Annotated in this window: 59 protein-coding genes; 33 read left to right on the top strand and 26 right to left on the bottom strand. The window is 62.3% G+C overall.

Annotation, left to right across the window (positions count from 1 at the left end):
* Window positions 1–158 precede the first annotated feature (158 nt).
* The 3 genes from KBY75_RS11320 to KBY75_RS11330 all read right to left on the bottom strand — a co-directional run bounded on the left by KBY75_RS11320 (window position 159) and on the right by KBY75_RS11330 (window position 3,945).
* Complete coding sequence (locus KBY75_RS11320; RefSeq protein WP_255023972.1) at window positions 159–1,976, bottom strand: penicillin-binding protein 2; 1,818 nt, start codon at window positions 1,974–1,976, stop codon at window positions 159–161.
* Window positions 1,977–1,989: 13 nt separating this feature from the next.
* Complete coding sequence (locus KBY75_RS11325; RefSeq protein ID WP_255023973.1) at window positions 1,990–2,463, bottom strand: hypothetical protein; 474 nt, start codon at window positions 2,461–2,463, stop codon at window positions 1,990–1,992.
* Window positions 2,464–2,529: 66 nt separating this feature from the next.
* Window positions 2,530–3,945 carry a CPBP family intramembrane glutamic endopeptidase gene (locus tag KBY75_RS11330; protein WP_254937036.1) on the bottom strand — a complete coding sequence of 472 codons (1,416 nt, stop codon included), beginning with the start codon at window positions 3,943–3,945 and terminating at the stop codon, window positions 2,530–2,532.
* Between the two features lie 83 nt (window positions 3,946–4,028).
* Here KBY75_RS11330 and KBY75_RS11335 point away from each other — a divergent pair, with 83 nt between their 5' ends.
* Together KBY75_RS11335 and KBY75_RS11340 are read left to right on the top strand one after the other, a co-directional pair.
* Window positions 4,029–5,363, top strand: a complete 1,335-nt coding sequence (locus KBY75_RS11335) for a histidine phosphatase family protein (RefSeq protein ID WP_255023974.1) — start codon at window positions 4,029–4,031, stop codon at window positions 5,361–5,363.
* A gap of 3 nt (window positions 5,364–5,366) precedes the next feature.
* Window positions 5,367–6,647 carry a dihydroorotase gene (locus KBY75_RS11340; protein WP_254937034.1) on the top strand — a complete coding sequence of 427 codons (1,281 nt, stop codon included), beginning with the start codon at window positions 5,367–5,369 and terminating at the stop codon, window positions 6,645–6,647.
* On the opposite strand, the gene lepB is transcribed toward KBY75_RS11340, so the two are convergent.
* Window positions 6,610–7,377, bottom strand: a complete 768-nt coding sequence (gene lepB / locus KBY75_RS11345) for a signal peptidase I (RefSeq protein ID WP_396096967.1) — start codon at window positions 7,375–7,377, stop codon at window positions 6,610–6,612. The two genes, KBY75_RS11340 and lepB, sit on opposite strands and share 38 nt — an antisense overlap.
* A gap of 77 nt (window positions 7,378–7,454) precedes the next feature.
* Between lepB and KBY75_RS11350 the strand changes: the two genes are divergently transcribed.
* Window positions 7,455–8,996: a hypothetical protein gene (locus KBY75_RS11350; protein ID WP_255023975.1), complete on the top strand. Its 1,542-nt coding sequence runs from the start codon at window positions 7,455–7,457 to the stop codon at window positions 8,994–8,996.
* On the opposite strand, the gene KBY75_RS11355 is transcribed toward KBY75_RS11350, so the two are convergent.
* Both KBY75_RS11355 and KBY75_RS11360 read right to left on the bottom strand, forming a co-directional pair.
* Complete coding sequence (locus tag KBY75_RS11355; RefSeq protein WP_255023976.1) at window positions 8,962–9,306, bottom strand: Spx/MgsR family RNA polymerase-binding regulatory protein; 345 nt, start codon at window positions 9,304–9,306, stop codon at window positions 8,962–8,964. The two genes, KBY75_RS11350 and KBY75_RS11355, sit on opposite strands and share 35 nt — an antisense overlap.
* Before the next feature lie 29 nt (window positions 9,307–9,335).
* Window positions 9,336–9,698: a 2Fe-2S iron-sulfur cluster-binding protein gene (locus KBY75_RS11360; RefSeq protein WP_106502554.1), complete on the bottom strand. Its 363-nt coding sequence runs from the start codon at window positions 9,696–9,698 to the stop codon at window positions 9,336–9,338.
* Between the two features lie 82 nt (window positions 9,699–9,780).
* On the opposite strand from KBY75_RS11360, the gene KBY75_RS11365 reads away from it, so the two are divergent.
* Window positions 9,781–10,479 (top strand): class I SAM-dependent methyltransferase, encoded by a 699-nt coding sequence (locus tag KBY75_RS11365; RefSeq protein ID WP_254937031.1) that lies wholly within the window; start codon window positions 9,781–9,783, stop codon window positions 10,477–10,479.
* Between the two features lie 359 nt (window positions 10,480–10,838).
* Here KBY75_RS11365 and KBY75_RS11370 read toward each other — a convergent pair whose 3' ends face one another.
* Entirely contained in the window at window positions 10,839–11,327 is a 489-nt protein-coding gene (locus KBY75_RS11370) for a hypothetical protein (RefSeq protein ID WP_254937030.1), read from the bottom strand.
* A 140-nt stretch (window positions 11,328–11,467) separates the two neighbouring features.
* Between KBY75_RS11370 and KBY75_RS11375 the strand changes: the two genes are divergently transcribed.
* The 4 genes from KBY75_RS11375 to KBY75_RS11390 all read left to right on the top strand — a co-directional run bounded on the left by KBY75_RS11375 (window position 11,468) and on the right by KBY75_RS11390 (window position 16,182).
* Window positions 11,468–13,294 (top strand): proline--tRNA ligase, encoded by a 1,827-nt coding sequence (locus tag KBY75_RS11375; RefSeq protein WP_255023977.1) that lies wholly within the window; start codon window positions 11,468–11,470, stop codon window positions 13,292–13,294.
* A 47-nt stretch (window positions 13,295–13,341) separates the two neighbouring features.
* Entirely contained in the window at window positions 13,342–13,776 is a 435-nt protein-coding gene (psb27, locus tag KBY75_RS11380) for a photosystem II protein Psb27 (RefSeq protein ID WP_255023978.1), read from the top strand.
* An 88-nt stretch (window positions 13,777–13,864) separates the two neighbouring features.
* Window positions 13,865–15,184, top strand: a complete 1,320-nt coding sequence (locus tag KBY75_RS11385; protein ID WP_254937027.1) for an adenylosuccinate synthase — start codon at window positions 13,865–13,867, stop codon at window positions 15,182–15,184.
* On the top strand, window positions 15,184–16,182 hold the full coding sequence (locus KBY75_RS11390) for an adenosine kinase (protein ID WP_254937026.1): 999 nt from the start codon (window positions 15,184–15,186) through the stop codon (window positions 16,180–16,182). Before KBY75_RS11385 ends, KBY75_RS11390 begins: the two co-directional genes overlap by 1 nt.
* Before the next feature lie 3 nt (window positions 16,183–16,185).
* Here the strand turns inward: KBY75_RS11390 and KBY75_RS11395 are convergent, their stop codons facing one another.
* A complete protein-coding gene (locus KBY75_RS11395; RefSeq protein ID WP_255023979.1) occupies window positions 16,186–16,992 on the bottom strand; it encodes a precorrin-6A/cobalt-precorrin-6A reductase in 807 nt (268 codons plus the stop codon).
* A gap of 16 nt (window positions 16,993–17,008) precedes the next feature.
* Here KBY75_RS11395 and KBY75_RS11400 point away from each other — a divergent pair, with 16 nt between their 5' ends.
* Complete coding sequence (locus KBY75_RS11400) at window positions 17,009–17,515, top strand: single-stranded DNA-binding protein (protein WP_255024005.1); 507 nt, start codon at window positions 17,009–17,011, stop codon at window positions 17,513–17,515.
* A 23-nt stretch (window positions 17,516–17,538) separates the two neighbouring features.
* Here the strand turns inward: KBY75_RS11400 and KBY75_RS11405 are convergent, their stop codons facing one another.
* The gene (locus tag KBY75_RS11405; protein ID WP_254937023.1) at window positions 17,539–17,742 is read right to left on the bottom strand and encodes a hypothetical protein; all 204 of its coding nucleotides are present in this window, start codon (window positions 17,740–17,742) and stop codon (window positions 17,539–17,541) included.
* 22 nt (window positions 17,743–17,764) lie between these two features.
* On the opposite strand from KBY75_RS11405, the gene KBY75_RS11410 reads away from it, so the two are divergent.
* From KBY75_RS11410 to KBY75_RS11420, 3 genes are read left to right on the top strand one after another with little or no spacing between them, the layout of a single operon-like run.
* Entirely contained in the window at window positions 17,765–18,313 is a 549-nt protein-coding gene (locus tag KBY75_RS11410; protein ID WP_255023980.1) for a DUF2854 domain-containing protein, read from the top strand.
* 41 nt (window positions 18,314–18,354) lie between these two features.
* A complete protein-coding gene (gene argB / locus KBY75_RS11415; RefSeq protein ID WP_254937308.1) occupies window positions 18,355–19,233 on the top strand; it encodes an acetylglutamate kinase in 879 nt (292 codons plus the stop codon).
* Window positions 19,226–20,344, top strand: coding sequence for a DUF3153 domain-containing protein (locus KBY75_RS11420; protein WP_255023981.1), 1,119 nt, complete (start codon window positions 19,226–19,228; stop codon window positions 20,342–20,344). The genes argB and KBY75_RS11420 overlap by 8 nt, the downstream gene beginning before the upstream one ends.
* A 9-nt stretch (window positions 20,345–20,353) precedes the next feature.
* Here KBY75_RS11420 and priA read toward each other — a convergent pair whose 3' ends face one another.
* Window positions 20,354–22,564 carry a primosomal protein N' gene (gene priA / locus KBY75_RS11425; RefSeq protein WP_255024006.1) on the bottom strand — a complete coding sequence of 737 codons (2,211 nt, stop codon included), beginning with the start codon at window positions 22,562–22,564 and terminating at the stop codon, window positions 20,354–20,356.
* Window positions 22,565–22,988: 424 nt separating this feature from the next.
* On the opposite strand from priA, the gene rpoD reads away from it, so the two are divergent.
* Genes rpoD through KBY75_RS11445 form a run of 4 tightly spaced genes read left to right on the top strand, consistent with a single transcriptional unit; the run spans window position 22,989 to window position 27,723 of the window.
* Window positions 22,989–24,359 carry an RNA polymerase sigma factor RpoD gene (gene rpoD, locus KBY75_RS11430; protein WP_255023982.1) on the top strand — a complete coding sequence of 457 codons (1,371 nt, stop codon included), beginning with the start codon at window positions 22,989–22,991 and terminating at the stop codon, window positions 24,357–24,359.
* A gap of 8 nt (window positions 24,360–24,367) precedes the next feature.
* On the top strand, window positions 24,368–24,754 hold the full coding sequence (locus KBY75_RS11435; protein WP_255023983.1) for a DUF1824 family protein: 387 nt from the start codon (window positions 24,368–24,370) through the stop codon (window positions 24,752–24,754).
* 25 nt (window positions 24,755–24,779) lie between these two features.
* On the top strand, window positions 24,780–25,730 hold the full coding sequence (gene hemC, locus KBY75_RS11440) for a hydroxymethylbilane synthase (RefSeq protein ID WP_254937017.1): 951 nt from the start codon (window positions 24,780–24,782) through the stop codon (window positions 25,728–25,730).
* Window positions 25,705–27,723, top strand: a complete 2,019-nt coding sequence (locus tag KBY75_RS11445; RefSeq protein ID WP_254937016.1) for a chloride channel protein — start codon at window positions 25,705–25,707, stop codon at window positions 27,721–27,723. Before hemC ends, KBY75_RS11445 begins: the two co-directional genes overlap by 26 nt.
* Before the next feature lie 279 nt (window positions 27,724–28,002).
* Here KBY75_RS11445 and KBY75_RS11450 read toward each other — a convergent pair whose 3' ends face one another.
* The 4 genes from KBY75_RS11450 to KBY75_RS11465 are packed head-to-tail and all read right to left on the bottom strand — an operon-like array spanning window position 28,003 to window position 31,062.
* Window positions 28,003–28,491: a L,D-transpeptidase gene (locus KBY75_RS11450; protein ID WP_255023984.1), complete on the bottom strand. Its 489-nt coding sequence runs from the start codon at window positions 28,489–28,491 to the stop codon at window positions 28,003–28,005.
* Between the two features lie 14 nt (window positions 28,492–28,505).
* Window positions 28,506–29,093: an inorganic diphosphatase gene (locus tag KBY75_RS11455; RefSeq protein ID WP_255023985.1), complete on the bottom strand. Its 588-nt coding sequence runs from the start codon at window positions 29,091–29,093 to the stop codon at window positions 28,506–28,508.
* 30 nt (window positions 29,094–29,123) lie between these two features.
* Window positions 29,124–30,674 carry a carboxypeptidase M32 gene (locus KBY75_RS11460; RefSeq protein WP_255023986.1) on the bottom strand — a complete coding sequence of 517 codons (1,551 nt, stop codon included), beginning with the start codon at window positions 30,672–30,674 and terminating at the stop codon, window positions 29,124–29,126.
* Window positions 30,675–30,723: 49 nt separating this feature from the next.
* A complete protein-coding gene (locus KBY75_RS11465; protein ID WP_255023987.1) occupies window positions 30,724–31,062 on the bottom strand; it encodes a helix-turn-helix transcriptional regulator in 339 nt (112 codons plus the stop codon).
* Window positions 31,063–31,154: 92 nt separating this feature from the next.
* Between KBY75_RS11465 and KBY75_RS15390 the strand changes: the two genes are divergently transcribed.
* The 6 genes from KBY75_RS15390 (at window position 31,155) to KBY75_RS11490 (ending at window position 34,715) form a co-directional block, all read left to right on the top strand.
* Window positions 31,155–31,460, top strand: a complete 306-nt coding sequence (locus tag KBY75_RS15390) for a hypothetical protein (RefSeq protein ID WP_315859085.1) — start codon at window positions 31,155–31,157, stop codon at window positions 31,458–31,460.
* Window positions 31,461–31,476: 16 nt separating this feature from the next.
* Window positions 31,477–32,289: a rhodanese-like domain-containing protein gene (locus KBY75_RS11470; protein ID WP_315859087.1), complete on the top strand. Its 813-nt coding sequence runs from the start codon at window positions 31,477–31,479 to the stop codon at window positions 32,287–32,289.
* A gap of 18 nt (window positions 32,290–32,307) precedes the next feature.
* Window positions 32,308–32,835 (top strand): rhodanese-like domain-containing protein, encoded by a 528-nt coding sequence (locus KBY75_RS11475; protein ID WP_254937010.1) that lies wholly within the window; start codon window positions 32,308–32,310, stop codon window positions 32,833–32,835.
* Window positions 32,835–33,665, top strand: a complete 831-nt coding sequence (locus tag KBY75_RS11480) for a sulfite exporter TauE/SafE family protein (RefSeq protein WP_255023988.1) — start codon at window positions 32,835–32,837, stop codon at window positions 33,663–33,665. Before KBY75_RS11475 ends, KBY75_RS11480 begins: the two co-directional genes overlap by 1 nt.
* A 62-nt stretch (window positions 33,666–33,727) precedes the next feature.
* Window positions 33,728–34,135: a hypothetical protein gene (locus KBY75_RS11485; RefSeq protein ID WP_255023989.1), complete on the top strand. Its 408-nt coding sequence runs from the start codon at window positions 33,728–33,730 to the stop codon at window positions 34,133–34,135.
* A gap of 418 nt (window positions 34,136–34,553) precedes the next feature.
* A complete protein-coding gene (locus KBY75_RS11490; RefSeq protein ID WP_254937007.1) occupies window positions 34,554–34,715 on the top strand; it encodes a hypothetical protein in 162 nt (53 codons plus the stop codon).
* A gap of 2 nt (window positions 34,716–34,717) precedes the next feature.
* On the opposite strand, the gene KBY75_RS11495 is transcribed toward KBY75_RS11490, so the two are convergent.
* A complete protein-coding gene (locus tag KBY75_RS11495; RefSeq protein ID WP_255023990.1) occupies window positions 34,718–35,383 on the bottom strand; it encodes a phosphoribosyltransferase in 666 nt (221 codons plus the stop codon).
* Window positions 35,384–35,422: 39 nt separating this feature from the next.
* Window positions 35,423–35,587 (bottom strand): hypothetical protein, encoded by a 165-nt coding sequence (locus KBY75_RS11500; protein WP_254937005.1) that lies wholly within the window; start codon window positions 35,585–35,587, stop codon window positions 35,423–35,425.
* 149 nt (window positions 35,588–35,736) lie between these two features.
* Here KBY75_RS11500 and KBY75_RS11505 point away from each other — a divergent pair, with 149 nt between their 5' ends.
* Window positions 35,737–36,060, top strand: coding sequence for a hypothetical protein (locus tag KBY75_RS11505; RefSeq protein WP_254937004.1), 324 nt, complete (start codon window positions 35,737–35,739; stop codon window positions 36,058–36,060).
* A 123-nt stretch (window positions 36,061–36,183) separates the two neighbouring features.
* Here KBY75_RS11505 and KBY75_RS11510 read toward each other — a convergent pair whose 3' ends face one another.
* The 4 genes from KBY75_RS11510 to arsS form a co-directional block, all read right to left on the bottom strand.
* Window positions 36,184–36,672 (bottom strand): LexA family transcriptional regulator, encoded by a 489-nt coding sequence (locus KBY75_RS11510; RefSeq protein WP_254937003.1) that lies wholly within the window; start codon window positions 36,670–36,672, stop codon window positions 36,184–36,186.
* Between the two features lie 72 nt (window positions 36,673–36,744).
* On the bottom strand, window positions 36,745–37,338 hold the full coding sequence (locus tag KBY75_RS11515) for a hypothetical protein (RefSeq protein WP_254929532.1): 594 nt from the start codon (window positions 37,336–37,338) through the stop codon (window positions 36,745–36,747).
* Window positions 37,335–37,742 carry a PilZ domain-containing protein gene (locus KBY75_RS11520; protein ID WP_254929533.1) on the bottom strand — a complete coding sequence of 136 codons (408 nt, stop codon included), beginning with the start codon at window positions 37,740–37,742 and terminating at the stop codon, window positions 37,335–37,337. The genes KBY75_RS11515 and KBY75_RS11520 overlap by 4 nt, the downstream gene beginning before the upstream one ends.
* A 134-nt stretch (window positions 37,743–37,876) precedes the next feature.
* The gene (gene arsS / locus KBY75_RS11525) at window positions 37,877–38,887 is read right to left on the bottom strand and encodes an arsenosugar biosynthesis radical SAM (seleno)protein ArsS (protein WP_255023991.1); all 1,011 of its coding nucleotides are present in this window, start codon (window positions 38,885–38,887) and stop codon (window positions 37,877–37,879) included.
* A 52-nt stretch (window positions 38,888–38,939) separates the two neighbouring features.
* On the opposite strand from arsS, the gene KBY75_RS11530 reads away from it, so the two are divergent.
* The 4 genes from KBY75_RS11530 (at window position 38,940) to KBY75_RS11545 (ending at window position 42,488) form a co-directional block, all read left to right on the top strand.
* Window positions 38,940–39,335: a Hepatitis C virus core protein gene (locus KBY75_RS11530; RefSeq protein WP_254936999.1), complete on the top strand. Its 396-nt coding sequence runs from the start codon at window positions 38,940–38,942 to the stop codon at window positions 39,333–39,335.
* Window positions 39,336–39,460: 125 nt separating this feature from the next.
* Window positions 39,461–41,629, top strand: a complete 2,169-nt coding sequence (locus tag KBY75_RS11535; RefSeq protein ID WP_255023992.1) for a glutamine synthetase III — start codon at window positions 39,461–39,463, stop codon at window positions 41,627–41,629.
* 104 nt (window positions 41,630–41,733) lie between these two features.
* The gene (locus KBY75_RS11540) at window positions 41,734–41,970 is read left to right on the top strand and encodes a hypothetical protein (RefSeq protein WP_254936997.1); all 237 of its coding nucleotides are present in this window, start codon (window positions 41,734–41,736) and stop codon (window positions 41,968–41,970) included.
* Window positions 41,964–42,488 carry an SgcJ/EcaC family oxidoreductase gene (locus KBY75_RS11545; protein ID WP_255023993.1) on the top strand — a complete coding sequence of 175 codons (525 nt, stop codon included), beginning with the start codon at window positions 41,964–41,966 and terminating at the stop codon, window positions 42,486–42,488. Before KBY75_RS11540 ends, KBY75_RS11545 begins: the two co-directional genes overlap by 7 nt.
* A 1-nt stretch (window position 42,489) precedes the next feature.
* Here the strand turns inward: KBY75_RS11545 and KBY75_RS11550 are convergent, their stop codons facing one another.
* The 3 genes from KBY75_RS11550 to KBY75_RS11560 form a co-directional block, all read right to left on the bottom strand.
* Window positions 42,490–42,768, bottom strand: a complete 279-nt coding sequence (locus KBY75_RS11550; protein ID WP_255024007.1) for a DUF427 domain-containing protein — start codon at window positions 42,766–42,768, stop codon at window positions 42,490–42,492.
* Window positions 42,769–42,864: 96 nt separating this feature from the next.
* Window positions 42,865–43,422 (bottom strand): DUF2808 domain-containing protein, encoded by a 558-nt coding sequence (locus tag KBY75_RS11555; RefSeq protein ID WP_254936995.1) that lies wholly within the window; start codon window positions 43,420–43,422, stop codon window positions 42,865–42,867.
* Window positions 43,419–44,684, bottom strand: coding sequence for a glutathione S-transferase family protein (locus KBY75_RS11560; protein WP_255023994.1), 1,266 nt, complete (start codon window positions 44,682–44,684; stop codon window positions 43,419–43,421). Before KBY75_RS11560 ends, KBY75_RS11555 begins: the two co-directional genes overlap by 4 nt.
* Window positions 44,685–44,777: 93 nt before the next feature.
* Between KBY75_RS11560 and KBY75_RS11565 the strand changes: the two genes are divergently transcribed.
* Complete coding sequence (locus KBY75_RS11565; protein WP_255023995.1) at window positions 44,778–45,296, top strand: phycocyanin subunit beta; 519 nt, start codon at window positions 44,778–44,780, stop codon at window positions 45,294–45,296.
* A 134-nt stretch (window positions 45,297–45,430) separates the two neighbouring features.
* On the opposite strand, the gene KBY75_RS11570 is transcribed toward KBY75_RS11565, so the two are convergent.
* The gene (locus KBY75_RS11570; protein ID WP_255023996.1) at window positions 45,431–45,772 is read right to left on the bottom strand and encodes a P-II family nitrogen regulator; all 342 of its coding nucleotides are present in this window, start codon (window positions 45,770–45,772) and stop codon (window positions 45,431–45,433) included.
* A gap of 272 nt (window positions 45,773–46,044) precedes the next feature.
* On the opposite strand from KBY75_RS11570, the gene KBY75_RS11575 reads away from it, so the two are divergent.
* From KBY75_RS11575 to gorA, 3 genes are all read left to right on the top strand, one after another.
* Window positions 46,045–47,508: an ammonium transporter gene (locus tag KBY75_RS11575; RefSeq protein ID WP_255023997.1), complete on the top strand. Its 1,464-nt coding sequence runs from the start codon at window positions 46,045–46,047 to the stop codon at window positions 47,506–47,508.
* Window positions 47,509–47,633: 125 nt separating this feature from the next.
* Window positions 47,634–48,632 (top strand): DUF389 domain-containing protein, encoded by a 999-nt coding sequence (locus tag KBY75_RS11580; RefSeq protein WP_255023998.1) that lies wholly within the window; start codon window positions 47,634–47,636, stop codon window positions 48,630–48,632.
* Between the two features lie 18 nt (window positions 48,633–48,650).
* Complete coding sequence (gene gorA / locus KBY75_RS11585) at window positions 48,651–49,994, top strand: glutathione-disulfide reductase (RefSeq protein ID WP_255023999.1); 1,344 nt, start codon at window positions 48,651–48,653, stop codon at window positions 49,992–49,994.
* On the opposite strand, the gene KBY75_RS11590 is transcribed toward gorA, so the two are convergent.
* Both KBY75_RS11590 and cysK read right to left on the bottom strand, forming a co-directional pair.
* Entirely contained in the window at window positions 49,991–52,732 is a 2,742-nt protein-coding gene (locus tag KBY75_RS11590) for a cation-transporting P-type ATPase (protein ID WP_255024000.1), read from the bottom strand. The genes gorA and KBY75_RS11590 overlap by 4 nt on opposite strands.
* Window positions 52,733–52,739: 7 nt before the next feature.
* Window positions 52,740–53,726, bottom strand: coding sequence for a cysteine synthase A (cysK, locus tag KBY75_RS11595; protein ID WP_255024001.1), 987 nt, complete (start codon window positions 53,724–53,726; stop codon window positions 52,740–52,742).
* A 194-nt stretch (window positions 53,727–53,920) separates the two neighbouring features.
* Between cysK and KBY75_RS11600 the strand changes: the two genes are divergently transcribed.
* Both KBY75_RS11600 and KBY75_RS11605 read left to right on the top strand, forming a co-directional pair.
* Window positions 53,921–54,172 carry a hypothetical protein gene (locus KBY75_RS11600; RefSeq protein WP_255024002.1) on the top strand — a complete coding sequence of 84 codons (252 nt, stop codon included), beginning with the start codon at window positions 53,921–53,923 and terminating at the stop codon, window positions 54,170–54,172.
* Between the two features lie 19 nt (window positions 54,173–54,191).
* Window positions 54,192–54,373 (top strand): hypothetical protein (locus tag KBY75_RS11605; protein WP_255024003.1); only part of this gene is annotated, 182 nt, incomplete at its 3' end.

Raw genomic sequence — 54,373 nt, forward strand, 5'->3', positions numbered from 1 at the left:
CACCACGGTCATGGCAGCGAGTTGGTCGAGCAGGTTGGCCATTGGCTGGATGAGGGGGGCTGATGGCGGGGCATCGACCCGGGTTGCAGCCACGCTAGCCAGCGTTTTCGGGTTGTCCCAGCAGCGACGCCCTTCCTTGAGGGAACGGCCACAGGCGCTCAGGCGCGGGGCTTAGCTACTGCTTTCTGCAGCTCCTTGGGGTGGGAAGGGGGGATCCGCTCAAGCACCAGCAGGGCATCGATGATCTGGCGCGCTACTGGCGCCGCCACCGTGGAACCGAAGGTATTACCCCCCTTGGGCTCATCCACCACCACCAGCACCACGTAACGGGGATCGTCGATGGGCAGGTGGCCCACAAAGCTGGTGATCAGGGCCCCTGGGATGTAGACACCACGTTCAGCCTTCTGGGCGGTGCCGGTCTTGCCGCCGATGCGGTAACCGGGAATTTTCATACCCAGGCCGCTGCTGTTGTCCACCACCGATTCCATCCAGGCCATCACCGTGCGGGTGACGCCTGGATCAAGCAACTGAAGACCACTGCCTGCAGGTGCGCTGGCTAGGGCATCGCCGGAGCGCAGTCCGCGGGTGATATGCGGACTCACCAGACGGCCGCCGTTGGCAAGCATGGCGTGCAGTTGCAGCAACTTCAGCGGGGTTAGGGAAAACCCCTGGCCAAAGGCGGCGACAGCAGGTTCGATCGCCTGGCCGGTGAAGTCCTTGCGCGTCTTTAGCTCGCCGGCCACCGCCCCGGGCAGGTCGGTGTCGGGGGTTTCGTCGATCCCCATCGTGCGCAGCCAGTGCCAGAAGCGATCGCGCTTCACCTGGGCCATGGCCTTGACCATGCCGACGTTGCTCGACACCTGCAAAACGGTAGGGAAATCGATTAAGCCGTTAGCCCGTTTGTCGTGGTTGAAGATCGGCCAGCCGCCGATGCTGAGCTGGCCGGTGTCTGCAACGCGACCATTGGCCTTAATGGCTTTTTCCTGCAGGGCCACCGCCAGGTTGATCGGCTTGAAGGTGGAGCCAGGTTCGTAGAGGTCCTGCACAGACCATTCGCGGAACAACCCCGGATTAAATGTCCAGAACTTATTGGGGTCGTAGGTGGGTGTGGAAGCCAGGGCCAGCATTTCGCCATTGCGCACGTCCATTACCAGGGCCGCGCCGCGCTTGGCGTTCCACTTCTTCACCTGCTTTGCCAGGGCCTGAAGGGCTACCTGTTGCAAACGGGCGTCAAGCGTGAGCTGCAGGCGCAGGTCGTCGCCGTAGAGAGAGCCGGCCGTTAAGCCGGCCGGTAGGGGGGTGCCATCAGCGCCGCGGCGCATCTGCACGGCGGTCTCCTGGCGCTTGAGATCACTGTCGCGGCTTTGTTCCAGTCCAGCCTGGGGAACGCGTTCCAGGTTGAGAAAGCCCACCACGTTGGCGAAGAGGGAGCCCTGGGGATAGATGCGGTGTGGATAGGCCTCTAGATCGAGACCACTAATACCCAGTTGCCTTACCCGCTCTGCAGTTTCGGGGTCGAGGTCGGTGCGCAGCTTCACGCCGCTAGGCCGACCGGCCATGGTTTGCAGTAGGGCTGGCTTGGGCTGGGCGAGTACGGCCGCCAGCTTGCCGGCCACCTCATCTGCCGTGCGGATCTTCTGGGGGTCGTCGCCTGGGAAGTTGAAATAACGGGGATGGGCCCAGAGTGTGAAACGCTGCTCATCGAGAGCCACTAGACGGCCATTGCGATCGACGATCGTGCGCCGCTTGCCGATGGGCTTGGTGGTTTGGGTCTGGATGGCATGGGCCCGGGTCTGCAGGTTGGTCGCATCCACCACCTGGAGCCATGCGAGCCGACCCGCCAGGCCAACTAAACCGGCACAGAGCAAGCCGTAAACAGCTAGCAGGCGTCCAGCGGGAACTGGTTGGATGGCTACCACGCGTTGCTGGGAGCTGCGAGGAGCCCGAACCGGACCGCGCTGACGGCTGCTGTTCATTGAATTATTGCCATCAATAGGCCGTCCGGATCTGGCGCAGGGGCAGGCTGCTCAACAGTGGCAAGCCGGATGGGCCTGAAGCCACGCTCGGGGCCGGCAGGTAGATGAGTTTTTCGCTGCTGGTGGGTACCAGCCAGCCGGGACGCTTCACGGCGCCAAGGTGGTGCTGTTCCAGGAGGGCGGCTGATTCCTGCAGCTTGTGCTCCAGCACTTGGGACGACTCCATCTGCTGATAGCTCACACCCCATTGGTTTTGCCAGTGCAGGGTTAGGGCACTGAGGGCAAGCATGCAGATTCCGAGACCAGCCAGGGTGCCATCAGTGGCCCGGTGCAGGTTGGAGATCCAAGGTGCGCGGCGTTCCAGTTTGCGGCCGGAGAGCGAACCCTGAATCAGCTTGAGCGTGCGTTGCTGCAGCTTGCGACTTGGATTTGCCCCTGCAGTCACGCTGCGCTGTGGAGCCTGCCGGGGCAAAAGGGAGGCAACCAAGGGATCGGGCAATGCACTGCGCGATTGAACCACCCTTGGCGCCAGGCAGCAATAGCTGGCAGACGCTTAGCCAGCAAGTAACAACAAATTGGCAAAGGTGAGGCCATTCCAGAGGCTGTGCATCAGCACGCTGGGCCCGAGCCGTCCGCTCTGCAGCCGAAGCCAGCCCAGCCCTAGTCCCAACACAAATAAAGGTGGCAGTTCTCCCAAGCTGAGGTGGGCGATACCGAAAAGCAGGGCGCTCACGACCACTGCAGCCATCCCCCCCCAGCGCTGGGCCAGCACCGGCAGCAGCACCCCCCGAAACAAGGTTTCCTCAAATAGGGGTGCCAGCACCAAAGCCGTAATGGCGAAACACAACAGGGCAAGGGGATTGGCGCTGTTGAGCACGAGCTCAAGCAGGGGATTGCTGCCGCCGGGATCGCCAACCAAACGCTCCAGCAGCCATCCCACCAGGGCTACCAGCGGCAACACCAGCAACACCTGAAGCAAAGCTCGGCTCAGCGCACTAGCCAGCGGCCGCCAGTGCCACTGCAACCAGCCCCCTTGGGGCCTGGGTCCATGGGGTCGCAGCTGGCTCCACAACAAGACAAGTGGCGCTGCCATTAGGCCGCTATAGAGCCCCAACACCAGCAATCCCTGTTGCAGGGCCGGCTGGCTGGACAACGGTTTGAGCAGGCCCTGCAGCAGCGGCGCCAGCACAAGGGGCATCACCAGCTCGCCCAGCACCACGAACCCGCCAGCGATCAGCAGGGTCACCTCCGCCAGGGTGAGGGGTGGCCCAACCAGCGGGACGGGCGGAGCTGCCTTGCCGCGCCAGAGCAGCCACAGTTCACGCAGCAGCAGGGCTGAGCCCAGCAGCAGCAGCATCACCGGCACTACGGCGGTTCCGAGGAGGCGCAGCACTGCTGCCTGCTGGGCGGCGCGATCTCCACAAGCAACTTGGGGCTCGCTTAGGGCTTGGCACACCAGTTGGCTGCTCAGGGGAGACAGGTCCCAGCCCCTAAGTAGTTGCTCCAGTGCCGCTTGCTCTGGGGCGCGGGTGGCGGCTCTGGATACTGGTTCGAGCAGGGCCTTGAGCAGCAGGCGCTGCTCAGGTGGCACCTGCTGATTGAGATCTTGTAACCGCTGGCGTGCAGCACTCCCCTGGCCGGCCTGAAGCTCCAGTAGGGCCAGTTGCAGCTCTTGCTGAGGTGCTGGCGGCACGGGATTGCCATCCAACTGTTTCTGCAGATCAAGGCGCAGGGCCTCGAGGGGCTGGGCGCCAGTGAGGGCTTGGCGCAGGCCAGCCGGCAGTGCTGGTGCTGCCAGGGCGGTCAGCTCCAGTTGGCGCAGCTCCAGGGAATTGCCCACAGATGGGCGTTGCAGGCTGTCAACCAGGCCAGCGATCCAAAGCAGGCCACTGAGCACCAGGCTCAGCAGGGCAAGTCCAGTGGTCCATCCAGCGTTCTGGCGGGGTTGCGGGGGGGGGCTGGCGTTCAAACGCAGGCCCTCCAGGGCGCGCCGGTGTCGGGATTCTGGCCCGCACCCCTCCCATACGATGGGATCTGAGCAGCGACGAGCCCGTGCCCCTTCGGATTGTGTTGGTGCGCCATGGGCTGAGCAGCTTCAATTTGGAGCATCGAATCCAGGGCCGCGACGACCTGTCGAGCCTCACGGCAACTGGCCAGAGCCAAGCCTGTGCCACAGGAGCGGCCCTGCGCGATTTGACCTGCGCCGCTGCCTACTGCTCCCCTTTGCGGCGGGCCGCTGAAACCGCCCGACTGCTCCTGGCCGAGCAGGGCCAGGACCTGGTTGCCGAACAGGCGGAAGGGCTGCTGGAAATTGATCTGGCCCCCTGGAGCGGTCTGCTGCGACAGGAGTTGCAGGAGCGCTACCCCGAGCAGGAGCAGCAATGGCGCAAAGCCCCTGATTTACTTGAGCTGCAGCGCCCCGATGGCAGCGCTTACCTGCCTTTGCAGGAGCTGATGGCCCAGGCCCAGCAGTTCCGTCATTTGCTGTTTGACCGCCATGCCGCCGCGCTAGCTGACGATCAGGCCCCTCACCAGACCGTGCTCGTGGTGGCCCATAACGCCATCTTGCGTTGCCTACTACTAGCCCTGCTGGAGCTGCCCCTCAGCGGCTTCCGCCGGCTGCGGGTCGACAACTGTTCCATCTCTGTGCTCAATGTCAGCAAGGGCGGCGCCCAGGTGGAGTCGCTCAATGGGGTGGCCCACCTGGGTGAGCCCCTGCCCCCTAAAGCTTCAGGCGCCCGACTGCTGTTGGTGCGTCACGGCGAAACCGACTGGAACCGAGAGGGTCGCTTTCAGGGCCAGATCGACATTCCCCTCAATGCCAACGGACGCTCCCAGGCCGAGGCCGCTGGCAGCTTTCTCGCCCCGGTGAGCATCGATCGCGCCTACACCAGCTGCATGGCCAGGCCACGCCAAACGGCCGAGGCAATCCTCGCTAGCCATCCTGGTGTGCCCCTCACCAGCAGCACGGGCCTAGTGGAGATCGGCCACGGCCTCTGGGAGGGCCGCTTGGAGCAGGAGATCGCCGCAGGTTGGCCCCAGCTGCTGGCCGATTGGAAGCGGGCACCCCACACCGTGCAGATGCCTGAGGGGGAGAATCTCCAGGAGGTTTGGGACCGCTCTTTAATCACCTGGGCTCGCATAGCTGCCAGCCTCCGCACCGACGAAACTGCCCTTGTGGTGGCCCACGACGCGGTCAACAAGACCATCCTGTGCGGGCTGCTGGGCCTACAACCCAGCGACATATGGGCCATAAAGCAGGGCAATGGCGGTGTCACGGTGATTGATTACCCCGATGGTCCAGCTGGCCGTCCTGTGGTGGCCGCCATGAACCTCACCTCCCATCTTGGAGGCGTGTTGGATCGCACCGCAGCCGGTGCTCTCTGAGTTTTGACGCTCCCCCTCTGGCTTCACCAGGTTCAGCTGCTCACCGGTCCTGGCCAACCGATCATTAGGGCAGATGCCCTGATCGATAGGGGTGGCGAGCTGCTCCTCTGGGGCGAAGGCGCCAGCCATAGGGCCCAGGCCCTTGGCCTCAGCCCCACCGACGCCCGTTCCTGGCTACTAGCCCCAGTGCTGGTTGACCCCCACAGCGTGCTGGAGCAACCTTGCGGCGGGCGAGCGGAAGATCTGGCCAGCTTGACGGCCGCCGCTGCTGCTGGCGGCTACGGCACCGTGGCCCTGCTGCCCTGGGCAACTCCCTGGCGTGATCGACCGGAGCGGCTTGGTTTGGAGTGGGCCGAGCCGATGCAATTACTGCTTTGGGGCAGTTTCAGCCTGGATGGTGCCGATCAGGAGCTGGCCCCCCATGCCGATCAAATCGCTGCCGGTGCAATCGGTTTGGCCTGCGCTGATCAGCAACCACCGTTGGCTTTGCTGGAGCGGGGCCTGCTGCTGGGGGAGATGGGCAGCCGGCCCGTGCTGGTGGCCCCGCGCGATGCCGGCTTTAGCGGCGGTGGCTTCGTGCGCGAGGGGGTTGATGCTCTTCGGGCGGGCTGGCCCCTTGATCCGGAGCTCAGCGAAACCCTGCCGCTGCAGAGCCTGCTCAGCCTGGCTCAGGCGCGCTCGGCGGTGGCGCTGCGGCTTATGAACCTATCCACAGCCGCTGGGGTGGATCTGTTGGCCCAGGCCCCCAAGCGCCCCCTGGCCAGCGTCAGCTGGTGGCACCTGCTCGCTGATAGCGGCAATCTCCACCCCACCGAGGAGGGCTGGCGGCTGCGGCCCAGCTTGGGAACTCCCGCTGATCGCCTGGGCTTGCTCGCTGGCCTAGAGCAGCGGCTGCTTACGGCCGTGGCCGTGCACCATCTGCCCCTTGATGCGGAAGAGCAGCTGCTGCCCCTCGATCAGCGGCGGGCCGGAGTGGCCGGCCATGGCGCCCGCCATGGGCTTGTGCTGCCGCTGTTGTGGCAAGAGCTGGTGCAGCGCCGCGGCTGGGGCGTGGAGCTGCTCTGGCAGGCCCTGAGCTGGGGAGGCTCCGAGTTGCTGGGGCTGCCCCCCGAGCAATTAAGCCACGGAACTCGCCGCTGGCTGCTGTTTGACCCCCAGCACCCCTGGAGCTGGGAGCGGAGTGAATCCTTGTCGATGGCAGCAAACCAGCCTCGCTTGGGCCAGTCGCTATGCGGGGCCGTGCGGGCTACCGGCCTGCAGCCGGCAGATCACTGGAGCTTGTGACTCCAAGGGCACCGGTTTGGTTGAAGGGGTAAAAGCGCCAGAAGGCCCGACCGATGATTTCGCTTTCGGGCAGGAACGCTCCCCCGGGCCAGAAGCGGCCATCCCAGCTGTTGGCCCGGTTGTCGCCCAGGGTGAGCACGTGGCCAGCTGGAACGACGGCATTCAAGGTTCGGCATGGACCCATACCCTGGCTATCTACGGGGCAATCGCCTTGGACGTAGGGCTCGGCCAGCCGCTGGCCATCGATGAATACGTGTCCCCTTGGATCCACCACAACCCTTTCACCGGGCAGAGCTACAACCCGCTTGATGTAGGCATCGCAGGCAGGGTTGGCAACCCCGGGCAGGCTGCCCAGGAGAGGCAGATTCACCAGCAGGCAACGCAGGGGATTGGAGCTTGATCCAGCTGCCAGCACCGGGTCAAAGCGGTGGGGCGAATGGAATACGACAATCTCGCCGCGGCGCGGCGAGCGCTGGCGATAGCTCAGCTTTTCCACTAAAAGGCGGTCCTGAAGCTGCAGCCCTGGCAGCATCGAACCCGAGGGGATGTAGCGGGCTTCCACCAGAAACTGGCGAATACCTAGAGCCACAGCCAAGGTGATCAGGACGCTGCGCCAGAAGTCCCAGGGGCTCTCTTGGGGTGCCTGTTCGGGCTGGATCAGGGATGGGCTGGGACTGCCGCCCTCCTGATTGGCAACCTGACCACTCTCTGGACTGTTGGAAGGGCTCAAGACAGCAGATCTCCTTTGTTCAGGTTCACCGAACCAGACAGGGCAGATTAGGCACAACAACCACCCCGCCAAAGACCATGGCGTCCCCCCGCTGGCAAGATCGCACCAAGTCGGCATCGGCGGAGCCAGTGGGCCGCTGGATGCTGGGTTGGGACCGCTTTGTGGCGGTGTGGGCCAGCGTCAACCTGCTGTGGGTGGCGTTCGACATCACCTACGTGCCGCTGCGCACCTTCTGGCTGCAGCGCAACCTCTACCCGATCCCCTCGGTGCCCCTAGTGGTGCCCCTCACCGTCATCCCGGATGTCACCCCCCTGGTGGATCCGATCAAGGGCATTGAGCCCCACCGGGAGACCCAGGCATACCTGGAGCAATTTCGCCAACTCGATGCGGCCCTGCTGTCCCTGCCGGCCGGCCAGGCACCCGAGCCTCGCCAGGTGCTCCTGCTAAATCGTCAGGCCCAACTCACGGCCCAGCTGATCGATAGCAATCCATTTCTGGCATCTGAGGCCTCGGGAACCCTGGAGAAAATCAAAAATCGCTTGCGGCAGCGGGCGGACCGGGATTCCGCTCGCCAGGCCTCCAGCCTGTTGCTGAGTCCAGAGCGGATACGAACCAGCGGCTGGAGCCAGGAGCGGCGCTTCTGGAACGACCAGGTGCTGCCGCTGGTGGCGACCAACTACTGGCGCTCTATCGATGAAAACGGCCGACCCACAGACCACTTCTGGCGCATCGACCTGCTGCTGTTTCAGAGCGTCTTTGTCCTAGACATCTTGTTGCGGCTGATCCGGCTGCGGCGCCGGCTGCCGGGCCTCAGCTGGGGTGATGCCCTGTTGCGCCGTTGGAGCGACCTGCCCCTGCTGCTGCCCTTCTGGCGCTGGCTGCGGCTGGTACCGGTGCTTGAGCGCCTGCAGACCTCCGGCTTGGTCAATTTTGAGCCGCTGCGGGCCGTGGTGAGCCGGGGGGTGGTGGCGCTGCTAGCGGTGGAGCTGTTTGAAGTGCTGTCACTGCAGATCCTCGATGGCACCCAGGGCTTGATTCGTTCGCGGCGCTGGCCCCAGCGCCTGCGAGCCCTGCGCAGGCATCAGAGTGTGGCCAGCAGCAACGACGAGCGGGCGCTGGTGGAGCTGGTGAGGATTTGGGCGCCGCTGCTGCTGAGCCGGGTGGCACCGAAGCTTGCGCCGGAGCTGCAAGGTTTGCTGGGATACAGCCTGCGTCAGAGTCTCGAGCGCACCGTCGTGCCGGCACCGCTACGCCAGTTGCAACCGCTGCTCCAGGTCGAGACCGGCATCAGTCGCCAGCTAGCGAGCGGCATGGTCGACAGCCTCCTTGAGCTTTCCCGCAGCACTGGCAACCAGCTTTCTCGCCGCGATGACGTTCAGCTCGATTTACTGCAGCGATTCATCGACCGGTTCTGGGAGGAGCTGGCCGCGGCCCTCGAGAGCGGCTCGGCCCTAGAGCGCTCCCAGGAGCTGCTGTGCACCTTGATAGACGGCGCCAAGGGCACCTATCTCAGCCAGATCAACAGGGCCGGAATCGAAGCCCTGATCCAGGAGCTCGACCAGTTGATGACCGCTCCTGGCCCCGCTAGCCCAGAAGATCCAGCCACTCCGGCTCCTTGAAGCCGGTGAGGATGCTCCCGTCGTTTGCGACCAGAAAAGGCCGCTTGATCAATTTGCCGTCCGCGGCCAGCGCGGCCAAGGCGGACTGGTCGTCCATAACCTGCACCGCAGCGGCTCCCAAGGCCCGATAGCTCTGCCCACTGGTATTGAACAGGCGCTGCCTTCCAAGCTGGGCCAAGGCCTGCTCAAGTTCGGCGATGCTGGGGGGCTGCTCGGTGATGTCCAGCGTTTCGGCAGCTAGTTGACGGGCTGTCAGCCAGGCGATTGCCTTGCGGCAGGTACTGCAGCGGGGATAGCTATAGAGCTTCATCCGGAGCTACGGATTGGGTTGCCGGCCGCTTATTTGATGCCGATTAGGGACTTCAAAGCTCCCACCAGGCTGTTTGAACCCTGGCCAACGGCGTTGGTCGGTTTGGTGCGCACGGTGACGTCGCCGTTGACGCTGGTGCGGCAGCTGAGGCGGAAATTGGCTGGACGATCCGAGAGGTAAACCTCCTCGACATCGCTGCGGGGTGAAAGGTTTTGCATGCCCTCGATCACCTCCATGACGCAGGTGCCGCACTGGCCGATGCCACCGCAGTTGTTGACGTTGTTGAGCCCTTTGTAAGGGTTGATGCCCGCATCCAGGGCAGCCTTGCGGAGATTGGCACCTTCGATGCAACCGACCGTCTGGCCTTCCTGTTCAAAACGGATGGTGGGCACGGTCGAGCTGGGGGAATGGGCGCCGTTCAACTTAGGTCACGCCCGTCCCGATGCCTAGCATCGGAACCTTCGCGAACGAGCTGTGTCAACGCCCCTCAGTTCCGACCTGCCTCTTGGTTATGACCTGCCTCTTGGTTATGACCTGATAGTCCAGCAGCTGATTCCGGGATACGCCAGCCTGGCTCGCCTGGCGGTTGCTTTGCTGGCTGCCTCGCCCAGGGCCGGCAGCTCTGGTGCAGCTGTGTTGGTGGCGGGCTGCGGCACCGGAGCAGAACTGGTAGAGGCAAGGGCCCAGCGCCCGGACTGGCAGCTCACCGCAATCGATCCCTCCGCTGAGATGCTCGCGGCTTCTCAAGAGCGACTGGGTGTCGAGTCGATCAGCTGGCGTCAAACCACGGTCGAGGACCTCAACGCCGACGGATGTTTTGCTGGCGCCCTGTCCGTGCTGGTTTTGCAGTCTTTGCCAGACGATGGCAGCAAGCTTGCGTTCCTTACAGCCCTTGCCCGCAGCCTTGAGCCTGGTGGCCAACTCGTGCTGGTTGATTTGATGGCACCGGAGCGATCAACCCTGCAAAGCCAGGTGGAGGCAGCCTGGATGGGTTTCCAACGGGCTAGTGGCCTCAACGCTGATCCTCACGATCTCGCCCCTCTTACCCAAGGCCTCCACCCGATTGGTGAGGCGCGGCTAACGGCGCTCGTCAACGCGGCTGGCTTTGGAGATCCGGCAAGGATCTTTCAGGCTCTCGGCTACGAGGGCTTTCTGCTGCAGCGCCGACCCTGAGCCCTCGAAGCTCGGGGCCGAATAGCTGAAGGGTCGTCCAGCGACAACCATGGCTAGCGGCACCACAGCCGTGGCCAGGGCGATCAGGCTTCCCAGCAGGCCTGAAAGGGCTTGGGGGCCCGTACTGAATGGATCTTCGCCCTGCTCATCAAGGTCGCGCTCTGGCGGGCTCGCTTCGGCAAGATGGGCGATGGAAGAGGGTTGGGAATCTCGGGGAACTGAATCCATAGCAATAGGAAAGGCGCACAAGAGCACCTATTCCACTCGGAAATTCAAAGGGACTTTTTCAATTCTGGCACTATGGCTCAGAAATTGGGGATCTAACAGTTATCTACTCGTTCAACTAGCCATGTCGATGTTTAGGCGGCAGGGCGGGAGCCTTGATCGTGTTGATCGCGGCGGGCACTCAGGTCTGCAGGGCGGCCATCGAGATGGTCTAGGCGCAATCGGATCGAGCGCAGCTCTTCGAGAATCGAACCCAACAATTGTTGGGTGGCAGTGGAGGGTGAGTTGAGTACCTCAACCGTTACCTCCTTGATCCGCAGCACGTCGCGGGCAAAACGGGCCACCTCGTTGGGGTGGAACATCAGCGGATCCTTTTGATCGCTGCGGTATTCCGGATTCAACTTGCGCGCGTTGAAAGGCGGATTGAGATTGCGTGGATCAGTATTTGTATAGCGGTATACAGATGCCCGAGAGCGGTTGAGAGCCCTTTGGACCTCATCAATACCGATTAGACCTTCAGCGATCTCAGTGGATCCCGTATCTGCAGGTTCGGCCTGGGCGATAAGACCAGCAGGTAGCCCGATTGCCCCCAATCCATTTGCAGAACTGGGCTGGGGTGGCATGAGACGGCTTTTGGACTAACGGGATCAGATCGAGAACATAGCAGGGGTTTTGCAGGTAGTCAGCAGCGGTGGTCACCCCCATACCGGCTCCCCTGGCTGGGTGTCGGTGATAAGTTCCGCCCTCATCGAAAGCTCCTGCCATGCGCGTCTCCCGCCTGATGCTGGTGACGCTCCGCGACGATCCGTCGGAGGCTGAGATTCCCTCTCACAAGCTGCTGCTTCGCGCCGGCTACATCCGACGGGTTGCCTCGGGCATCTACGCCTATCTGCCCTTGATGTGGCGGGTGCTCCAGAAGGTTTCCCGGGTGGTGCGTGAGGAGATGGACGGCACCGGAGCCCTTGAAACCCTGTTGCCCCAACTTCAGCCGGCTGAGTTGTGGCAGCGCAGCGGCCGTTGGGCCGGCTACACCGCAGGGGAGGGGATCATGTTCCACCTGGAGGATCGTCAGGGGCGTGAGTTGGGGCTGGGGCCCACCCATGAGGAGGTGATCACATATCTGGCGACCGATCTGTTGCGCTCTTATAGGCAGTTGCCTGTCAATTTGTATCAGATACAGAGCAAATTCCGCGATGAGATTCGTCCCCGCTTCGGCTTAATGCGTGGTCGCGAATTCATCATGAAAGATGCCTACTCCTTCCATGCCAATGAGGAGTCATTGCGGCAAACCTACGCCGCTATGGACGGAGCCTACAGACGCATTTTTGCCCGTTGTGGTTTGCGAGCTGTCGCAGTGGAGGCAGACAGCGGTGCGATTGGTGGATCGGCCAGCCAGGAATTCATGGTTACGGCAGAGGCCGGTGAGGATTTGATTCTGGCCAGTTCCGATGGGGCCTACGCCGCCAACCAGGAGCGGGCTGTTTCGTTAGCCGCCGACCCAATTTCCCTACCGGGTGGACCGCGGGCTGGCGGTAAGGGTGAACCTTTGGCCACCCCTGGCCAAAGCAGTATTGAAGATCTCTGCGCTGGCCATGGCATTGAGCCCTGTCAAGCCGTAAAGGTGTTGATGTTATTGGCCCGTTTTGAAGATGAAAGCGCCCAGCCCCTGCTGGTGAGCCTGCGGGGCGATCAACAACTCAACGAAGTCAAGCTGGCCAATGCAGTCACGGCCCGCTGCTCGGCGGAGCACGGGGCGCTATTGGACATTTCCCCAATTACTAGGGAGGCCGCGGCCGGCGAAGGGCTGCTGCCCTTGCCCTTTGGCTTTATGGGTCCCCACCTAGCCGATGGGCTGCTGAGCGATTCCGGTCACTGGAACAAAAACTTCTTGCGACTAGCTGACAGCACCGCTGCTGAACTCAGCGCCTTTGTGTGTGGCGCCAACAGCACCGATATCCACCTAGTAGGCGCGGCCTGGGGATCCCTCTGCCCCTGCCCTGAGAGCCTTGATCTGCGGGCCGCCCAACCAGGTGATCGCTGCCAACACGACCCCTCCCAGCAGCTCCAGGCAAGTCGGGGCATCGAGGTGGGACACATTTTCCAGCTGGGCCGCAAATATTCAGAGGCCCTTGAGGCCCGTTTCACCAATGAGGCTGGCTCGGAAGAAGCCCTGTGGATGGGCTGTTACGGCATCGGTGTCTCCCGTTTGGCCCAGGCGGCTGTTGAGCAACATCACGATGGCAATGGCATCTGCTGGCCCGTATCGATTGCGCCCTTCGAAGTGATCGTGGTGGCGGCCAATTGGGCCGAAGCCGAGCAGAGCAGCTTGGCTGAGCAGCTCTATCTGCGTCTCCAGGAAGCAGGTGTAGATGTATTGCTGGACGACCGCAGTGAGCGGGCTGGAGTGAAGTTTAAGGATGCCGATCTGATTGGTATTCCCTGGCGGGTAGTGGTGGGTCGCGGAGCTGCTGATGGTCAGGTGGAGTTGGTGGAGCGCTCCAGCTGCAGCAAGCGCGATCTGCCGGCCATTGAGCTGCTTGAGACCCTGCTGCCATGCTTGGCAAGCCAGCGCATGGGCCTGCCTGTCTGAATGGCCCCTCAGGCGGCTTCTAGGATCGGGGAATTCGCATTTCACCCATGGCCGCTGCGCTTCCCTCCTTCCGCCAGCGGCTGAAGCAGCTTTTTTCACGCTTGGCCCTAGCGCTGGTGCTCTGCCTCAGCCTTGCTCTGACTGCCTGTAGCTCTGCAAATACTGGTCTTTCTGGTAACTACGTCGAGGACACTGTGGCGGTGGCCGACAGCCTGCTGAGCACCATTGCCTTAGGGGCCGACGATCCTGCCCGCGCTGAGGCCGAGATCGAAGCTCGCAGCCTGAGCAATGGCTACATGGCCCGCTACCGCCCCCGCAGCGCGGTGAACGGTTTGGGCTCTTTCACCACCATGCAGACGGCCATCAACTCCCTGGCTGGCCACTACACCAATTATCCCAATCGCCCGCTGCCTGAGGCGCTTAAGGAGCGGATCGCCAAGGAGCTCAAGAAGGCAGAAACGAACGCGACTCGCGGCGCCTAAGGCCCTGAGCCGACCAGTCCATCTTTGACGAAGGACCCCACGATCTGAGAAGCTCTCGGATTGTGCTCAGAAGCGGCTCCGGGCCGCTGTGTCCTTGGCCAACGTTGTCGTCATCGGTGCGCAGTGGGGTGACGAGGGGAAGGGCAAGATCACGGATCTTCTCAGCCGCTCAGCCGACGTTGTGGTGCGGTATCAGGGCGGGGTGAACGCCGGCCACACGATCGTCGTGGACGACAAAGTGCTGAAACTTCACCTGATCCCCTCCGGGATCCTTTACCCGGACACAATTTGCTTGATCGGCTCCGGCACGGTGGTCGATCCCAAGGTGATGCTGGGCGAGCTCGACATGCTCGCCACCTACAGCATCGACATCAGTGGCTTGAAGCTGGCTTCTACGGCCCACGTCACCATGCCCTACCACCGCCTGTTGGATCAGGCGATGGAGCAGCGCCGCGGCGATCGCCGCATCGGCACCACAGGCCGAGGCATCGGTCCCACCTACGCAGATAAATCGGAGCGCAATGGCATCCGCATCCTGGATATTCTTGATGCGGATCGGTTGCGGGATCGCCTAGCCGGCCCCCTTGCCGAAAAGAACGAAATTCTGGTGAAGCTCTACGGCCTTGAGCCGTTGGATTTTGAGACGGTTGTGGCCGAATACGTCGGCTACGGCAAGCGGCTAGCGCCCCATGTGGTCGATTGCACCCGCACTATCCACAGCGCTGCGCGGGCCCGCCAAAACATCCTGTTTGAGGGAGCCCAGGGCACCCTGCTGGATCTTGACCACGGCACCTATCCCTATGTCACCTCCTCAAACCCGGTGAGTGGCGGTGCCTGCATCGGAGCAGGGGTGGGCCCCACCTTGATCGATCGGGTGATCGGGGTAGCCAAGGCATACACAACCCGGGTAGGAGAAGGCCCCTTCCCCACCGAGCTTCAGGGCAGCCTCAACGATCACCTCTGTGATCGGGGCGGTGAGTTTGGTACCACCACGGGCCGCCGCCGCCGTTGCGGTTGGTTTGACGGGGTGATCGGTCGCTATGCGGTGGAGGTGAACGGCCTCGATTGCCTGGCCATCACCAAGCTCGATGTGCTCGATGAGCTCGACGAGATCCAGGTTTGTGTTGCCTACGAACTCGACGGCGAGCGGATCGAATATTTCCCCAGCAGTTCGGAGGATTTCGCCCGCTGCCAGCCGATCTTTGAAACCTTGCCGGGTTGGCAAACCTCTACTGCAGATTGCCGCAGCCTCGAGGAATTACCTCCAACGGCGATGAGCTATCTGCGCTTTCTTGCCGATCTGATGGAGGTGCCGATCGCCATCGTTTCCCTTGGCGCTAACCGCGATCAGACGATCGTTGTGGAAGACCCCATTCACGGTCCCAAGCGGGCCCTGCTGAGCACCTGATGGATCCCATGGACAAGAGCTACGACGTCGTCGGCATTGGCAACGCCATCGTTGACGTGCTGGTGCAAGCCGACGACGACCTGATCGACAACTTCGAACTAACCAAGGGCACCATGGCCCTGGTGGACGAAGCCCAAGCCGAGCGCCTCTACGCCAGCGTTGGACCGGGCCTTGAAACCTCTGGTGGCTCCGCTGCCAACACCCTGGCCGGGGTTGCCCAACTGGGCGGCCGGGCGGGCTTTATCGGTCGGGTGCGCAACGATCAGCTGGGGGGGATCTTTAGCCACGACATCCGCTCGGTTGGAGCTCGCTTTGACACCCCTGCGGCCACGGAGGGGCCCTCCACGGCCCGTTGCCTGATCCTGGTGACTCCAGATGCCCAGCGCACGATGTGCACATACCTAGGTGCTTCGGTGGGGCTGGATCCAGCCGACCTCGACCTTGAGATGGTTGCCCAAGCCAAGGTGCTCTACCTAGAGGGTTACCTCTGGGACAGCGACGAGGCCAAGGCGGCCTTCATCACTGCGGCCGAGGTGGCGCGCGCCCATGGGGGCGAGGTGGCTTTGAGCCTGTCGGATGCTTTTTGCGTCGAGCGTCACCGCGAAAGCTTTCAGGAGCTGGTGGACGGCCACGTCGACATCCTGTTTGCCAACGAAATGGAGATCACTGCCCTCTACAAGGCCAATAGTTTTGAAGAGGCTGCCGACCAGGTGCGGGGACGCTGCAAGCTGGCAGCCCTCACCCGCAGCGAACAGGGATCGGTAGTACTCAATGGCGCCGGCACCCACAGCGTCGCCCCCTTCCAGCTCGGTCCCTTGCTTGACACCACAGGGGCGGGTGATCTCTACGCCGCTGGCTTCCTGCACGCCTACACCCAGGGCCAGGCCATCGACGCCTGTGGACGGTTGGGCTCCCTTTGCGCAGGTCAGGTCGTGACCCAGCTAGGCCCCCGGCCCCAGGGCTCGCTCAAGCAGCTAGTAGCCCAGCACCTGGGCTGAGCCTCACTGCGGCAGCACCAGAGCCTCCAATAGGCAACTTTGGCTTAAAGCTTGTACTCCCGCTGGCTCTGCTGGCCTGCCGATCAGCAATAGCTGGGGGCCTGTGCGGGCACAGAGTTGCTGCCAGAGCTGTTCAGTAACTCCGCCCGACTGGCGTGCCAACACCGTGGTGATGCGCCAGCGGCGAATCAGCGACCGCTCCACCTCAAGCTCCGAGCCTGGGCGGAGGCAGGCGACCTGATCTGCCACCAAGCCAGCTGCCATGGCCAGCTGTAGGGCCCTTGGGCTGGGCAGCAGCCGGGCGAAGTGACGGGCGCCGGGGCTGTAGGCCAGCGCCATTTTTAGTTGGCGGGCACCGATTGCTAATAGGAGGCGGTGGCCCTGCAGCGAGCGACTACGCAGCATCTCCAGGCTCGGCAGGATCGTTGCCGCTCCAGGCAGGGTGGGTCGCAGCATCCGTATCAGCCGTTGGCGGCGCTGCTTGCACACGGCGGCCAGCTGGCGACTCACCACACAGGCGAAGGGATGGCTGGCATCCACCACCACCGCGTAGGGCCAACCCAGCGATTCGGCGGCCGCCAGTTCTGCCCACACCCCCTGCTCGCCATCAATGGCGCCAACGCGCAGGGTTAGCCCCGGATGGGGGCGATAGGCCAGGGCCGCTGTTGCACCAACAACGCTCACGGTTAGGTGCCAGCCGCGCTGCAGCAGCCGCTCTGCCACCACGGGGCCTTCGCCGGTGCCGCCTATCAGCCACAGACGGGGCGAGGTCTGGTGAATCTCAGGTCGGTGCATCAGGATGGGATCCACCAATGTTTGCCGGGGAGTGAATCACTGTCTGCTCGAGGTTGAGGTGCTGGAAGCGCCCCAGGTGCGTTACACCCAGGACAATCAGACGCCGGTGGCGGAGATGGCGGTCCAGATAGATGGCCTGCGTCCCGATGATCCCCCGGGTCAATTGAAGGTGGTCGGCTGGGGAAATTTGGCCCAAGAGCTCCAGAACCGGGTGCAGGTTGGCCAGAGGCTGATGCTCGAGGGCCGGCTGCGCATGAATACCGTCACCCGTCAGGACGGCGTCAAGGAAAAACGCGCTGAATTCACCCTGGCCCGGCTGCACGGCATGGGCCCTGGCGCCACCAGCAGTCCTGCTGTCAATCAAGCTGCCGCAACTGCGCCAGCGCCCCAGCGCCGTGCCCCAGCGATGAACCAACCCCAGGCCGCTGCTTCGGCGGCTCCCCCGGCTCCAGCCGCGCCGGCAGGTGCCCAGCCCCCCACTTGGAATACCTCCCCGCTGGTGCCTGATCTCCCTGACGACGACGACATCCCTTTTTGATTTGGGATTGGTCCGGTTCAGAGCTAGGCGTCGGCGCTGGAATCTGCGTCGCTCAACTGATCGAGCAGCTGGCCCAGCTCCCGCTCCAGGGCGGCTAGATCGAGGCGCCATTGGGGCCAACGACCCGCATCAATCTGGCGCAATAACCAGAGCCGGTCGCTCTTGAGGTTGCTGATCAGTTCGGCTGTGCCGGTTTCGCTGGGCCGGCTGGTGGTCGCATCCGCCATGGGCATAAAGGAAGATGGTTGTATGCAAGCACTTCTCTCACCAGGCAGCCTCGTGACCATCGCGGGGGCTGTGCTCACGGTGATCGGCACGATCGCCTACGCCACCGATATCCCCAATCTCAGCCTGCCGACGATCTTCTACGGCATTCCGATCCTGTTGGGTGGGTTGGCCTTGAAATCCTCTGAGCTGCCTCCACCTAAGCGACTCACGCCGGCCTCCCGTTTCAAGCAATTGCGGGACCTGCCGGAGAGCGAGCCCCTGCGCAAGCTGCTGGCCGATGTAGATCGCTGGCGCTACGGCCAGAAAGCCCATTTGGAGAGCTCCCTGGAGGTGCTCAAGCTCTGGGACGAGGACGCTCCGCCCCAGCTGCTCAGTGTTGAGGAGCTCGACTGCGATGGCCGCTATGGCTTGCGCCTGCGCTTTCGCTGCGAAGGGGTGCCCCTAGATCGCTGGGAGGCCCGCGCTGATCGGCTGGGCCGCTTCTTTGGCCCCGGTTTGATTGCCGACATCAAGCCCGAGCGCCGCAATGAATTCAGCCTCGCTCTGGTGCCCGAGCCCAGCGCTAGCTAACACCCCTTAATGCATCTGCCCCATCGAGAAGCGAAACCTTGATCAGCAGCCAGGACACCCTGAGGGTGTCGGTCCTAAGTGAGGCCCTTCCATACATCCAACGCTTTGCGGGCCGCCGGGTGGTGGTCAAGTACGGCGGCGCGGCGATGGTGCAAGCGGAGCTTCGCGATGCTGTTTACCGCGATGTGGTGCTGCTGGCCTCGGTGGGGGTGCAGCCGGTGGTGGTCCATGGCGGCGGCCCGGAGATCAATGACTGGCTGAATCGCCTCCAGATCGAGCCCGAATTCCGTGATGGTTTGCGGGTCACCACTCCAGAAACCATGGACGTGGTGGAGATGGTGCTGGTGGGCCGGGTCAACAAAAACATTGTTAACGGCCTCAATCAGGTGGGTGGCCGGGCCGTGGGACTTTGCGGTAGTGATGGCTCCTTGGTGCGGGCCCGCACCTACGCCGGCGGAGTAAATGGGCTGGTAGGAGAGGTGGCGGCAGTAGATCCGGCAGTGCTTTTCCCCCTGCTTGAAGCTGGCTACATCCCTGTGATCTCGAGCGTGGCCGCCGATGCTGATGGCCAGGCCCACAACATCAATGCCGATACCGTGGCCGGTGAACTGGCCGCAGCTTTACAGGCCGAGAAACTGATCCTGCTCACCGACACGGCAGGGATCTTGCAGGATCGCCACGATCCTGACTCCCTAATTCGTCAGCTGACCCTGGCGCAGGCACGCCAATTAATCCATGACGGTGTGGTGGCAGGCGGCATGACCCCGAAAACCGAGTGCTGCATCCGGGCCCTGGCCCAGGGAGTGGCGGCGGCCCACATCGTCGATGGCCGGGTGCCCCACGCCCTTTTGCTGGAGGTATTCACCGATTCGGGAATTGGCACCATGGTGGTGGGTAGCCAGCGCGTCTGCCATGGCTGAAGACCAGCTGGCTGCAGCCCGTGCAGCCCTCGAGCGGGGCGATTACGGCCAGGTTGTACGCCTGTTGGATCCCCTCACCAGTGAGCATCCTGCTGCTACCGCCACCGGAGCTGAGATTCAGCTGCTGCTCGCCACCGCCTGGATGGGGCGGGGCGACAACGGCCGGGCGATCCTGTGTTGCCGGCTGATCAAGCGCTGCCGTGATGCAAGCCTGCGGGCTCAGGCCATAGACCTACTCACCGTGCTGGAGGCACCGGCCCTCGAGCGCCCCCGCGAGTGGTCGATCACCCTGCCCGATCTGGGCTCGGCCGAGGCCATGGGCGGCCAAATGCAGCAGCTTGCTCGCGGCCGCCGCTCCAACAAGCCGCCACCGCCGCCACCGCCACCGGTGGGGCCCACCAGGGCTCCAGTGGGCTTCGCTGTGCTGGCAGTTTTGCTGTTGCTGCTGACGCTGCTGCTCAGCGGCTGCACCGAGGTGCGCAGCGAGTTGACCTTTAAGGGGCCGGGCCGGCTGCAGATCGCCCATGGCCTATCGAGCCCCGGTACCCAACCCGAGCCCTGGGCCCGTCAGTTTGGCCGCAGCTTGCTGAGCCAGGGATTTCACCCGGCCAAGCAGCCCAAGCCAGCTGCTGGCGCTGACGGCTTTCACCAGCGCCTGGAGAGCCCGGTGCTAGCAGCGCCCGAGGCCCTTGCCCTGCTGGCAGCGAACCTGGGCGCGGCAGCGGATCTGGCCGGTGTGGCCCTGCCGCCTCCCCACTTCCAGCTGCGAGAGCGCAATTGGCTGCTGGGAGTGCACCAAAGCCTTGAACTGGCAGTGGACCTGCGTGGGCTCACCGCTCTGCCGGGCTTCAGCGCCGCCATCGACCTGGCCCCTGTGACCCCTGCGGCTGTCCGACTGGCCAGTCCCGAGCCCGCTGCGGCAATTTCTGGACGAGCAGCCCTGCACTGGGCCCTGCGCTTTGACGCCAGCAATACCCTGCAGCTCAGCTGCTGGCGCTGGAGTGGTCTTGGTATTGGCGGCACCCTGATTGCCCTGGCCCTGGCCCTGGTGCTGGCCCTGGAGCGGCTGCGGCGTCTGCTGGGATTCGGCCTGCCGGAACTACCGGCTTGAGAGCGGTGCTCAAAGGCTGAGGGGGTCGGGGTCGATCGCCAGACCCACCCCCGCAGGTAGAGCCTCCCGCAGCAGGCTTTCAGCTGGCAAGGGCAGGGGCTGGCCGGCGGGACCATGCAGCAACAACTGCCAGCGACTCTTCCCCGCCACCCGGGCTACCGGGGCCGGAGCGGGACCAATCAACAGCCATCCCGCTGCCGCCACTTGGCTGCGGATTCTCTCCGCCAAGGCGGCGGCGGCGGTTGCCGTGCCGCTGGCACTTGGTCCGCTCAGACGCAGAAGGCAGGCCCGGCTGAAGGGGACCAGGCCACCCTGGCGGCGCAACTGGCTCTCCTCGGCCAAAAACAACTCGTAGCGCCCATCCACCAGGTGGCGAATCACCGGGTGGTCGGGGCTGTAGGTCTGCACCAGCACCTCGCCTGGCTTTTCGCCGCGGCCCGCCCGGCCCGCTAATTGCAACAGCAATTGCAGGCACTGCTCGGAGGAGCGCAGATCGGGGCGATGCAAAAGCCCGTCTGCCGCCAATACCGCCGCAAGCGTGACCCGGGGAAGGTCCATGCCCTTGGCCAGCATCTGGGTGCCTACCAATACGTCGGCTTGCCCTTGGGCGAAGCGATCGAGCAGGCGGCGGTGGCCGTCGCGGCCCCGGGTGGTGTCACGGTCAAAGCGCAGCAGGCGCAACCCTTCAAGCTCAGTTGCCAGCTGCTCCATCACCCGCTGGGTGCCCGCGCCGAAGGGTTTGAAGGCCGTGGAGCCACAGTGGCCGCAGCGATTGCCCATCTCGGCGCGGTGGTCGCACCAGTGGCAGCGCAGCCATTCCTGGCCCCCTTTGGAGCGGTGCACGGTGAGGGCTACATCGCAGTGGGGGCAGAGCACCGCTTCACCGCAGCTGCGACAGCTCAGGAATGCTCGATAGCCCCGTCGGGGCACCAGCACCACTGCCTGTTCGCCCTTCTCCTGCAGCTGCTCTAAGCGCCCCATCAGGGCCCGGCTGATCAGGCGGCGGTGGCCATCCGCGAGCTCGTGGCGCATGTCGATCACCCGTACGGCAGGCAGGGGCCGCAAACCAATGCGCTCCGGCAGTCGTAGGAGGCGGCTGGCTGGTTGGGGGGAGTGACAGCTCAACCAACTCTCGAGGGAGGGGGTGGCACTGCCGAGCACCAGCCGCGCCCCGCTGTGCCGGGCCCGTAGGCGGGCTACGTCGCGGGCGTGGTAGCAGGGCATCGGGCTGTCCTGCTTGTAGGAGCTGTCGTGTTCCTCATCGAGCACGATCAGGCCCAGCCTGGGCATGGGCAGAAAGATCGCTGAGCGGGTACCCACCACCACCACCGCCTCTGGTTCCAGGCAGCGACGCCAGGCCGCCACCCGGGCTCCATCGGAAAGGCCGCTGTGGAACTCCACCACCCGGCAGCCGAAGCGTTCCCGTGCCCGGTCGAGCAACTGGGGAATTAGGCCAATCTCCGGGGTGAGCAAAAGTGTGGCCTGCCCCGCCTCTAGAGCTTGGGCGGCAGCCCGCAGATACACCTCAGTTTTGCCAGCGCCTGTTACACCCCAGAGCAAAAATTCCGCGCCCGCTGGGGCACTGGCTAGAGCCTGGACTGCAGCAGCCTGGGCTTCAGTCAGGGGAGGCCAGTGGGCCGGTGCGAGGCCAGCTCCACTGCCCTCGGTGGGAGCCTGAAGGCGCTGCACCAGACCCCGAGCCTCCAGCCCCTTGAGCACGGCGCGGCTGAAGCCAGCCTCACCACAAAGATCCCGCAGGGGCACTGGCCCCCTATGGCGCCCTAGGTGATCAAGCAATTGCTGCTGCCGCTCGGTGAGGGGCTGGCTTGGGAGTGCTGCCTGGGATCGCTCCACCAGCCAGATTGCGCGGCTTGGCCTGCTGGGCCCCTGGTTGCGCTGGCCAAGCCAGCCCGGTGGCAGGGCACTTTTCAGAGTTTTGAACAGGCTCGTGTGGCACTCCAGCGCCACGCTTGTCATTAAGTTTTGCCAATCGGGATCCACGGCAGCCCGCTGCCAAACCTCCAGGATTGGCTGTATTCGCTTGCTGCTGAGACTTGCGGGTAATTGATCAAGCCAGCCCACCACCAAGCCTGTGTGCGGGCGGCCCTGCAGCTTCACCCGCACCAAATCCCCAATCCCTGCTGGGGTTTCGGGGGAGTTGGCATAGGTGAATACCTGGCCTTCCCGCCCGGCTTCGAGCCAGATCTGCAGCCAGGGGATCGACAAGCTTGCAAAGGTCACAACCCATTCTTAGGATGTGAATGTTGGGCAGTTCAAGAACTGCCGTCGGAACTAAGCAGAGTTCCGTCCAGCGGGAAGACCTGAAGCGAGACCCCGGGAGCCAGCCTCCCACCATTCGGCCTCCCGGTCTGCGACCACCCCTGTCAGCCCTGTCCAGGCCTCGGCCAACCCTTCCAGGCTTCGGCCACCGACCCCTTGCTTTTTGCCGGGTCGCTCGACTTTTCCCTGCCGACTACCACCGCTTCCGAGGTTTCCTTCCCGCTTTCTTGGTCTTGCACCAGCTCCTACGGCTAATCCCGGCTTAGCTGGAACGATTTTTTGCCGATTGCAGGCAGAAGATATCTAGACCCGTTTTGAGGTGATGCGTTCCTACCCATTTTTTGTTGTTTCGTTTTCGTTACCTATGAGCCCTGCTGCTGCTGCCCAGCCGAAAGCAACCCCGGAAATCTTGATGGTGGCCACGGCGTCCGGTGAAGAGGTGCAAGTAAAGCCCAAGAAGGCTGCACCAAAGCCAAAAGCAAAAGCCACCGCCAAAGCCCCAGCTGCCTCCAAGGGAACTGCCGCTCCCAAAGCAAAGGCTGCCACCAAAGCCCCTGCTGCTTCTAAGGGAACTGCTGCTACCAAGGCAAAGGCTGCTCCAAAGGCAAAGCCGGCCGCAAGCAAATCCTCAGCTCCTAAAGCCGCGGCGGCCAAGGCCATGACTGAGGCTCCCGTCGATACCGCCGAGCTGGACGATGCCGATGATCTAGGCCCATCCGGCAGCTCTGCCGAGAAGGACGAGAAGGCTGCCAAGGCCCTCGCCAGCATCAAGGTGGGGCCTAAAGGTGTCTACACCGAAGACTCGATTCGGGTTTATCTCCAGGAGATCGGCCGTATCCGGCTGCTCCGGCCCGACGAGGAGATCGAGCTAGCCCGCAAGATCGCTGATCTGCTCCAGCTCGAGGAGATCGCAGCTCAGTTTGAGGCCGATCACGGCCGCCAGCCCGACAACAAGGAGTGGGCGGCATTGGTGGAGATGCCCTCCATCAAGTTCCGCCGGCGCCTGATGCTCGGCCGCCGAGCCAAGGAAAAGATGGTGCAGTCAAACCTGCGCCTGGTGGTTTCGATCGCCAAGAAATATATGAACCGGGGTCTGAGCTTCCAGGACCTGATTCAGGAGGGTTCCCTCGGCTTGATCCGTGCTGCCGAGAAATTTGACCACGAAAAGGGATATAAATTTTCTACCTACGCCACCTGGTGGATTCGTCAGGCGATCACCCGAGCTATCGCTGATCAGTCACGCACTATCCGCCTTCCGGTGCATCTATACGAAACCATTTCCCGGATCAAGAAGACCACCAAAACCCTCTCCCAGGAATTCGGCCGCAAGCCCACCGAAGAGGAAATTGCCGAATCGATGGAAATGACCATCGAGAAGCTGCGTTTCATCGCCAAAAGCGCCCAGCTGCCCATCTCCTTGGAGACACCGATCGGCAAAGAGGAGGATTCCCGTCTCGGTGACTTCATCGAGGCCGATATCGAAAACCCTGAGCAGGATGTGGCCAAGAACCTGCTGCGAGAGGACCTCGAGGGCGTGCTGGCCACCCTCAGCCCCAGGGAGCGTGACGTGCTGCGTCTGCGCTACGGCTTGGATGACGGCCGCATGAAGACCCTTGAAGAGATCGGCCAGATCTTTGATGTCACCAGGGAGCGCATTCGTCAAATTGAAGCCAAGGCCCTGCGCAAGCTGCGCCACCCCAACCGCAACGGCGTGCTCAAGGAGTACATCAAGTGAGTCAGGGCTTGGCATCCCTGCGGGGACTGCGCACTGCTCCATCGCTCGCCCCCGCAGCGCTCTCCGCTCTGCGGGCAGAGCTTGAGCCCCTGCTAGCTCGTTGCGACTGGTTCACGGCGGGAGTGATGGCCACTTCTGCAGCGGCTGCGGTGACCTGTCTGCGTCAGGTTGAGACGGCTCTGGGCTGGTCGCAATTGGAGCTAGATCCCGCCGGTGCAGCCCTCGATTCGATCGAGGGTCCGGTCTTCCTCAAGGCCAACCAGAACAGCGGCCGCTTTCAGGTGCGCGCTGAAACCGGTTTAGGTGAGGGCCTATTGATCAGTGGTCATTGTTCAGCAGATACGGCTGCGGAAGACACCTGGGGCCCATTGCCCCTTGATTTCTTCGGCCCTTAATCTGAGTGGCTGTGATCTGCCCCTGATGGCCAACCCCCTGCGCATCGCCTCCCGCCGCAGCCAGCTGGCCATGGTGCAAACCAATTGGGTGCGCGATGAACTGATCCAGGCCCACAGCGGCCTGGAGATCACCATCGAAGCGATGGCCACCCAGGGGGACAAGATTCTCGATGTGGCCCTTGCCAAAATCGGCGATAAAGGCCTTTTCACCAAGGAGTTAGAAGCTCAGATGCTTGTTGGACAGGCTGATATCGCCGTCCATAGCCTCAAGGATCTGCCAACCAACCTGCCCGAGGGGCTGATGCTTGGCTGCATCACCGAGCGGGAAGATCCCGCCGACGCCTTGGTGGTGCATGAACAGCACCGCGATAAGAGCCTGGCAACCCTGCCCGCCGGCGCCGTGGTGGGCACCAGTTCCCTGCGCCGTTTAGCCCAGCTGCGCCACCACTTCCCGCACCTCAGCTTCAAGGATGTGCGTGGCAACGTAATCACCCGCCTGGAGAAACTTGATGCCGGTGAATACGACTGCCTGATCCTGGCGGCCGCTGGTTTGGGAAGGCTGGGTTTGGGGGATCGCATCCACGAGCTGATCGACCCCTCCATTTCCCTCCACGCCGTTGGCCAGGGTGCCTTAGGTATTGAGTGCCGCGAGGGCGATGCCGCCGTGCTGGAGCAGATCAAGGTCTTGGAGCACCAGCCCACCGCCCGTCGCTGCCTGGCTGAGCGAGCCTTTTTGCGTGAGCTGGAGGGGGGCTGTCAGGTGCCCATCGGTGTCAACAGCCGCTTCGACGGCGATACGCTTGTATTAACGGGCATGGTGGCAAGCATCGACGGCCTGCGCCTGATCCGCGACGAGGCTTCTGGTCCCCAGGCTGACCCTGAGGCCATTGGTATCGCCCTTGCCCATGCTTTGAAGGCCCAGGGCGCAGGCGAGATCCTGGAGGAGATTTTTGAAACTGTCCGGCCCGAAGCCTGAACCAGCGCCAGCCGCAGCCAGCCCCGTTGAAGCCGAGGCACGCGCCCTTCCCTATCAATGGAATCTGCTGGCCTGGGCTGCCCTGATTGGGGTGCTCACGGGACTGGCAGTGGTGGCCTTCCACGAATTGCTGGGCTTCATCAATAACGGGCTGTTTGGACCTTTTGTGGAAGGGCTCCTAACGGTTGGTCGTAGCCAGCCGCCGGAGTTAGCACCCGAATTGCCGTTGGCGGTGGCTCCTGATGCGGGCACACCGCTGCGGGCCCTGCTCCAGGTGGGTCTCGGCGGGCTTGGCTTCCTGCCACCGCCCCCGGCCGTTCCTGAGCCGCTGCCCCTGCCGGTTTCCTCCCTGCCCGATTGGATCAGTCTTTGGCCGGTGGTTGTGGTGCCCACCCTGGGGGGCTGGGCTGTTGGTCTTTTGCGCCGCTATGGCGGTGACCTGGGCCCTGGCCTACCCAGCCTGATGGCGATGGCCGATGGCGCCGTTAGCACTCGGCCCCGCTTGCCCTTTCAGCGCCTGCTGGGTGCATCCATCAGCCTGGGCAGTGGTGCCTCCCTCGGCCCGGAGGGGCCCAGCGTTGAAAGTGGTGGCAATATCGGCCTTTGGGTGGCCCTGCGCGGCGGGCTCTCGCCCCAGAGCCAGAAAGCCCTGGTGGCCGCGGGAGTGGCCGCAGGCCTGGCGGCGGGGTTCAAGGCACCCATTGCCGGGGTGTTTTTTGCTTTTGAAGGAAGCTTCAGTGCCGTTCAGGGGCGGCCCAGCTTGAGGGCGGTGCTGGTGGCGGCGGTGGCTTCCTCGCTGGTCACCCAATTGCTGCTCGGCGACACACCGATTTTGCGGCTGCCTGCTTATGAGGTGCGCTCACCGCTGGAGTTGCCCCTGTATCTGGGTTTGGGCTTGGTGGCCAGCTTGATGTCCTGGGCCTTGGTGAGCCTGCTGGCTGCAGGCCGCAGCGAGCGGCTGCAGGCCTGGCTGGGCCAGCTGCCGCCAGGCCTGCCCACCGCCCTGGGGGGTGCCTGTGTGGGTGTGATGGCTCTGGGTTTTCCCCAGGTGCTGGGTGTCGGCTACGACACGATTGAGGCCCTGCTTGGCAGCGAGGGTGGCGTGCCCCTGCTCACCTTGCTGGTATTGCTAGGAGTCAAGCTTTTGGCCACTGGTATCAGCAATGCCACCGGCTTTGTTGGCGGTGGCTTCGCCCCATCACTATTCCTGGGAGCGGTGCTCGGCAACTGCTACGGCCAGCTGCTTGGTGACAGTGGCCTGCACCTACCGGTGGCTGAGCCTCCCGCCTACGCCATGGTGGGCATGGCCGCTGTGCTGGCCGGTAGTGCCCGGGCTCCCCTGACGGCCCTGCTGCTGCTGTTTGAGCTCACCCGTGATATTCGAATTGTGCTGCCGCTGATGGCCGCCGCCGGCCTTAGTGCTGCCTTAGTGGAGCGCTGGCAGGGCCTGGCTGATCCGGGCTTACTAGGGCCTGACCCTCAAGAGGAGCATCGCCGCCGCCAGTTGGCCGCCCTGCAGGTGGCTGAGGCTTTCGAGCCCGAAGCCCCCCTGGTGTTGGCAGCTGAGTTACCAGCCCAAAAGGCCTTGGTTCAGCTGGTGGAGGCCCACGGCCACTGTCTGGTGGTGGCGGATGGTGCTTGGGTGGTGGGGCTGGTCACCCTGGCTGATTTGCAGCGGGCCCTAAGTGCCGAGCGAGAGTTCAATGAAGACGGCTCTTTGCCGGTGCCCACCCTGCTTTCCTGTCGCCGCGGTGACTTGGTATGGCTGCCGATGTCTGCCCAGCTAGCTCAGCTGGAAGACCAGCTCAGGCCAAATGGCTTGCGCCAATTGCCGGTTTTTGATGTGCCTGCGGCGGCGGCGGCAGCGCTACCCCATGGACTTCCCAATCCCGGCTTGCCGGTTGCTTCTTTACGTGGCTTGGCCAGCCGGGATGGCATGGCCCGGGCCCTTGCACGCCAGTTCACACCCGCAGAGAATGGGGCTCAAGCTTGAGTCTGCAGCTGGCTACAGAGAGCCTGGGCTGCTGGATCAACCGCACTTAGCCGGGCCAGTATCCGCTCCAAATCCAGGGCTGAAAGCTCTCCGTCACTAGCCCACTTCAAGGTGGTGCTCACTTGGGGTTCGCAGGAGTCACTGGAGTGGGGAACCGCAGACATAGACGCAGTCGAAAGGCCTCACGCCTTGTTTTGGCCTTATAAGGTACGCCGATAACCCCAGCTTGGGGCCAAAGCTGGGGTTATCTCCAGAATATTTTCCGACAATCTGCTGGTTTCAGCGCTGCACGATTACTGGCGTACCGACTTCCACATGGTCAAATAAAGAGCGCACGTGCTCATGGAGCATGCGCACGCAACCATTGGTCACGGCTGCGCGTGATGTCACCGTCCAGGACCAAGCATTTGGCGTGCCATGGATGCCGTACTGGTTGGGTCCACTTTTCTGGAATCCAAGCCAGCGATCGCCTAAGGGACCATTTGGTCCGACGGTGGCATTGATCTTGCCGCTTTTGGTGCTCTGGTATTTGGGATTAACAACCTTGTTTTGCACCGAGAAGCGCCCTACTGGTGTGGGGGTGCTGGGATCGCCAATCGCCACTGGCCAACTACCCAGCACCTTGCCGCCTTCACGCAGGCTGATCGTGCGCTTGTCAAGCTGCAGCACGATTTCCCGGCTATTGCTTTGGGCCTGGACAGGAGTCCAGGCCGGGGCCATCGCCAGGGCTGCTGCGGCAAGCCAGAGGGGTTTGAGGTGGCTAGCCATAGAGATACGGGCTCTCAGTTCACCAGCTTGGTGTCAATGATATGGAGATAGCGCCGTTCGCACTCCTTGATGATTCGCACGGCTTCCACGGGCTCCAAGAAGCCATTGACCTTGCAGGTGCCGGGTTTTTTGAGATCTTTGTAGTGCTCCCAGTAGTACTGGGTTTCCGTGACCCACTGCTCACCAAGCTGGGTGAAGCTGGTGATGTGGTCCATGCGCTTGTCATCGGCCAACACGGCGATCACCTTGTCGTCGACCTCGCCGCCGTCGTCAAAGGTCATGATGCCGATGATCCTGGCTTCCACTAGGGATCCAGGTACTAGGGGCTCGGTGACTCCGACAATCTCGATATCGAGGGGGTCGCCGTCCTCATCCCAAGTGCGGGGGATGCAGCCGTAGGCGAAGGGGTAGGCCAGCGAGGAGTAGCCGACGCGATCCAGCTTGAGGTGGCCGGTTTCTGTGATCAGTTCGTACTTGTTGATCGTCATGGAGTTGAGCTCCACGATCGCGTTCAAGCGCAGCTTGGCTTCATCGGCGAAGGCCGGCAGCACGTGCAACAGGTTGAGCATTGTGCGGCTCGGGGCGTGGTCGATGTTCGCCATGAAGCGGAATTTGAGTGGCTAAGCAGCATCCTAAGTATCTGCCTGCAGGCGCTCCAGCTTGTTGCGCAGATAGCGAAGGAAGGCTGCCGCGCTGAGGCTCTGGCCACTCACCTGCTCCACCAGCTCTTCCGCATTGACGCTGCGGCCCAGGGGATAAACCCTGCTCGCCAGCCAGTCCCGCAGACTGCTCTCCTGACCAGCAGCGATCGCGGCCTCGATGGCACCTGGGCCACCAAGCTCCTGCTCCATGGTTTCCGCGAGTTGGGCGCTGATCAAATGGCCCAGGGCATAGCTGGGGAAATAGCCAAACAGGCCCTCGGCCCAGTGGATGTCCTGCAGACATCCCTCTGCGTCAGTCTGCGGCTGGATTCCAAGCAGCTTCTGCATCCGTTGGTTCCACTGCTGCGGCAGCTCCGCCACCGGCATGTCCTGCTCGAGCAGGGCCAGCTCCAGCTCAAAGCGCAGCACGATGTGCAAGCAGTAGCTGAGCTCGTCGGCTTCCACCCGGATTAGACCGGGCCGCAGGGGATTGAGCCCTCGCCAGAAGCCGAAGGCGCCGCCCCAGGGATCACTACCACCGCTATTGCCATCGTAGCTGCCAAATCCGGTGCAGAAGCGCGGATGCCAACGCTCGGCGAAGGCGCGGCTACGGCCCACGCGGCATTCCCAGAACAGCGACTGCGACTCGTGCACCCCCATCGAGGTGGCCTCACCCAGGGGCCAGGGGAAGTAGTGGTTGCCCGTGCGGGGCAAGCCCTGTTCATATAAGGAGTGGCCCCATTCATGGGCGGTGGCAAGGAAGGCGGAGAGGGGTTGATCCGGCACCACCCGGGTGGTGATGCGGAAGTCCTGGGGGCCCACGGTGCAGGAGAAGGGATGGGCCGAGCGGGAGCGTTGGCAGTAGGCCGGGTCGTAGCCCCAGCTGTTGAGCAGCTCGGTGCAGAGATTTTCCTGCAGGGCTTCGGGTAGCTCTGGCAGGGGGGATAGCTGGCTTGCTGCTGCCTGCTGGAGCAGGACGGGCAGCTCGGCCTGCAGTGGGGCAAACAGCTGCTGCAGCCGTTCTTTGCTGACGTCGGGCTCAAACGGCTGGGCCAGGATTTCCCAGGGGCTGCGCTGTTGGGCTTCGGCAGCGGCAAGTTGGGTCGCTTGTTCGCGGCGGAGGCCGATCAGGCTTTCCAGGGCCGGAGCAAAGATGCTGAAGTCGCTGCGGCGCCTTGCCTCCTGCCAGATGGCATTGCCGCGCGACTGGGCTTGGGCTATCTGGGCCACTAGCTGGGGATCTAGGCAGCGCTGGCGATTTAGCTCAAGCCGCAGTAGCTGCAGGTTGCGGCGCACCGCCGCCGGAGTGCTGGCTTGCAGCTCGGCTTCCGCCGCCTCGACCAGATCGGCGTAAGCAGGGCTGCTCTGGCGTTCGTGGAGCTGACTGGCCAACAGGGCCAGTTGGTCGCCACGCCATTCGGCACCGGCCGCCGGCATCACCGTGTTCTGGTCGTAATAGAGGGCACTGCTGATTGAGCCCAGCAGCTGGCTCTGGCGCAGGTGCTCCCGCAGCTGATCCAGGGGCGATGTTGCCTGCGCCATGTTGAACGTCTAATAGAGCCATCTTCTTCTGGCTTCAGGACCTGCGCGCTCAGGCTGATTGCAGTTGGGCTAGCTGATTCTCCAGACGTCGCTTGAGTCGGGTTTGAATCAGGGAGCAGAGCTCGTCTACCAAGGCGCCTTCGGCGCTCCAGATCGTGCGGACCCCATCGCGCTCGCAGCTCACTAGGCCAGCCCTCTGCAGTTGACCGAGCTGGCGGCTGATGTGGGATTGGGAGAAGCCAGTGGCTTCGATCAGTGCTGCCACATCCATGGGCCCTGCCCTGAGCTGACAAATCAACTTCAGTCGCGCCGGCTCGCTTAGCAAACGAAAAAACTGGCAGTACTCCTCCAGCAACTGGGGAGACGGCATCGAGCTGGAATAAGCCATCTATCGATTATGTCGTCAGACGCATTCTCCCGGGCACCCCCCGGACGCGACGCATTTATGCGGCTATGGTCATAACAAGCTGCAATGCCGCGATGGTTGTCGCCCCGTTTACGCCGATCTCCCTGCGGGCAGCGGCTGGAGGGGGATCCCTGCTCTTCCGCCAGCTTTTTGATGCCCAGACCGGCACCTTCACCTACTTACTAGGCGATGTGTCCATTCGCCAGGCGGTGATCATCGATTCGGTGTTTGAGCGCCATGGCCGGGATCTTGCCCTAATCCGTGAGCTGGGGCTCGAGCTGGTGGCCTCTCTGGATACCCATGTCCATGCCGACCATGTCACCGGCAGCTGGCTGCAGCTAGGCCACTGGCTGTGCAATTGGCCTAGCTGCAGCCGCTAAGGCGAAAAACGTGACCATGCTCCTGCAGCACGGGGATCGGCTGTCCTTTGGCGTTCGTTGGCTCGAGGTGCGCAGCACCCCAGGTCATACCAATGGCTGCCTCAGTTTTGTGCTCGACGATCAGTCGATGGCATTCAGTGGTGACGCCTTGCTCGTGCGGGGCTGCGGTCGCTGTGACTTTCAGCAGGGCAACCCCCATACCCTCTGGGCCTCGATTACCCAGCAACTCTTCAGCTTGCCCGACTCCTGCTTGCTCTATCCCGGCCACGACTACGAGGGCCGCACGGTCAGCTCGGTGGTTGAAGAAAAAGCTTTCAACGCCCGCCTGGGCGGTATGGCCACGGAAAGGGATTTCGTTGGTCACATGGAGTCCATGAAGTTGCCCCACCCCCACCGGATCGCCGAAGCCCTGCCGGGCAACATGCGCTCTGGCAAGCCCGTTGATCAGGACGTCACCAGCCCTGCTGCAAACCCATGTTGGGCGCCATTGCAACGCAGCTATGCAGGCCTGCCCGAACTTCACCCCGCCTGGGTGGCGTCCCACCGTGATGGCCTCACCTTGCTGGATGTGCGTTCGGCTGGGGAATTTGGCGGCCCCGACGGTCGGGTGGCGGGCAGCCTGCTGATTCCCCTGCCGGAACTGGAAGCTCGCATCTCTGAACTTCCCGCCAATCAACCGGTGGTGGTGGTCTGCCACTCCGGCAGCCGCTCGGCCCTAGCTACCCAGCAGTTGCTTAAGGCCGGCCTCAGCCAGGTGGCAAACCTCCACGGCGGCCTGGCCCGCTGGGCGGATGAGGGCTATCCGCTGCAAGGCGTCGCTTCCACCTGATCAACCTCCTTATCAGTCATGAAACCAGACCTCGATACCCGTCTCAATGCCCAGGAACTAGCCAGGCAGCTGGCTGAAAAACGGGTCAGCGTGATCGATGTGCGCGAAGCAATGGAATTCGCCGGCGGTCACATCGAAGGCAGCGTCAATGTGCCGCTGGCTCGACTCAGCCGTACCGAGCTGCCGCAAGGAGCCCTGGTGCTGGTATGCCACAGCGGTCGCCGCAGTGCCCAGGCCCTAGCCCAGTTGGTGCGGCACGGGCACACCAGCCCCCTTGCCGATCTCGATGGCGGCATCCCCAGCTGGCAGCAGGCTGGTTTGCCGCTGCGCAGGCTCAACAACGCCCCCCTGCCGCTGATGCGCCAGGTTCAGATCGCCGCTGGCTCTTTGGTGCTGCTCGGTCTGGGCCTTGGCAGCTGGGTGGCGCCGGCTTGGATTCTGCTCAGCTGGTTTGTGGGAGCCGGCCTGGTGTTTGCTGGCATCAGTGGTTTTTGTGGCATGGCCCGCCTGCTGGCCCTGATGCCCTGGAACCGGGTGTCGATTTGATGGCAGCAGCCACCTTGCTCCTGCTAACGGGTGGCGGCGCCCTGATTGGCCTGCTCCTAGCCGTGCTCGGTGCCGGGGGCTCCATCCTGCTTTTGCCCCTGCTGGTCATTGGGGCCGGCCTTCCTATTCAGGCGGCCGTACCGCTCTCTCTACTTGTGGTCAGCTTGCTGGCCCTTGGCAACATCGGCCCTTATTTGCGCCGCCGCCTGGTGGCGCCACGGGCGGCCCTGCTGCTTGGCCTGCCGGCTTTGGTGGGTAGCTGGATCGGCGGCTCCTGGGTGAAGGCTGGACTAATCCCTGAGGTTGTTCAGTTGGGGCTGTTTTCGGCGGCGGCCCTGCTGGCTTCCTGGCTGCTTTGCTGCGTTCCGGTGCCTGGTTCAGGATCGGGCGGCCGCGTCTTATCGGGGGCTACCAACAACCTGGGCTTGGCTGGCCAGGGCTTCTTGGTGGGGCTGCTCACCGGCGTAGCCGGCGTGGGTGGTGGTTTTGCGATTGTGCCGGCTTTGGTGCTCCTGGCTGGATTACCGATGCAGCTGGCCAGCGGCACCAGCTTGGTACTGATCGCCGCCAATGCGTTGGTGGCGTTGCTGGCCCTAGGTCATTGGCCCGCGGCCCACTTGCCCCTGCTGCTACCCCTGGTTGGCGGGGGAGCCATCGGCGCCCTGATCGGCCAAAACATCGCTCCCCGACTGCCGGAAGGGATGTTGCGACTGGGCTTTTCCGCTCTGCTGATTGGCTCGGCCCTGCTCACCGGCTGGGAGGCCAGCAGGCGCTTGCCCCTACCCGCTGGATTGATTTCCGGCTATCCCCCCAGGATCTCATCACACTGATTTCAGGGTCATATCCATTTTCGCGACCATCCATGCACTCCACTACAAATCATGCCCAGCGGTTGATCACTCTCTGGATTGCCTGGTTGCTGGCCATGCTGTTCCACGTGGATCTGGGCTTAATGCCCTTATTCCACGGGCAGTCACCCGAGATCAACAGCAAAATACCTCTCGGAGCATTGCCGCTGCTTTATAGCGCCATGCTCGGCTATTTTCTGCTGCCATTACTTGTAATCGTGCTGATCTCTTTCTCCGATTCCGCTATCGGTCCAGGGATTCGCTGGCGGCCGTTGAGGCGCCTGCACTTTTGGCTAAGTGTTGTTTACTCAATTACCAATACCTTACATCTTCTGGCAGATATTTTGGTGCCAGATGCACGCCTCGATCAGATCGTGCTGATGGCAGTGATGACCCTGCTTGGTTTGTTGATCAATATTGAAGGCTGGCACTGGTGGCGCCAACATGACTGAAGAAATGCCTGCTTGATTGGCCGGCTGGCTACTTTATTTTGCCTTTGTCGCAACCGTAGCTGTCTTTATATTTTGCATTAGCTGGCATGGCCGACAAACCCTGATGATAATTATTCATCCCTAAAGCTCTAGCTTTAATGAAACTAGCTTTAGACCCACTGGCAGCACTGACTTGACGGGGGGGCTGCCGCACGGCCTGGCAACTTGGAATCCAGCGACGCTTTTAGGGAACACTGGAGCGCCATTACAGAATTTGCATTAATGCCTTGTCACTAATTCACTAAACTAGCCATTTCCCGCACGCATCATCTCATATTCCTGTAGCGAAGCGTTGGCATTGAGGTGTTGATATCCGATTGCACATCCTCCGGTAGTATTGGCATAGATTTGCCTGATCGGTCCAGATACCTTCGCAGTCATGCCGAGAATTACCGTTGAGCTATCGGTGGAAGAGCATCGAGCTTTGAAACTTTTAACCATCCTCGAGGGCAAAAAACTTGGTGTCGTCTTGAAAGAGGCTATCCATTCCTACCTTTTGCAAAAGGGTGCCCACGATCTTGAGGTCAAGGGCAAGCAGTGATTTCAGCTGGGCGCTTCGGGTGTTCCCGCTGCCAGAAGATTAAGCACCTCGCGATCTTCGAGCTGGTTAAACGTTCCGTACCACATGCCCACTGATTGGAGTCGCTCCACCAGCAACAGGATTTCGAGTTGATCGACTAGCTCTCCCAGTTGGTTTGCCACCGCGCGGTCCGCCACAGGAATTGCCAATGTGATGCTGCGCGGCTCGGCCTGACGCAGGGATAGCAGGGCGGCTCGCACACTCATCCCCGTGGCAATCCCGTCATCTACCACGATCAGATGGCGATTACGCAGTTGGTTCGGGCTTGGATCGCCGAAGAGCTTTTGCCGCCGCTCTAATTCCCGCTCCTGCAGCTGGAGCCAGCCCTCGCTGAGGGCCTGCTCCTGACGCCGCACCGCTGCTTGGCCATTTCGCCATACCGCAACCTTCCCTGCCGAAATAGCGCCGATCGCGAGCTCGGGTTGCAGGGGATCGGCCACCTTTCGCACCGACCAGGTGGCCACGGGAAGCCGCAATTGCCTGCCAATGGCGACGGCTACCGGAACCCCGCCACGTGGCAAGCCAATAACTGTGCTGTCATGGTCGCGCCCCGCACTGATCTTTAGCCGCTCAGCCAGTTCCAGGCCTGCCTGATGGCGGTTGCTCCATCGAGGTGGATGCAAAATCATGTTCTGCCAGCCGCGACTAATCCGTTTTAGACCCTGGTTTTAGGCCCAGATGTAAAAGAGGGCTGTGGCCGCAGCCATAAGCAGCAAGGGAATCAGTAATGAGGCAGGAAAGCTCACCAGCGCTCCTGCTGCCAAACCCGCCACCACCACTGCGATGACCACGACAAGAATTGTCAGAAAAATGCGGCGGCTGCGCAGATTCATAATGGGGAATGGCAATCCAAATCTCTTTTAGTGCATCCGTGGATCAGAGCCGCCCTAAGCGCGTTGCTGGGCCAGGTTGCCGCACTGGCTGCTCGACTAGGCGCGGTTGCGTCTCTTCGGCTATTACAGAAAGACTTTGACGCTTAGCCATGCGCCGCATTGCTGCCTTTCCCTGTCTGTTGGCCCTTTGCACCACCACTTCCCTGCTTGCTCCCTGCGCAGCCCAAGCTGGCCAAACAGACGCCAAGGACGCGCCCACCAGTGGCACCGTTGAATACAGCTCGGACGTCTCGGAAGTGGACTCCTGCAATCAGGCCCAATACCGCATGCCAGCCAATGCAACCGCTACGGCCATGCGGCTCTCAACTGCCATCAAAGGTGAATACGCCACCTTCACCTGCCGGGTGAAGTGGAGCCTTTCGCCCTCCGCTCGGCCCACCTACCGCCCGATTTTGTTCTCCCCCTCAGCCTGACCACCATGCCTCGTCCGAACCAGCCATCTCCGCGCACCGTCAAGTTGCAGATCCTTGGCGCAGTGTTTGTGCCAATGGGATTGCTAGGCCTATGGCTTTATTCCAAAGGCTTCTGGTGAACGCTTAAAAGCGGCTTCCTCGGACTCGCGATTGCGGCGATGGCTTCCAAAGGTGATGTACCGCATGGATCACCACGCCCCAGATCAGCAGGTCGGGATCGTCACCTTGCAGGGCAATGGCGGGGCTAGTGGCATCGCTGGCCACCAGGCGCCAATGGGCAGGTGCCCCTTCCAGTCGCCGCAGCAGAAAGCGCCCCTCGTGCACAGCAACCACGATGGAGCCCGAACGGGGACCCACGCTGCGGTCGACCACTAATAGATCGCCGTGGTGAATGCCATCCCCGCGCATGGCATCGCCGTCTACCCGCATCAAAAAGGTGGAGCTCGGTCGCGGAATCAGGGCTCCATTTAGATCGATCGTTGCCTCGATGTAGTCATCGGCAGGGCTGGGAAAGCCTGCGGCCACGGTTTCGCCGGCCAGGGGCAGGAGCAGGGGCTCGAGGTCGTGATGCGATGGCTGCAAGGGACCAAGCCAGATCAGATCGCTCGCCATGGCAATCCCCGAAGGCCATCACACTAGCGCAAAAACTAGTACGCGTGTATTGATCGGTGCCGTAGTGGCGCGTCAGTCGCCGCAGCCCCTGCGCACCACCTCGTTGCGCAGGGCGACTAGATCGGCTGCGTCGGGAAGCTGAGGTTCAAACAGCAGGGCCCAGGCCAGCGACACATCTCCAGCTTCCAGAGCCGTTTCGATCGCTGCCAGCCAGGCAGGGGGGTTCTGGCCTAGGGAGAGGATCAGGGCCGCGGTGCGGGCCATCCGCTCGGCGTCTGCACCCACTAATTGCACTTGGGCAAAGCTGCCCTCTGCCGCCTGCTCAGGTCTCAGGCGCAGCAGCACCACCTCGCCGGGGGCAATGGGGGCCAGGGGCCAGGCCAGGGGGGCTCGCAAGGGGCGCTCGGCAGGCGCAAGCTGCTGCCAGGCCAGCAGGCCCTGGCGCTCGATGCGGAGCTCCAACAGGGGTTCGACCACGACCAGCAGGGGCATGGGTGTGGGCACCACGCCAATGGCATCTCCTTCTGTCACCGGCTCCACCCGGGGGGCCACCACGCAGACCGCTACTGGATCCACCGGGCGCTGCAGGGCCTGGGCAGAGCTGGCCAGAAGCCAGCCCAGACCAAGGGGTATCAGCAGGGTTGGGCCAAGGCGCTGCTTGCTCAACTGAAGCCGCCGAATGCCGTGCCAGAGCGAAGGTCGCCAAAACCACCCACGGGCGTGTGGCCACCGCTGCGGCGCATCAACACTCTCAAAAAGGTGGTGTTGAAGTCGACGGTTTCAAGAAAGCGCACCCCCACATAGGAGGCTGACTCCAACCGATCGACCCAGAGGGAGCTGGCCCGCAGCCGGATCGGATCGCCGAAGGTGGGGTGGTGAATCGTGAGGGTGCCGACCAAGCCAGGCACAACAGGCTCGCGGATGGGAAACAGCAGGCAGGCACCAGAGGCGCTCACATCCCAAAGGCGACCAATAAACGGAACCGGATCGACATGAAAGTCGATCTGAATCGTCATGCTGATTGAGGGGACAATGTGTCGCTCCTCATTCCTTGGGGAAGGATCCGGCATTCAGTCAAATGCAGGCGGATATTGGTAAAAATCCGCGCGTGCGCATCACCCAGTAATTTTTTCGCATCTTAGTGAAGCGACTCGAAAAGCCAACTGAGAAAAGGCTGAAAATTTTGATCGTGGCCAGGTGGCATTCAGCCCGCGGCGCGGCTTAGGGCGCCGCCGCAGCTGGAGCCCCCTCCGGCGCAGCCAAAGCAATGATCTGCCACTGCCAGCGCATCCCCCTGCGGATCCCAGCCCAGCAGTTCGCCCAGGTGGCGCCTGGGCCGGCCAGCTGCGCTCAGACCAAGCTGCTGGTTGAAATCGCAGTCATAAAGCCAGCCCTGCCAGTCGACACTGATCATGGAGCGACACATGACCTGCTCGAGATTCGCGCCGCAGTGCTTGTTTTGCAACAGGGCTTGGTAGGCCTCCAGCTTTCCCTGGGCTTGGAGCCAGCTCGCAAAACGCTGGATCGGCATATTGGCAAGGGCGTAGAGGCTGGTGAACACCACCCCGAAGTCGGCGGCGAGCACCCGGCGGTAGTCGGCCTCCAGCTGGGCTTGGGGAGGGGGTAGGTCTGACCCCTGGGGGTTGTAGACGAGCTGCAGCTCTAGCCCGCTGCCTGGCTGGCCATAGCCAAGGGCATTGAGCTGCCGTAGAGCCTCGATGCTGCGCTCAAACACGCCGCTGCCTCTCTGGCGATCAACGTTTTCGGCGGCGTAGCAGGGCAGGGAGGCCACCACCGTGACGCCCTGATCCGCCAGGAACCGGGCTAAATCAGCCTGGCCGGGTTCCGACAGAATCGTGAAGTTGCAGCGATCGAGCACCTCGACGCCAAGCTGGCGGGCAGCAACCACCAGCTCCCTGAACTGGGGATGGAGCTCCGGCGCTCCACCGGTGAGGTCGAGGCAGCTCAGCTGACGAGCCGCTAGAACCGGCGGGATCAGGGCCAGGGTGGCCGGATCCATCATTTCGGTACGGGATGGTCCAGCGTTGACGTGGCAGTGGCTGCAGGCCTGGTTACAGCGGTAACCGAGGTTTACCTGCAGGGTTGTCAGGGGTCCCCGTTGCAGCGGCGGGAAGGCCGTTGCTGGCCCTTGGGCCCCTGTTGGGGGCGGGGCGGAATGGAGTTGCAATCCCCGTCCATTTGCGAACACCACCATCCTGCCGCCTACCCATGAACGAGCATGGTGAGTCGCTGGCACCGAGTTTGCGATGTTGCAGCAGCCCCCCCGCGGCTACGTGACCCTGGCTCGCCTGGGTTTGGTGGCCAATGGTCTGGCCATCCCCCTAGGCCTGGCGGTAATCCTGCTGGATCCCACCTGGCGCACGGCCAATCTCGTTGTGGGCGCTAGTGCCGTACTGCCCACGGCCGTGGTGGGCCTGGTGGCCTCGATCGCCCTGCTCAAGTGGCGTGCCTGGGGCCAGATCCTGGCGATCGTGGCCCTGTCTATGGCCCTGGCGATTGGGCTGCCTTACGGAATCGTGCGCATGGCGCTGCTCAGTGAGGGGCGATTGCTCACCGCAGTGCTGTCTGGTCTGCTTTGGGCGGCTACCACTGCTGCGCTGGTGTTCTGGAGTCGGCCCAGCATTCGCCGCTACTTGATCTGAGCTGTCCAGTCTGTCGCCATAGCAACAAGCCCTCGAGCGCGGGAGTGGTTTTTGTAGCAACGGCTACACAAGGGGGCGGGATTGCCGCATTGGATGCCCACATAAAGCCTTTTCAAATCGATCCCATGCCCAGCTCGCATCGTTACGCCGCCCTCCAGCAGATTCAGCGGCGACGCCCGGTGGCGACAACTGCTGCTGCCCCCTTCGATGAGCTGTGGGCTAGCGACGTATTCGGCCTCCAGGCGATGAAGGAGGCCTTGCCTGGACGCATCTTTAAGTCGATCCAACGCACGATCCGGGAAGGCGGCAAGCTCGATTTGTCGTTGGCCAACGCCGTGGCCGACGCCATGAAGACCTGGGCCAGCGGCCGTGGAGCTCTGTATTACGCCCACGTTTTTTATCCACTTACCAACTCCACGGCCGAGAAGCACGACGGCTTCATTTCGCCCAAAAGTGATGGTCGAGTGATCACCGAATTCACGGGCAAGCTGCTGGTGCAGGGCGAACCCGACGGCTCCTCCTTCCCCAATGGCGGCATTCGCTCCACCTTTGAGGCCCGCGGCTACACCGCTTGGGACATCACCAGCCCCGCCTACCTGATGCAGACCCCCAATGGGGTGACCCTCTGCATTCCCACCGTTTTTGTTTCCTGGACCGGTGAGGCCCTAGATAAAAAAACGCCGCTGCTGCGCTCCAACGCCGCGATGAATCGCCAGGCCCAGCGCCTGCTGCGTCTGCTTGGTGAAACCGACGTTGCTCCGGTGAACTCCAGCTGCGGCGCCGAGCAGGAGTATTTCCTGGTCGACAACGCCTTCGTTGCCCTGCGCCCAGACCTGCTCCTCGCTGGCCGCACCCTGTTTGGCGCCCCGCCCGCCAAGGGCCAGCAGTTCGACGACCACTACTTCGGCGCCATCCCCGAGCGAGTGCAGGTGTTCATGCAGGACGTGGAGCAGCAGCTCTACCGCCTGGGCGTTCCCGCCAAGACTCGCCACAACGAGGTGGCACCTGGACAATTTGAAATTGCGCCCTACTTCGAAGCCGCCAACGTCGCTACCGACCACCAGCAGCTCACCATGACCGTGCTCAAGGCCACGGCCAAAAAGCACGGCTTCGCCTGCCTGCTGCACGAAAAGCCCTTTGCGGGGATCAACGGCTCGGGTAAGCACGTCAACTGGTCGATCGGCAACGCCACCCAGGGCAACCTGCTCGACCCGGGCCAAACGCCCCACGACAACCTGCAGTTCCTGCTGTTCTGCGCCGCCGTGATTCGCGGCGTCCACAGCTACGGGCCCCTACTGCGGGCCGTTATCGCCACCGCCGGCAACGACCACCGCCTTGGTGCCAACGAAGCACCGCCGGCGATCATCTCGATGTACCTGGGCAGCCAGCTCGAGGATGTGTTCAACCAGATCCGCGAGGGCAACCTGCAGAGTTCCGCCAAGGGCGGCGTGATGACCCTGGGGGTGGACACCCTGCCGGAATTCACCAAGGACCCCGGCGATCGCAACCGCACCTCACCCTTTGCTTTTACGGGCAACCGCTTTGAGTTCCGCGCCGTTGGCTCCAACCAATCGGTAGCCGGGCCCCTAGTGGCGATGAACACGGTCCTGGCCGATTCGATCGGCTGGATTGCAGATCGGCTGCAGAGTCAGCTCGACAGCGGCACCGCCCTAGGCGAAGCGGCCTTCAACGTGCTCCAGCAGGTAATGCGCGAGCACGGCGCCGTGGTGTTTGGCGGCGACGGCTACTCCAGCGAATGGCATCGTCTGGCTGTCGAAGAGCGTGGCCTGGAAAACCTGCGCACCTGCGCCGATGCCTTGCCAGTGCTGCAGCGCCCGGAGGTGCGGGAGCTGTTTGAGCGCCAGGGAGTGCTCAGTGCGGTGGAGCTGGAGAGCCGCTTTGAGGTGTACGCGGAGCAGTACGTGCTGGCGATTGAAGTGGAGGCAAAGCTGGCCCTGCAGATCGCTCGCACCCAGGTATATCCAGCGGCTGTGCGCTACCTAGGCGAGCTAGGCCAAGCCCTGCAGGAGCAGCAGGCGATGGGCTTGCATCCCAATCTCAAATTGCGCAATCAGTTGGGCGAGCTGCTTGAGCAGCTCAACAACGGTTGCGAGAGCCTCGATCAGGCCCTACATGCCGCGCCTCACGGCACCGAAGCCCACATGCGTCACTGCGCCGACAGCCTGATGCCGCTAATCGGCGACCTGCGTGCGGCGGTGGATGGTCTGGAGGGCTTGGTCGACGACGGTCTCTGGCCTCTGCCCAGCTACCAGGAGATGCTTTTTATGCGCTGATGCCCTGGCGGCACAGCAACCTGCAACACCGGAAGATGTTGTGAAGGTGACAGTTTCGATCTGGCACAAGGGCCATGATTACCAGTAGAGCAGCGAAGCCAGACATGCCAGCAGTGCGAACCCAATCCCCCAGCCACGTGCGGATTTACCGCCTAGTCGATCGTCAGGGCGCCCCCCATCCAGTGCTCGACGACCTCTACGAATCCCTCGATGCCGCATGGAGCGAAGCGATTGGCTGGTGGAACGTCCACTGCGGTGGCAGCTCAGGACCTGTGGAGATTGGCGTTGAAGTGAGTACTGCCAGCGGCGACTGGCGCACCCTGCGATTTCCAGGTTGCTGAATCCTTTGCTTCGCCACTTCCAGGCTGGCCTCCAGCTCTGCAGTTTGGCCCTAGCCCTTGCCGTAGCTCTGATCGCCACACCGGTGCACGCACTTGAGGCCAGTGCTTACCCCAGTGCTCAGCCAGCCCCCCAAACCGCCTGCAGCCCCCTCGATGAGCGGCAGGTGGAAGGCTGGTTTGAAAGCTGGAATCAGGCTCTAGCCACTGGCGATCCGGCCCAAGTGGCCCAGCTCTATGGAGACCATGCCTTGCTGCTGCCGACTCTCTCTAGTGAGTTGCGAGAGACACCCGAGGCCATCACTGATTACTTCAGCTCCTTCTTGGCCCGCCACCCCAGTGGCAGCGTCACGCACCGCCAGATCCGATTGGGTTGCAATGGGGCCGTCGATGCGGGCACCTACCGATTCACCCTCCACGACCCAGAGGCCACGGTGGAAGCCCGCTACACATTTGTGTATGGCTTGGAGGATGGCCAGTGGCGGATCCTCCATCACCACTCCTCCTTGCTACCCAGCTGATTCAGGTCACCTGCACTCCCTTCCAGAAGGCCACGCGGCCGCGGATGTTGGCAGCGGCCTCCTTGGGCTCTGGATAAAACCAGACAGCATTGGCGTTCACCTGGCCATTGACAACTAGGTCGTAGTATTGAGCCGTGCCTTTCCAGCCGCACACGCTGGTATGGGTGGAGGGGCGAATGCAGTCGGGGTCAAGGGCGGCGGCAGGGAAATAGGCGTTGCCGTCGACCTTGACGATGTCATCGCTGCTGGCAATCACCTGACCATTCCACTGGGCTTGCATCGGCGTCACTTGGCCATCAAGTCCCAATTGTGGCAACTAGGGGCAGCAGGTTGAGGGGCAGCAGGGTGAGGGGCCAGAAGGGCCTTGAATCTGGCTTCAGCGCCAATCGGGGTCGTAGATCCGCAAGGTGCCAAATCCCACCGGCGCTGGCGAGGGGTTGGGGCCGGCTGGATAGGCCGTCACCTGGAACATGTAAGTGTCAGAAAAGGATGGATTGTTCCAGGGCCTGAGCACCACGGTGAAGGTGGAGCCGGGGGGGATTGGTTCAGGAAAGGTGAGGCTGAACTGCCTTGCAGCAGCATCAAACTCGGCCTGAACTGGCAGCCGCTGGCCTCGCTGGCGTGGCCGGCCCAAAAAGGCTTCGGTGCGCTCCACAGCAAATGGGAAGCGATTGTCGACCCCGCGGGTCTGCTGAATGGTGAGGCGGCCGAGGGCGGCACCGGCATCGGCATCGAGACTGATCGTGAAGTAGTACTCGGCAAAAGGCTCGAAAATAGTGGTGTAGTAGCTCACCAGATCCACCTTCCAGGGGGGGCTGGTGAAGTACGTAGACCCCTTGAGCTCAAGGGCTCGGCCATTGCTGATCAGCCCTGAACCAATCGAGGCAGATAGGGCCACTCCAAGGGCAAGGCGGCGAAGTCGAGCCAGGTTCATAGGGAGCTAGGCGACTGGAAAACGCTAGGGGCAGCCTGGAGAAATGGCTTGGGGTCTTGATCACGGCGATGGGCAACAGGGAGCGGCTCTCCCTGGGCTGTGCCAGCCAGCGGATCGAGGCTGGCCGTGGTTTCCAGTGCCTGGCGCAGGCGCCGGGCCGCATGAAGCGGCATGTCCCGAGGCACGCTGATCCGATCGCGTAAATAGCGCAGGGCAGGGGCAGAGACCGGCGGTGCTGGCAGGGGCTTGGCGAGTATCAGGGCAGTGAGAGCTGTACGGAGCGGCACATCGAAGTTTTCCGCTCCCAGGGGGCTGCGGCAAAGAATCGCCGCTCGGTGCTTGATCACCCGGCTGAGTGCAAAAGCTGCCGCATTGTCCGGTTCGGCTTGGCTGGTTTCCGGGTCGGGACTGCCCAGGGGCCAGGGGCCCCGATCGATTTGGGTAGCCAGCGCTTGTTGGTTGGCGTCTCCGCTGGCATAGCAGCCACCCATCTGGGGCGATAGGTCGTGGGCATGGGTGTGGAAGTCGCTCTGGGTGCCGAGGTAGGTGGGGCGCTGCTCCAGCGCCTCAAACCAGCGGCCAATGGCCGGATGCTCGCTGCGCAACAGAAAACCCTTGTAGTAGGCCAGGCTTGCTGCCATGCGCTCCACATAAGGCACGAACACCAGATCAGCGGTGCCTAGCTCGCCAAGCAGAAACGGCCCACTGTGCTGGCTGAGCGCCTGCTCAAAGTTGGCTGCAATGCGCTGAAAAGCCGCCTTGGCAGCTTGCTCCTGGGCGGGCCGCAGCCCCGGACTACAGAGCCATTGGCACCAGGCACGAAATAGCAGGCGCTCAAGTTGGCGCAGGGGCAGCACCGCCGGATCGTTCATGCCCAATCCCAAGGGAGCGAAGGCTGCCTCAAGGGCCTCCAAGATGCGATCGCTCTCGGTGATCAGGCGGCCATCGAGCTCAAGCGCCGGCAACATCCCCGAAGGCACCAGCCGTTTGAACCAAGCCTCCTTTTCGCCGTAGCAAAACATCGTGACCTTGCGCACCCGGTAGGGCACCCGCCTTTCTTCCAGCCAGAGCCAAACCTTCTGGCAGTAGGGGCACCAGGCATGGTGGTCGCGGAACAGGGTGACCCGCACTGCCTCCTCCGGCTGGCCAAACAAACGCAGCTGGGCCTGGGCGCTGGTGGGACCGTTGACTGGATCGGCTGGGGACGCACCGAGGCGTTCGAGCTCGTGCCAATCGAGCACTTCCTGGCCTGTCGACGCCATCCCTATCGCTGCAGCAGCCTTGGTTCTAGGAGCTCGCGGGGTGGACGGTGGCCTATCTAAGGTTCGATAGTGAAGTTCCATAACAGAGCTCCAATGTTCGACGCCTTCACCAAGGTTGTTGCCCAGGCTGATGCCCGTGGCGAATTCATCAACGCCGGCCAGATCGATGCCCTCGCATCGATGGTTGCCGAAATCAACAAGCGCATGGACACGGTGAACCGCATCACCTCCAACGCTTCTGCCATCGTTACCAACGCTGCTCGCGATCTCTTCGATCAGCAGCCCGCCTTGATCGCTCCTGGCGGCAACGCTTACACCCATCGCCGCATGGCTGCTTGCCTGCGCGACATGGAGATCATCCTCCGCTACGTCACCTACGCCGTTTTCACTGGCGATGCTTCCGTGCTGGAAGACCGCTGCCTCAACGGCCTGCGTGAGACCTACCTCGCCCTCGGCGTTCCTGGCGCTTCTGTGGCAGAAGGCGTTCGCAAAATGAAGGGCGCTGCTATCTCGATCGCTAACGATCGCAACGGCATCACCCCTGGCGATTGCTCCGCCCTGATGTCCGAAGTTGGCACCTACTTCGACCGCGCTGCTGCTGCAGTCGGCTGATTGCAACTTCTGCATAATCAAAGTTAAACGCCGCCCAATCAATAGATTGAGCGGCGATTTTTTTTGAAATAGGTTTTTCTCGGAGAAAAGACCTGGCTAAAATGTGGACTTCCGCCTGTCTAAGATATAATCATTCAATCGAGCGTGACATCGCCTATTTCGCCAGTCCGAATCCGGATGGAAGCTTCCACAGGGATAACGATGATCTTGCCGTCGCCGATCTCGCCGGTTTGAGCCGCGGACTTAATCGCCTCAACCACCCCAGCAAGAGCCGCATCGGTCACGACAGCCGTGATCATGGTCTTGGTTAGCAGGCGGGCTTCAACCTTGACGCCCCGGTAGACCTCGGTGTAGCCCATCTGCTTGCCGAAGCCCTGGACGGAGGTGACTGTCATGCCATTGATGCCGATGCTAACAAGAGCATCCTTTACGGCATCAAGCTTTTCGGGGCGGATGATGGCTTGGATCTGTTTCATGTGGTCAGAGAAAGTCTTGAGGATATCTAGCCACAACCAGCCAGGCTTTTTGTAGCAACCGCAGCAAGCACGGCCCGGACCGGGTCGCCGCCGCCCGAAATGTTTGCAATGAACATTTTTGATGCTTTCAAGGCAGTCGTCTTGGTGCCGCAGTGAGGCGGAGGCTGATTCGGTATCAAAACGAACATCCCATCCCGCAATGAAAGCGCATTGTTCTTGGCGATGGGATCTCGACAATCCCCAACCTGAGCAGCCGTCCCTCTGATCTGCCCATGACCATTGCTTCCACCCCTCCCCGGCGCAAGCGCCTTCAAGAGGCCAGTCTTTCCGAGGCCCCGATGATGCTGCTGCGCAGTATCAAAGGTTTCGGCAACAGCCGCACGCTTGTGTGGCTTGCCTGCATACCCCTAGCACTTTTTGGCCTAGGTGTATTCAATCTGGCGGCCCATGCTGCCGAGCTTCCCGAGCTCACTCCGGCCTTCTTGGCCAACAACATGTTCTTGTTGATCTGCGCCGCCTTGGTGATCTTCATGAACGCCGGCTTTGCCATGGTGGAAGCCGGCATGTGTCGTTCCAAGAATGCCGTCAACATTCTCGCTAAGAACCTGATCGTTTTCGCCTTGGCGGTTACGGCCTACTGGTTCATCGGCTACAAGATCATGTACAACGCCAGCTGGATAATTCCAGGTTGGTTCAAGTTTGGTGGTTTGTTCTTCGATCCAACCGTCACGCCTGAAATGGTTACCGATGGCAAACTGGTACCAAGCGTTGACTTTCTCTTCCAGGCTGCGTTCGCTGGCACTGCTGCCACAATCGTTTCAGGCTTGGTTGCAGAACGGATAAAGTTTGGCGAATTTGTTATCTTTTCACTGATTTTGGTCGGAGTTCTCTATCCGATCGCAGGTTCCTGGCAGTGGAACGTTGGTGAAGGCTGGCTGAACAAGCTTGGTTTCATCGACTTTGCTGGCTCAACTGTGGTGCACTCCTTCGGTGCTTGGGCTGGGTTGATCGGGGCCATGCTTCTTGGACCCCGTATTGGCAAATTTGTTGATGGCAAGCCCCAAGCCATTCCTGGTCACAACCTGGCGCTTGCAACACTAGGAACTCTGATCCTTTGGCTTGGTTGGTATGGATTTAACCCTGGTTCCTGGCTTTCCATGGCACCTGAGGTTCCTTACATCGCTGTGACCACGACCCTTGGGGCTGCAGGTGGCGCAATTTCTGGCACCCTGGCATCCCAGCTGCCTGGGATGGGACCTGACAAGCGCCCCGGCAAGCCTGATCTCACCATGACCATCAATGGCATTCTTGCCGGCTTGGTAGGTGTTACTGCAGGCTGTGATGGCTTCTCCATGCCTGGCGCCTGGGTAGTTGGCTTTATCTCAGGCGCTCTAGTGGTGTTCTCAGTTGCTTTCATCGACAGCATCAAGATCGATGATCCTGTTGGCGCCTTCTCCGTTCACGGCGTCTGCGGAGTATGGGCAACCCTTGCAGTGGGCTTGTTCAATGTGGACAAGGGTTTGCTGACTGGCCACGGCTTTAGTCAACTTGGCATTCAGTTTGTTGGTGCGGCAGCCTTTGCCGTTTTCGCAATCGTTTCATCCTGGATAGTCTGGTCTGCTATCGGCGCCCTCTTTGGTGGTATTCGCGTCACCGAGAGCGAAGAAGTTATCGGCCTCGACATCGGTGAGCATGGAATGGAGGCTTATCCAGACTTCGCCACCTCGGCAAAGTAAGTATTCGCTTTTTGTTTCAAGCTAGGCCTCGAAGCCTCTAGTCAGCCCGCAGCTCCGCTGTGGGCTTTTTAGTTGGGCAGATCGACTGTGGCTATCTTTATGGGCGTTCCCTCTGCGACGCCGAGATGGTCGATAGCCTCAGCTTCGAAGAGTTGGCAGCAGAGTTTGAGGCTGATGCCCGCTTAGATGCCGATTTTTTGGTTCTGACCCTCTCGGCATCCCTGATTGCCAGCTTCGGATTGCTGGCAGACAGCGCTGGAGTGGTGATCGGGGCGATGGTCATTGCACCGTGGATACTGCCGCTGCGATCCATGTCCTTTGGGATGCTGCATGATCCGGCCCTAGTTGGCCGCTCGCTGGTCACCCTTGCCGCGGGCTTTGCGATCACGGTTTCGCTCTCTGCCCTAGTGGGGGCTGGCGTGGGTATGCCGGTATTTGGAGCTGAGGTGGCTGCCCGCACCTCCCCAAACTTGCTGGATTTGGGCATTGCCCTGGTGGCGGGTGCAGCGGCGGTCTACGCCAAAATCCGCAGCCGGGCCGTTTCATCCTTAGTAGGCACCGCCATCGCGGTGGCACTGGTGCCGCCAGTTTGCGTTTTAGGGCTGCTGCTCTCCGCAGGCGAATGGCAAGCAGCCCGTGGCGCCGGGCTGCTGTTTGTTACCAACCTGCTGGGCATTCTTAGCGGCGCCTTGCTGCTGCTGGTTGCCACCCAGCCGCAGCTGCGCAGGCGTCTGTGGCGCAGTCAGATGGGATTGGTGAGTTTGCTGTTTACGGCGGTGCTACTGCTGCCGCTCAGCAACAGTTTTCTGCAGCTAGTGCGCCAATCCCAGCGGCAGCTAGCCCAGCGGCGGATTGAAGAGTCGATTGCCAAAAGCCTCAAAACTGAAACTATCACCATTGGCAGAGATTCCCAGCTGGTTGGCATCACCATCGACTGGACAAGCAAACCACCATTGATTCGTGCCTCTGTGCGGGTCAATCGTGCTGATCTGCCCACCCCCGCTCAGGTGGCGGCGGTGCAGCAATTCATAAACAGCAAGCAGCCGCAGCGCTATCAGTTGGTGGTGCAGCGCAGCGCCATTGACATCATTGGTCCAGGCAGCCGAGATGATGGGAAGTACTGAGCAAGAAGCAACCGGCCCATGAACGAACACTTCGATTTGGTGGTGCTTGGTGCCGGCTCGGGTGGTCTAGCTGCTGCCAAACGGGCCGCAAGCTATGGCGTCCGGGTGGCGATCGTGGAGGGCGATCGGGTGGGAGGCACCTGCGTGATCCGCGGCTGCGTGCCCAAAAAGCTTCTGGTTTATGGCTCCGCTTACAAACATTTGCTTGCCGATGCAGCCAGCTATGGCTGGGAAATCGAGGGGATTCGCCGCAACCCGAGCACCCTGCTGACCAATGTGCGCGCCGAAGTGGATCGGCTCAATCTGCTGCACCTCGGCTTTCTTGAGAAAGCAGGGGTAGAGCTGGTGCGCGGCTGGGGCTGCTTTGAAGACGGTCACACCATTGCCGTTGGCGAGCGTCGCCTGCGGGCCGAGCGCATCTTGATCGCGGTGGGGGGGCGGCCCCAGCGGCCAGCGATTCCAGGGGCAGAGCTGGGCTGGATAAGCGATGAGATGTTTCTGCTGGAGCAACTGCCAGAGAGAATTGTGGTGGTAGGAGCAGGCTTCATCGCCTGTGAGTTCGCCTGCATCCTCAATGGCCTTGGCGTGGGCGTGACCCAGCTGGTACGCGGCAATCATTTGCTGCGGGGCTTTGATCTTGAAGCTGCCAGGGCTGTTCAAGAGGGCATGGAGCAGGAGGGTATTGAGATTCGCTTTGCCCACAGTCCTGCAGCTATCACTGGCAGTGACGGCAACCTCAGCGTCCACACCGAGGCTGGCGAATTCATTCCTTGCGGTGGGGTGCTGCTTGCCACCGGAAGGCGCCCCTTTTTGGAGGGCCTGCGCCTTGAGGCAGCGGCTATCGCCACTGAGGCCAATCGCATTCCGGTGGATAGCGACCAGCGCACCAACGTGCCCCATATCTATGCAGTTGGCGATGTCACCGACCGCATCAACCTCACCCCGGTTGCCATTGATGAGGGGCGGGCCTTTGCTGACAGTGTCTATGGCGCTAGCCCGCGCCAGGTAGACCACAGCCTGGTGGCCTGTGCGGTGTTCAGTCAGCCGGAGTTGGCCACTGTGGGACTCAGCGAAGAGGAGGCGATCCTGCGCCACGGCCCAGGGGGCGTGCGGGTGCATCGGGCCCGTTTCCGGCCAATGAGCCAAGCCTTACCTGGCCGGGGCCCCAGGGTATTGCTCAAGTTGGTAGTGGAACTGGAAACCGGCAAGGTGCTGGGTTGTCACATGGTGGGCGAGCACAGCGCTGAAATTATTCAGATGGCAGCAATTGCCATCGGCATGGGCGCCACTAAGGCGGACTTCGATCGCACCATGGCCCTGCACCCCTCGGTTGCCGAGGAGTTTGTGACCATGCCGAACTAAGCAGGGAGCCGGCTTTTGCGCCAATCATCCGCCAACATCACCACAAACGGCGCCAGTAGGATTAGAGGCAGGGCTCGGCTGTCGAGGGGAACCATTGCAGCCAGTCGAGATAGGGGCGGCCAGTAGAGAAGTAGGGCTGTAAATAGTATTTCCGCTGCTATGCCAAGCCAAAGCAGGGGATTGCGGCGCCAGCCCTGCTCCACCAAGCTGCCGAAGGCAGAGCGATGCTCACTGCGGCAGGCCATCGCCACACCGATTTGGCCTGCGACGATGCAGCTGAAGGCCACACTTGAGGCCTGCTGTTGGTTGGCCGTAAGCGCTGCTCCGGCCTCGCCGTGGAGCAGCAGTGGCGCTGCCAGCCTGAGCTCGGCCCAGCCCACACCCTGCTGCTGCCAGCTGAGCAGGTAGGCCGTCATCGACACCACGGCTTCGCTCAGGCCCAGCACCAGATAGGCGCGCAGCATCAGGGGCCCATCCAGCAGCGACGCTGTGCGACGCCGGGGCGGTTGGCGCATCAATCCAGATTCAGGCGCCTCGGCTCCTAGCCCCAAGGCGGGAAGTAAATCGGTGCCCAGATCCACAGCCAGGATCTGCAGCACCGTTAGGGCCGCCGGGATCTGCAGGGTCACCATGGCTAAAAACGGAGCCATCTCGGCGACGTTGCTAGCCAGCACGTAAGGCAGGAACTTGCGAATGTTGGCCACCACGCCGCGGCCAAAGCGCACCGCCGTGACGATCGTGGCGAAGTTGTCGTCTAGCAGCACCACATCGGCAGCCTCCCTGGCTACATCTGTGCCTACCAGGCCCATAGCTACGCCCACATCGGCCGCCCGCAAGGCCGGTGCATCATTGACTCCATCGCCAGTTACAGCAACCACTTCGCCGAGGGAGCGATAGGCCTGTACGAGCCGTAGCTTCTGCTCCGGAGCCATCCGGGCAAACACCAGCCGATTGCGGTTTTTAAGCAGCTGGCGCAGGTGCACATCGCTGATCATTTCGAGCTGGTCGCCCTGGATCACCCGCACCGGGTCGGCCTGGGCGTGGTTGTTGCCCTTGGCCGGCATATCCAGCAGGCCGATCTGGCGAGCTATCGCTTGGGCGGTGAGGCCGTAGTCACCAGTCACCATGGTGACCTTGATGCCCGCCTGGTGACACTGGCGAATCGCCTCGGGTACCTCCGGCCGGGGCGGGTCGTAGAGGGCGATCAAGCCCAACAAGCTGAGCTTTTGCTCCAGTTGATCGGCTGGGGCATGCTCCTCTGTGGACTCGAGCCGGCGCTGGGCCACGGCGATGACGCGGTAGCCGCGGCAAGCAAGGTCGTCGTTGGCGGCCACTGCCTGGGCTCGGTCCTCTGTACTGCAGCGCTCTAGCAGCTCCAGGGGTGCCCCCTTGGTGATCAGCTGCAGACCGGAATCGGTGGGCACGATCACGCTCATTCGGCGCCGATGGGAATCAAATGGCAACTCCCGGCTGCGGGGATGGCGCTGCTGATGCACCTCGAGGCCCAGATCTCGAGCCTGGGCTGCCAGCAGCAGGGCGGTTTCAGTGGGGTCGCCTAGGGCTCTGCTGCCGTCAGCGCTGGCTTTTATTTGGGCGTTTGAGCAAAGGCAGGCCGCTAGCAACAGCTCGGCTTCTGCACCTCGATCAGCCCCTGGCTTCTCGGCTGCCTGGGGCAGCCACATCTCCTCCACCGCCATGCGGTTGCAGGTGAGGGTGCCGGTTTTATCGCTGCAGATCACGCTTACCGAGCCGAGGGTCTCCACGGCTGAAAGCCTGCGTACCAGTGCTTTCTGACTGGCCATACGCTGAACGTTGATCGCCAGGGCCAAGGTGACCGTGGGCAGCAAGCCCTCGGGCACGTTGGCAACGATGATGCCTACCGCGAACACAAGGCTTTCGAAGGGACCCATCCCCACAAACAGAAGGCTGAGGCTGAAGGTGATCGCCCCCATGGTTAAGGCGATGGCTGTGATGGTGCGCACGATGTGGCCCACCTGCTGCTCCAAGGTGCTGATGCCCCTGGTTGTGGCGGAGGTGAGGTGGGCCACATGGCCGAATTCAGTTTCACCGCCCGTGGCGTAGACGATCGCCTCGCCGCGACCGCCTGCCACGCTGGTGCCCGCCAAAACCAGATTGGTCCGCTCCCGGGACGGAATCAGGAAAACTTTGTCTGCCGGAGGTGAGTCGATGGCATCGGCATGGCGCGCCACTGGCTGCGATTCGCCTGTGAGCACCGAGAGATCCAGGCTGAGTTCGTTGGCCAGGATCAGGCGTGCGTCGGCGGGCACCTGGTCTCCCTCCTCCAGCAGGATTCGGTCGCCTGGCACGAGCAGCTCGGCATCAAGCTCGGTGAGTTCACCGTTGCGCCAGAGCCGCACCTGGCGCGGTAAGGACCGCTTCAGTGCCGTCAGGGTGCGCTCGGCTTGGTAGTCCTGCCAAAAGGAAAACAAACCGTTGACCAGCACCACCGCCCAAATCGCCCAGCCCAGCTGGGGCGTGCCCGCCGCAAACGCCAGGGCCCCAGCCACCCAGAGCAGCAGGGCCATGAAGTGCACCAGTTGATCAACAAACCTCAGCAGCAGGGAACGGCGGCGCTGGCTTGGCAGGCGATTGGCTCCAAACCTCTCTAACCGCCGCTGGGCCTCCGAGTCGCTCAGGCCTTGGAGTGTGCACTGCAGAGCTGCCGGCACTGCCTGCGCTGGGATGCTCCAGATCGGCTGGCTTGCAGAGAGCTGCATGGCGGCTTCAGCTAGATGGTGGGGCAAGCCCCTTCTCGTCAAACACCCCTTCAAACAGCACCGAACTCAAATAGCGCTCGCCCGAGTCGGGCAGCACTACCACGATGGTTTTGCCGGCGTAGGCCTCCTCTCGGGCTAGCCGCAGGGCGGCCGTGGCTGCAGCACCACAGGAGATGCCAGCCAGGATTCCCTCTTCCTTCATCAGCCGGCGGGCCATGGCCACCGCCTCCTCGTCGCTAACGGTTTCGACCCGGTCCACCAAGTCCAGATCGAGGTTGGCGGGCACAAAGCCAGCGCCGATGCCCTGGATCTTGTGGGGACCGGGCTTGAGCTCCTGCCCTGCCTTGGCCTGGCTGATCACTGGGCTGTTGTTGGGTTCAACTGCAACCGAAACCAGTGGCTTGCCCAGGGTGCCCTTGATGTAACGGCTGACGCCGGTGATGGTGCCGCCGGTGCCCACTCCAGCCACGAGTACATCCACCGATCCTTCGGTGTCTGTCCAAATTTCAGGGCCGGTTGTGTCGTGGTGGATCTGGGGGTTGGCCGGATTGGAAAACTGCTGCAGAAGGACGTAGCGACTGGGGTCGGAGGCTGCCATTTCTTTGGCAGCGCCGATGGCGCCGGGCATGCCCATTCTTCCTTCAGTGAGAACGAGGTGGGCGCCGTAGGCCGTGAGCAATTTGCGGCGCTCCAGGCTCATGGTCTCCGGCATCGTCAGGGTTAAGCGGATCCCCTTGGCGGCAGCCACGAAAGCCAAAGCGATACCGGTATTGCCGCTGGTGGGCTCCACCAGCTCCTTGCCAGGCCCCAGCAGCCCCTCTTGCTCGGCGCGCCAAATCATGGCGGCACCGATGCGGCACTTCACCGAAAAGGCAGGATTGCGGCCTTCAATCTTGGCCAGAACGCGGGCCTTGCATCCCTCGGTGACCCGATTGAGCTGCACCAGGGGGGTTTTGCCGATGGTCAGGCTGTTGTCGGCGTAGATGCTCGTCATCCGTTGGGGGAGCCATTCTCTTGTCGCACCCTAGGGATGGTCTGCCGAGTGAACAGCAGGAATTAGCCGGTATTTACAGGCCTTTTTGCAGATGAAGGGTCTCCAGCTGCCGCCTGACCAGATGAGCCCAGTCCGACCAGACCCAAATGGGTTTTGTTTTTTCCACCCTTGGCCAAGGTAATCATCTGGTTTTGGTGGGAAAGCTCGGCTGCTTAGGTGCGTTTGTGGTGCTCAGCTTGATTTCGGCCTGTGGTCGTCCTGATGGCCAGGCTCTTAAGAAGCTCGCCTGTGAACAGATGGTCAACAACATCGATCTGCAGTCGGTGAGCCAACTCGATGCCCTGCGCAAGGCCTTGGGCTTGGCCCCTGGGGTTGACCCGATTGGGGTATGCCGCTCCTTAGGCATTGAGGTTGGGGCGGGAGCAAGCAGCCAGGGCGGCAACTGACATCATCGGCACTTATGGGATGCATCAGCAGGGCTTTGGCGCCGCCCGGCCAGTCTTCTCACCAATGCTGCAATCTTCCGTTACAGTTGTGTTGCGCAATGTTCTTGCGCTCGACGGGATTCCGTCTGGTGGCTTGCCACCTTCCATACCCGTTCCTTTGGAACACCCTCTTCTCGTTCTCATGACAACCACTATTCAGCA

Source organism: Cyanobium sp. T1G-Tous (assembly GCF_024345455.1).
GTDB lineage: Bacteria > Cyanobacteriota > Cyanobacteriia > PCC-6307 > Cyanobiaceae > Cyanobium_A.

Coding starts and splice junctions, on each gene's coding strand:
- KBY75_RS11320 (WP_255023972.1), bottom strand. CDS start 1,976: ATGAACAGCAGCCGTCAGCGCGGTCCGGTTCGGGCTCCTCGCAGCTCC.
- KBY75_RS11350 (WP_255023975.1), top strand. CDS start 7,455: ATGGCGTCCCCCCGCTGGCAAGATCGCACCAAGTCGGCATCGGCGGAG.
- KBY75_RS11355 (WP_255023976.1), bottom strand. CDS start 9,306: ATGAAGCTCTATAGCTATCCCCGCTGCAGTACCTGCCGCAAGGCAATC.
- KBY75_RS11370 (WP_254937030.1), bottom strand. CDS start 11,327: ATGCCACCCCAGCCCAGTTCTGCAAATGGATTGGGGGCAATCGGGCTA.
- KBY75_RS11375 (WP_255023977.1), top strand. CDS start 11,468: ATGCGCGTCTCCCGCCTGATGCTGGTGACGCTCCGCGACGATCCGTCG.
- psb27 (WP_255023978.1), top strand. CDS start 13,342: ATGGCCGCTGCGCTTCCCTCCTTCCGCCAGCGGCTGAAGCAGCTTTTT.
- KBY75_RS11390 (WP_254937026.1), top strand. CDS start 15,184: ATGGATCCCATGGACAAGAGCTACGACGTCGTCGGCATTGGCAACGCC.
- KBY75_RS11405 (WP_254937023.1), bottom strand. CDS start 17,742: ATGGCGGATGCGACCACCAGCCGGCCCAGCGAAACCGGCACAGCCGAA.
- KBY75_RS11410 (WP_255023980.1), top strand. CDS start 17,765: ATGCAAGCACTTCTCTCACCAGGCAGCCTCGTGACCATCGCGGGGGCT.
- KBY75_RS11420 (WP_255023981.1), top strand. CDS start 19,226: ATGGCTGAAGACCAGCTGGCTGCAGCCCGTGCAGCCCTCGAGCGGGGC.
- rpoD (WP_255023982.1), top strand. CDS start 22,989: ATGAGCCCTGCTGCTGCTGCCCAGCCGAAAGCAACCCCGGAAATCTTG.
- hemC (WP_254937017.1), top strand. CDS start 24,780: ATGGCCAACCCCCTGCGCATCGCCTCCCGCCGCAGCCAGCTGGCCATG.
- KBY75_RS11450 (WP_255023984.1), bottom strand. CDS start 28,491: ATGGCTAGCCACCTCAAACCCCTCTGGCTTGCCGCAGCAGCCCTGGCG.
- KBY75_RS11455 (WP_255023985.1), bottom strand. CDS start 29,093: ATGGCGAACATCGACCACGCCCCGAGCCGCACAATGCTCAACCTGTTG.
- KBY75_RS11460 (WP_255023986.1), bottom strand. CDS start 30,674: ATGGCGCAGGCAACATCGCCCCTGGATCAGCTGCGGGAGCACCTGCGC.
- KBY75_RS11465 (WP_255023987.1), bottom strand. CDS start 31,062: ATGGCTTATTCCAGCTCGATGCCGTCTCCCCAGTTGCTGGAGGAGTAC.
- KBY75_RS15390 (WP_315859085.1), top strand. CDS start 31,155: ATGGTTGTCGCCCCGTTTACGCCGATCTCCCTGCGGGCAGCGGCTGGA.
- KBY75_RS11470 (WP_315859087.1), top strand. CDS start 31,477: ATGCTCCTGCAGCACGGGGATCGGCTGTCCTTTGGCGTTCGTTGGCTC.
- KBY75_RS11475 (WP_254937010.1), top strand. CDS start 32,308: ATGAAACCAGACCTCGATACCCGTCTCAATGCCCAGGAACTAGCCAGG.
- KBY75_RS11480 (WP_255023988.1), top strand. CDS start 32,835: ATGGCAGCAGCCACCTTGCTCCTGCTAACGGGTGGCGGCGCCCTGATT.
- KBY75_RS11490 (WP_254937007.1), top strand. CDS start 34,554: ATGCCGAGAATTACCGTTGAGCTATCGGTGGAAGAGCATCGAGCTTTG.
- KBY75_RS11495 (WP_255023990.1), bottom strand. CDS start 35,383: ATGATTTTGCATCCACCTCGATGGAGCAACCGCCATCAGGCAGGCCTG.
- KBY75_RS11500 (WP_254937005.1), bottom strand. CDS start 35,587: ATGAATCTGCGCAGCCGCCGCATTTTTCTGACAATTCTTGTCGTGGTC.
- KBY75_RS11505 (WP_254937004.1), top strand. CDS start 35,737: ATGCGCCGCATTGCTGCCTTTCCCTGTCTGTTGGCCCTTTGCACCACC.
- KBY75_RS11510 (WP_254937003.1), bottom strand. CDS start 36,672: ATGGCGAGCGATCTGATCTGGCTTGGTCCCTTGCAGCCATCGCATCAC.
- KBY75_RS11520 (WP_254929533.1), bottom strand. CDS start 37,742: ATGCCGGATCCTTCCCCAAGGAATGAGGAGCGACACATTGTCCCCTCA.
- arsS (WP_255023991.1), bottom strand. CDS start 38,887: ATGGTGGTGTTCGCAAATGGACGGGGATTGCAACTCCATTCCGCCCCG.
- KBY75_RS11530 (WP_254936999.1), top strand. CDS start 38,940: ATGTTGCAGCAGCCCCCCCGCGGCTACGTGACCCTGGCTCGCCTGGGT.
- KBY75_RS11535 (WP_255023992.1), top strand. CDS start 39,461: ATGCCCAGCTCGCATCGTTACGCCGCCCTCCAGCAGATTCAGCGGCGA.
- KBY75_RS11540 (WP_254936997.1), top strand. CDS start 41,734: ATGCCAGCAGTGCGAACCCAATCCCCCAGCCACGTGCGGATTTACCGC.
- KBY75_RS11550 (WP_255024007.1), bottom strand. CDS start 42,768: ATGCAAGCCCAGTGGAATGGTCAGGTGATTGCCAGCAGCGATGACATC.
- KBY75_RS11555 (WP_254936995.1), bottom strand. CDS start 43,422: ATGAACCTGGCTCGACTTCGCCGCCTTGCCCTTGGAGTGGCCCTATCT.
- KBY75_RS11560 (WP_255023994.1), bottom strand. CDS start 44,684: ATGGCGTCGACAGGCCAGGAAGTGCTCGATTGGCACGAGCTCGAACGC.
- KBY75_RS11565 (WP_255023995.1), top strand. CDS start 44,778: ATGTTCGACGCCTTCACCAAGGTTGTTGCCCAGGCTGATGCCCGTGGC.
- KBY75_RS11570 (WP_255023996.1), bottom strand. CDS start 45,772: ATGAAACAGATCCAAGCCATCATCCGCCCCGAAAAGCTTGATGCCGTA.
- KBY75_RS11575 (WP_255023997.1), top strand. CDS start 46,045: ATGACCATTGCTTCCACCCCTCCCCGGCGCAAGCGCCTTCAAGAGGCC.
- KBY75_RS11580 (WP_255023998.1), top strand. CDS start 47,634: ATGGTCGATAGCCTCAGCTTCGAAGAGTTGGCAGCAGAGTTTGAGGCT.
- gorA (WP_255023999.1), top strand. CDS start 48,651: ATGAACGAACACTTCGATTTGGTGGTGCTTGGTGCCGGCTCGGGTGGT.
- KBY75_RS11590 (WP_255024000.1), bottom strand. CDS start 52,732: ATGCAGCTCTCTGCAAGCCAGCCGATCTGGAGCATCCCAGCGCAGGCA.
- cysK (WP_255024001.1), bottom strand. CDS start 53,726: ATGACGAGCATCTACGCCGACAACAGCCTGACCATCGGCAAAACCCCC.